The sequence below is a fragment of the Mesorhizobium sp. Root554 genome (assembly GCF_001427025.1).
Lineage (GTDB): Bacteria > Pseudomonadota > Alphaproteobacteria > Rhizobiales > Rhizobiaceae > Mesorhizobium.
On the sequence record NZ_LMGA01000001.1, the window covers coordinates 3,674,898 to 3,717,032 of the forward strand.

37 protein-coding genes, 1 tRNA gene and 1 pseudogene (1 of these 39 cut by a window edge) are annotated in these 42,135 nt (G+C 63.0%); 19 read left to right on the forward strand and 20 right to left on the reverse strand.

The annotated features are described in order from the left end of the window. Positions 1–394 carry the 3' portion of a dihydrofolate reductase family protein gene (locus ASD44_RS17725; RefSeq protein ID WP_056114996.1) on the forward strand. Its footprint begins 140 nt before the window's first position, so 394 of the gene's 534 nt are visible here — the last part of the coding sequence; its start codon lies beyond the left edge, outside the window; it ends in the stop codon at positions 392–394. A gap of 29 nt (positions 395–423) precedes the next feature. Here the strand turns inward: ASD44_RS17725 and ASD44_RS17730 are convergent, their stop codons facing one another. The 4 genes from ASD44_RS17730 to ASD44_RS17745 all read right to left on the reverse strand — a co-directional run bounded on the left by ASD44_RS17730 (position 424) and on the right by ASD44_RS17745 (position 4,988). Beyond that, positions 424–1,236 carry an SH3 domain-containing protein gene (locus tag ASD44_RS17730; protein WP_082542583.1) on the reverse strand — a complete coding sequence of 271 codons (813 nt, stop codon included), beginning with the start codon at positions 1,234–1,236 and terminating at the stop codon, positions 424–426. Between the two features lie 179 nt (positions 1,237–1,415). Further along, positions 1,416–2,702 carry an FAD-binding oxidoreductase gene (locus ASD44_RS17735; RefSeq protein ID WP_056116475.1) on the reverse strand — a complete coding sequence of 429 codons (1,287 nt, stop codon included), beginning with the start codon at positions 2,700–2,702 and terminating at the stop codon, positions 1,416–1,418. A 26-nt stretch (positions 2,703–2,728) separates the two neighbouring features. Next, complete coding sequence (locus ASD44_RS17740; RefSeq protein WP_056115004.1) at positions 2,729–3,538, reverse strand: alpha/beta hydrolase; 810 nt, start codon at positions 3,536–3,538, stop codon at positions 2,729–2,731. 28 nt (positions 3,539–3,566) lie between these two features. Further along, the gene (locus tag ASD44_RS17745) at positions 3,567–4,988 is read right to left on the reverse strand and encodes a glutamine synthetase family protein (protein WP_056115008.1); all 1,422 of its coding nucleotides are present in this window, start codon (positions 4,986–4,988) and stop codon (positions 3,567–3,569) included. A 148-nt stretch (positions 4,989–5,136) separates the two neighbouring features. Here ASD44_RS17745 and ASD44_RS17750 point away from each other — a divergent pair, with 148 nt between their 5' ends. Next, positions 5,137–5,841 (forward strand): HAD family hydrolase, encoded by a 705-nt coding sequence (locus ASD44_RS17750; RefSeq protein WP_056115010.1) that lies wholly within the window; start codon positions 5,137–5,139, stop codon positions 5,839–5,841. A 5-nt stretch (positions 5,842–5,846) separates the two neighbouring features. On the opposite strand, the gene ASD44_RS17755 is transcribed toward ASD44_RS17750, so the two are convergent. The 3 genes from ASD44_RS17755 to aceA all read right to left on the reverse strand — a co-directional run bounded on the left by ASD44_RS17755 (position 5,847) and on the right by aceA (position 8,102). Continuing rightward, positions 5,847–6,227: a response regulator gene (locus ASD44_RS17755; RefSeq protein ID WP_082542584.1), complete on the reverse strand. Its 381-nt coding sequence runs from the start codon at positions 6,225–6,227 to the stop codon at positions 5,847–5,849. A gap of 291 nt (positions 6,228–6,518) precedes the next feature. After that, entirely contained in the window at positions 6,519–6,761 is a 243-nt protein-coding gene (locus ASD44_RS17760) for a hypothetical protein (protein ID WP_056115015.1), read from the reverse strand. 51 nt (positions 6,762–6,812) lie between these two features. After that, positions 6,813–8,102 (reverse strand): isocitrate lyase, encoded by a 1,290-nt coding sequence (gene aceA / locus ASD44_RS17765; protein WP_056115018.1) that lies wholly within the window; start codon positions 8,100–8,102, stop codon positions 6,813–6,815. A gap of 238 nt (positions 8,103–8,340) precedes the next feature. On the opposite strand from aceA, the gene ASD44_RS17770 reads away from it, so the two are divergent. The 5 genes from ASD44_RS17770 to ASD44_RS17790 all read left to right on the forward strand — a co-directional run bounded on the left by ASD44_RS17770 (position 8,341) and on the right by ASD44_RS17790 (position 14,153). Further along, complete coding sequence (locus tag ASD44_RS17770) at positions 8,341–9,795, forward strand: helix-turn-helix transcriptional regulator (RefSeq protein WP_056115021.1); 1,455 nt, start codon at positions 8,341–8,343, stop codon at positions 9,793–9,795. A 248-nt stretch (positions 9,796–10,043) separates the two neighbouring features. Further along, the gene (locus tag ASD44_RS17775) at positions 10,044–11,141 is read left to right on the forward strand and encodes a polyamine ABC transporter substrate-binding protein (protein ID WP_056115024.1); all 1,098 of its coding nucleotides are present in this window, start codon (positions 10,044–10,046) and stop codon (positions 11,139–11,141) included. Between the two features lie 75 nt (positions 11,142–11,216). Continuing rightward, positions 11,217–12,356: an ABC transporter ATP-binding protein gene (locus ASD44_RS17780; protein ID WP_056115027.1), complete on the forward strand. Its 1,140-nt coding sequence runs from the start codon at positions 11,217–11,219 to the stop codon at positions 12,354–12,356. A 9-nt stretch (positions 12,357–12,365) separates the two neighbouring features. Beyond that, positions 12,366–13,331: an ABC transporter permease subunit gene (locus ASD44_RS17785; protein ID WP_056115031.1), complete on the forward strand. Its 966-nt coding sequence runs from the start codon at positions 12,366–12,368 to the stop codon at positions 13,329–13,331. Positions 13,332–13,334: 3 nt separating this feature from the next. Then, positions 13,335–14,153 carry an ABC transporter permease subunit gene (locus ASD44_RS17790; RefSeq protein ID WP_056115035.1) on the forward strand — a complete coding sequence of 273 codons (819 nt, stop codon included), beginning with the start codon at positions 13,335–13,337 and terminating at the stop codon, positions 14,151–14,153. A gap of 15 nt (positions 14,154–14,168) precedes the next feature. Here ASD44_RS17790 and ASD44_RS17795 read toward each other — a convergent pair whose 3' ends face one another. Then, entirely contained in the window at positions 14,169–16,034 is a 1,866-nt protein-coding gene (locus ASD44_RS17795; protein WP_056115038.1) for an AsmA family protein, read from the reverse strand. Positions 16,035–16,211: 177 nt separating this feature from the next. Here ASD44_RS17795 and ASD44_RS17800 point away from each other — a divergent pair, with 177 nt between their 5' ends. Then, positions 16,212–18,170 (forward strand): acetoacetate--CoA ligase, encoded by a 1,959-nt coding sequence (locus tag ASD44_RS17800; RefSeq protein WP_056116478.1) that lies wholly within the window; start codon positions 16,212–16,214, stop codon positions 18,168–18,170. 258 nt (positions 18,171–18,428) lie between these two features. Here ASD44_RS17800 and ASD44_RS17805 read toward each other — a convergent pair whose 3' ends face one another. After that, complete coding sequence (locus tag ASD44_RS17805) at positions 18,429–22,301, reverse strand: PAS domain S-box protein (protein WP_056115041.1); 3,873 nt, start codon at positions 22,299–22,301, stop codon at positions 18,429–18,431. 250 nt (positions 22,302–22,551) lie between these two features. Here ASD44_RS17805 and ASD44_RS17810 point away from each other — a divergent pair, with 250 nt between their 5' ends. From ASD44_RS17810 to ASD44_RS17820, 3 genes are all read left to right on the forward strand, one after another. Further along, positions 22,552–23,001: a phasin gene (locus ASD44_RS17810; protein ID WP_056115044.1), complete on the forward strand. Its 450-nt coding sequence runs from the start codon at positions 22,552–22,554 to the stop codon at positions 22,999–23,001. 276 nt (positions 23,002–23,277) lie between these two features. Continuing rightward, positions 23,278–23,354, forward strand: a tRNA-His gene (locus ASD44_RS17815). A gap of 178 nt (positions 23,355–23,532) precedes the next feature. Continuing rightward, positions 23,533–23,790: a DUF768 domain-containing protein gene (locus ASD44_RS17820; protein ID WP_056115047.1), complete on the forward strand. Its 258-nt coding sequence runs from the start codon at positions 23,533–23,535 to the stop codon at positions 23,788–23,790. An 87-nt stretch (positions 23,791–23,877) separates the two neighbouring features. Here the strand turns inward: ASD44_RS17820 and xseA are convergent, their stop codons facing one another. Both xseA and ASD44_RS17830 read right to left on the reverse strand, forming a co-directional pair. Then, on the reverse strand, positions 23,878–25,521 hold the full coding sequence (gene xseA, locus ASD44_RS17825) for an exodeoxyribonuclease VII large subunit (RefSeq protein WP_056115050.1): 1,644 nt from the start codon (positions 25,519–25,521) through the stop codon (positions 23,878–23,880). Positions 25,522–25,575: 54 nt separating this feature from the next. After that, on the reverse strand, positions 25,576–26,532 hold the full coding sequence (locus tag ASD44_RS17830) for a LysR substrate-binding domain-containing protein (protein WP_056115053.1): 957 nt from the start codon (positions 26,530–26,532) through the stop codon (positions 25,576–25,578). Between the two features lie 174 nt (positions 26,533–26,706). Between ASD44_RS17830 and ASD44_RS17835 the strand changes: the two genes are divergently transcribed. Then, the gene (locus ASD44_RS17835; RefSeq protein ID WP_056115056.1) at positions 26,707–26,997 is read left to right on the forward strand and encodes a DUF1127 domain-containing protein; all 291 of its coding nucleotides are present in this window, start codon (positions 26,707–26,709) and stop codon (positions 26,995–26,997) included. Between the two features lie 128 nt (positions 26,998–27,125). Here ASD44_RS17835 and ASD44_RS17840 read toward each other — a convergent pair whose 3' ends face one another. Together ASD44_RS17840 and ASD44_RS17845 are read right to left on the reverse strand one after the other, a co-directional pair. Beyond that, complete coding sequence (locus tag ASD44_RS17840; protein ID WP_056115059.1) at positions 27,126–28,073, reverse strand: DUF937 domain-containing protein; 948 nt, start codon at positions 28,071–28,073, stop codon at positions 27,126–27,128. Positions 28,074–28,161: 88 nt separating this feature from the next. Beyond that, a complete protein-coding gene (locus ASD44_RS17845; protein ID WP_056115062.1) occupies positions 28,162–29,535 on the reverse strand; it encodes a glutamate--cysteine ligase in 1,374 nt (457 codons plus the stop codon). A 268-nt stretch (positions 29,536–29,803) separates the two neighbouring features. Between ASD44_RS17845 and ASD44_RS17850 the strand changes: the two genes are divergently transcribed. Next, positions 29,804–30,052: a hypothetical protein gene (locus ASD44_RS17850; protein ID WP_056115066.1), complete on the forward strand. Its 249-nt coding sequence runs from the start codon at positions 29,804–29,806 to the stop codon at positions 30,050–30,052. Positions 30,053–30,059: 7 nt separating this feature from the next. Here ASD44_RS17850 and ASD44_RS17855 read toward each other — a convergent pair whose 3' ends face one another. After that, on the reverse strand, positions 30,060–30,698 hold the full coding sequence (locus tag ASD44_RS17855; RefSeq protein ID WP_056115070.1) for a DNA-3-methyladenine glycosylase I: 639 nt from the start codon (positions 30,696–30,698) through the stop codon (positions 30,060–30,062). Positions 30,699–30,905: 207 nt separating this feature from the next. On the opposite strand from ASD44_RS17855, the gene ASD44_RS17860 reads away from it, so the two are divergent. Then, on the forward strand, positions 30,906–31,661 hold the full coding sequence (locus ASD44_RS17860; RefSeq protein ID WP_056115073.1) for a L,D-transpeptidase: 756 nt from the start codon (positions 30,906–30,908) through the stop codon (positions 31,659–31,661). A 261-nt stretch (positions 31,662–31,922) separates the two neighbouring features. On the opposite strand, the gene glcF is transcribed toward ASD44_RS17860, so the two are convergent. From glcF to ASD44_RS17880, 3 genes are read right to left on the reverse strand one after another with little or no spacing between them, the layout of a single operon-like run. Continuing rightward, positions 31,923–33,221: a glycolate oxidase subunit GlcF gene (gene glcF / locus ASD44_RS17870; protein WP_056115078.1), complete on the reverse strand. Its 1,299-nt coding sequence runs from the start codon at positions 33,219–33,221 to the stop codon at positions 31,923–31,925. Then, complete coding sequence (glcE, locus tag ASD44_RS17875; RefSeq protein ID WP_056115081.1) at positions 33,221–34,441, reverse strand: glycolate oxidase subunit GlcE; 1,221 nt, start codon at positions 34,439–34,441, stop codon at positions 33,221–33,223. The genes glcF and glcE overlap by 1 nt, the downstream gene beginning before the upstream one ends. After that, complete coding sequence (locus ASD44_RS17880) at positions 34,441–35,937, reverse strand: FAD-linked oxidase C-terminal domain-containing protein (RefSeq protein ID WP_056115084.1); 1,497 nt, start codon at positions 35,935–35,937, stop codon at positions 34,441–34,443. Before ASD44_RS17880 ends, glcE begins: the two co-directional genes overlap by 1 nt. A gap of 196 nt (positions 35,938–36,133) precedes the next feature. Between ASD44_RS17880 and ASD44_RS17885 the strand changes: the two genes are divergently transcribed. From ASD44_RS17885 to ASD44_RS17895, 3 genes are read left to right on the forward strand one after another with little or no spacing between them, the layout of a single operon-like run. Continuing rightward, complete coding sequence (locus tag ASD44_RS17885) at positions 36,134–36,931, forward strand: FCD domain-containing protein (RefSeq protein WP_056115086.1); 798 nt, start codon at positions 36,134–36,136, stop codon at positions 36,929–36,931. A gap of 29 nt (positions 36,932–36,960) precedes the next feature. After that, complete coding sequence (locus ASD44_RS17890; protein ID WP_056115089.1) at positions 36,961–38,097, forward strand: alpha-hydroxy acid oxidase; 1,137 nt, start codon at positions 36,961–36,963, stop codon at positions 38,095–38,097. A gap of 26 nt (positions 38,098–38,123) precedes the next feature. Further along, on the forward strand, positions 38,124–38,891 hold the full coding sequence (locus tag ASD44_RS17895; protein WP_244478800.1) for a metallophosphoesterase family protein: 768 nt from the start codon (positions 38,124–38,126) through the stop codon (positions 38,889–38,891). Here ASD44_RS17895 and ASD44_RS18890 read toward each other — a convergent pair. Both ASD44_RS18890 and ASD44_RS17900 read right to left on the reverse strand, forming a co-directional pair. After that, positions 38,864–38,995: a hypothetical protein gene (locus ASD44_RS18890; protein WP_274533102.1), complete on the reverse strand. Its 132-nt coding sequence runs from the start codon at positions 38,993–38,995 to the stop codon at positions 38,864–38,866. The genes ASD44_RS17895 and ASD44_RS18890 overlap by 28 nt on opposite strands. 285 nt (positions 38,996–39,280) lie before the next feature. Continuing rightward, the gene (locus ASD44_RS17900) at positions 39,281–39,979 is read right to left on the reverse strand and encodes a type 1 glutamine amidotransferase (protein WP_056115092.1); all 699 of its coding nucleotides are present in this window, start codon (positions 39,977–39,979) and stop codon (positions 39,281–39,283) included. Positions 39,980–40,109: 130 nt separating this feature from the next. Here ASD44_RS17900 and ASD44_RS17905 point away from each other — a divergent pair, with 130 nt between their 5' ends. Together ASD44_RS17905 and ASD44_RS17910 are read left to right on the forward strand one after the other, a co-directional pair. After that, entirely contained in the window at positions 40,110–40,754 is a 645-nt protein-coding gene (locus ASD44_RS17905) for a hypothetical protein (protein WP_244478801.1), read from the forward strand. Between the two features lie 48 nt (positions 40,755–40,802). Continuing rightward, a complete protein-coding gene (locus tag ASD44_RS17910; RefSeq protein WP_056115098.1) occupies positions 40,803–41,540 on the forward strand; it encodes a 16S rRNA (uracil(1498)-N(3))-methyltransferase in 738 nt (245 codons plus the stop codon). A 373-nt stretch (positions 41,541–41,913) separates the two neighbouring features. Here ASD44_RS17910 and ASD44_RS18625 read toward each other — a convergent pair. After that, positions 41,914–42,135 (reverse strand): annotated as a pseudogene (locus tag ASD44_RS18625) (hypothetical protein); the annotation flags it as partial.

A 42,135-nucleotide genomic window follows, 5' to 3' on the forward strand; every position in this document is an offset into this window, starting at 1 on the left:
TACCGTGGTGATGGGGCGCGGAACCTATGATTTCATCGCGCGCGAACCTGCGCCCTGGGCCTATGGTGACAAGCGGGTTCTGGTCGTCACCTCGCAGCCCATCAGCGACCCGAAAGGTCCAATGGAGGTTAGGGCGGATATCGACGCGCTGATAGCCGAGTTGCGGACGCTGGACGATGGCGATGTCTGGATGCTTGGCGGCGGGCGGTTGCAGATGGCTTTCCTGGAACGCGGCGCGCTCGATGAAATTGAAATCTACGTCATCCCCGAGATGCTTGGGGGCGGAAGGCCGCTCTTTCCGGCAACCGGCTTTACGGCCAGCCCCACGCTGGTCAGCGCGCAATCGATGCCGAAAGGGGGCGTCCGGCTGCACTATCGTTTCGGTGCAGCCTAGCGAATTGGAAGGTAGGGATTGCGCCGCTCTTATCCGCCGGTGCGCACGAAGCTTTTGTAGATCCAGCCGCGCTTGCCCTTGTAGATCACCTGGCACCACTGGTTGCAGGAAAGCACCTCGACGGAGGTTTTCGCCGGGATCGTGCCGATAGCGGAAGCGCCTTTCTTGGGACCGCTGCGCATGGTCACGCCGCGCAATATCTGTCCGCTCTTGCCGTCTGTTTCCGCCTCTGCCTTCTCGGTATTCGCTTGCTTGGCAGGCGTCTTTGGCCTCGGCGTCGGTATGGCTGCTGTTTCGGCCCCGTCCGGATGGGCCAGCTTCTCCGCCGCCTGGCCGGCGTCGCCCTTGTCGGACGAATTCGCATAGGCGAGTTCCTGGTCGGTGTCGCCCTGTTCCGGTTCTGCGTCGCGCGCTGTCGCGACGACGGCGCTTTTGGCCTCCTCGTCGATGGGACGCGGGGCTTTGACGCCGGAAGCAGCCACAACGGGTTTTGCGACTTCGGCCGATGCGGTCTTGCTGAGCGTAGAAGGAGGCGTTTTCGCAGGTATTGCGGCGACATCGGCCGCTTGTGGCTTGCCCGCCACGATGGCGGGCTTTGCAACTGAAGCGAATTCAGTGGTTTGCGCCGGCTTGGGATCGGCAAAGGCCTGCCGTTCGCCGCTTGGCATGGCAAACCAAAGTGCACCGCCGGCAACACCGAGCAGCGCCACGGTGCCGACACCCGCGATGATCAGATGCGACTGCGACTTGATGTCGTGCCAGAGCGACGGCCGCGCGGCATAGCCGTACTGCATCGACAAACGCTGCTGTTTTGGCGAGCCGAAACGGAAAGGCCCCTTCACTTCAGCCACCTCTCAAAAAGGGCCGATGTTCTTCATGCTTAAGGACAAGGTCCTTGAATGTGCATCGGTCCCACAAGCGGGCAATACGCGAAACGTCGCTTTGTATTGCACCCCCGCAACAATTTAAATGATAAATTGTGGCATCTCTGCGCTCTTGGTCGCGAAATCAACATCGAAAACTAGATTCGGTCGCGAAGTGCGTACCAGTTGAGCGCCAGGAAGAGCAGCGGGGCGCGAAGGCGGCGGCCGCCGGGGAAGGCAGGAATCTTCAAATCTTCGATCAGTTTGAGCCGGTCGCGGTTGCCTGAAACGGTTTCTGCGTAGAGCTTGCCGACGAAGTTCGACAGCATCACGCCATGGCCGGAATAGCCGCCCGCCGAGATGACGTTCGGCATCACCTCGCGCACGAAAGGCTTGCGTGGCAGCGTTATGCCGACATAGCCGCCCCAGCCATGGGTGATCTCGACATCTTTCAACGCCGGATAGAGTTCGCCGATCTGCCGGCGGATATGGATATGGATGTCCTTCGGGTCGTTGACGCCGTAGATTTCGCGTCCGCCGAACAGCAACCGGCCATCTTTCGATTTGCGGAAGTAGCGCACCACGAAGCGGGAATCGTCGACCGCCTCGCCGCCGGGCAGCACGGTTGACTCAGAGCCAAGCGGCACGGTCGCGCCGATGAACGAGCCGATCGGCATGATATGCGCTGCGCTCACCGGCTCGAGATCGCCGCCATAGGCGTTGACCGCAATCAGGCATTTGTCTGCCTTCACCGTGCCTTTCGGCGTCGTCACCCGCACTTTGCCACCAGCGGAGATGATGCCCGTCGATGGGGTATTCTCGAACAACTGTGCGCCGGCTTCGGCGGCAACCCGCGCCGTGCCGATCACCAGCTTGAGCGGATGGATGTGGCCGGTGCCGGTGTCGCGCGTACCGCCGAAATAGCGGTTGGAGCCAAGCCGCTCGGCTGTTTCGGCAGCGTCCATGAAGGCGACATGCGGGTAATTGAAACGCTCCGCCATGATCTCGGCATGCGCCTTGTAATCATCGACATAACGCCGCTTGTGGGCGACCGAGAGCTGTCCCGGTATATAATCGATGTCGATGCCGTTCGCCGACGTGAATTCCAGAAGATGCGCCTTGGCCTCCTCGGCGACGTCGAATAGTGCCCTGGCGCGCGTCAAACCGTAATCGGCTTCGAGTTCCTCGGCCCATGCCCTCTGGCCGGTGCCAAGCTGTCCTCCGTTGCGCCCGGATGCGCCGTCGCCGACCCGGTGCTGCTCCAACAGAACCACGTTGACGCCGGCTTTTGCCAGATGCGCCGCGGCTGACAATCCCGTGTAACCGCCACCAACGATGACGACGTCAGCTGTCTTGTCGCCATCGAGCGCCGCATAGACCGGACGCTCGCCGATACTGTCCTCATACCAGGAACGGCCGGGGGAGATGGGGGATTGATAGGCAATCATAGGCAATCATAGGATGCTGTGGCTTATGCTCCCAGCCCCTTCGCCTTTAGCCAGGCCAGAGAATCTTCAGCCAGTTGCGGCCAACCGCTATCGCAGATCAGGGAATGGCCGCGATCATCATAGCGCTTGTATTCGGTCGAAGCTGACGAGTTTCGATACTGCTTGAACGTCGAACGGGTCAAAACATCCGGAACGGTGTGGTCCAGCTTGCCGGACATCAGTAGCAGCGGACCGCGCTTTGCATTGGCCGTGTCGACCTTTGCCGGTGAGTTTGGAATGAAATTCCCGAGCGCCAATTGGAATAGCGGCCTGGCTGGGCTCGGTATCGTCCACTTGCTATACATCTCGTCGCATTCTTGCTGCGACACCGCATTGGCGAAGCCAAAGCGGAACTGGGCGGGGTTCAGCGACACCGCCCGCTTCGTGTTCGCAGGGTTGCTCAGAAACGCGATGGTGGAGCGGGCCTGCGCTGGGGCAATGGCGAACACGCCTTTGATCTGCCCCGGACAAATGGCGATGGCGGCACGACCCAGATCCTGACCGAGCAGATGCTGGACAATGAATCCGCCGACCGAATGCCCGATCAGGATCGGCTTGCTCGGGAGCTTGCGGATAATGTCGGCATGATGTGTGGAAATCTCCATCAATCCTACACCGGCCTGCTGGTCCGGATGTTTGCGCGCCTCGGCAACGCTGTTGGGGACACCCGGCCATTCTGGCAGTATCGGCTCGTAGCCGGCTTCCCTGAACCGTTCGGCCCAGCCTTCCCAGCTGGAGGAGTGCAGCCACAATCCATGCACGAACATGACCGGTGTGCGTTCAGCTTTTGCCATGTCTATTGTCTCCGATCGACGTTGACTTTTAAACGTTCAGCAGCAGATATTCCCGTTCCCACGGACTGATAACCTCCATGAACGTCTCGAACTCGGCCCGCTTGATGGCGGCGTAGGTCGAGGCGAAGGTGGCGCCCAGCATGGCTTTCAGGTCCTCATCCGCTTCCAGCAGGTCGACTGCCTCCAGAAGTCCGCGCGGCAGGTCGATTTCAGCTTCGTTCGCCGTGGTCAGGACCGGAGGCTCCGCCTTCGTCTTGCCGATCAGGCCGATGAGGCCGCATGCCAGCGATGCCGCCAGAGCGAGATAGGGGTTGGCGTCCGACGAGGGGATGCGGTTTTCCACACGCCGTGCCGATGGATCGGAACGCGGAACGCGGAAGGCCGTGGTGCGGTTGTCGTAGCCCCACTTGTTGTTGACCGGCGCCGAAGCGGCCTGGGTCAGACGGCGATATGAGTTCACGTAGGGCGCGAACATCGCCATGGCGTTCGGCACGTGCTTTTGCATGCCGCCGATGAAATGGAAGAAATCGTCGCTTTCAGAACCATCCTCTTTCGAAAAGATGTTCCTGCCGGTTTTCTTGTCGATGATGGACTGATGGATGTGCATGGCCGATCCCGGCTGTCCCTGGATCGGCTTGGCCATGAAGGTGGCGTATATCTCATGCTTCAGCGCCGCTTCGCGGATCGTGCGCTTGAACAGGAAGACCTGGTCGGCCAGTTCGACGGGATCGCCGTGGCGCAGGTTGATTTCCAGTTGGCCCGCGCCTTCCTCATGGATCAGCGTGTCGATCTCCAGCCCCTGGCTCTCCGAGAAATGATAGATGTCGTCGATCAGTTCATCGAACTCGTTGACGCCGGCGATCGAATAGCCCGCGCCTCCGCCGATGGCGCGGCCGGAGCGCCCCACCGGCGGGGTCAAAGGGTAGTCGGGATCCGGATTCTTCCGCACCAGGTAGAACTCGATCTCCGGCGCCACGACAGGTCTCAGACCGCGCTCGTCGTAGGCCGCTATCACCCGCTTCAGGACGTTGCGAGGCGTGAATTCGACGGCGCGGCCATCCTGATGCACGAGATCGCAGATCACCTGCGCGGTCGGATCGTCTTCCCAGGGAACCTCCGAAAGCGTCGACAGGTCCGGCACCAGCTTCAGGTCGCCGTCGTCTTCCGGGTATTGGAAGCCGTTGCCGTTCTCCGGATAGTCGCCGGAAATCGTCATCATGAACGGCGCCGATGGCAGCGCCAGCGACGTGTTGGAGGTGAATTTCTTCGATGGCATCATCTTGCCGCGGGCCACGCCGGCCTGATCGGGCGTGATGCATTCGATGTCTTCGATACCGCGCCATTCCAGCCAGGCGCTGGCCTCTTTCCAATTCCTCACGCCCCTGTGGTTTTTCACGAAAGCGGGCGTACGGGCTCGCTTCGGGCGGGCTTCCTTCTTTACAGGCGGCATCAATCACCAGACAGGTTGCGGATTTTGAAGTATAGCCGCGCCATCCGGCAGAAGGGAAGCTGGCGAGGCGATTTACGTCGGCGAGCGCTTCATTCCCGCGACAAAACGCATTAGGTCATGATCTGGAAAGACTGGGCTTCGGAATTCGATGAAATCTGGGAATCTGACCACAATCGGCTTCGATGCCGACGACACGCTCTGGCAGAACGAGCAGTTCTTCCAATTCACTGAGAAGCGCCTGACGGAACTGCTTGCCGACTATGCCGGCGAAGAGCATGTTTCGCACCGCCTGCTCGAGGCCGAGAAGCGTAACATCGGTGTCTACGGCTTCGGCATCAAGGGTTTTACCCTGTCGATGATCGAGACCGCCATCGAAGTGACGGAAGGCCGGATCACTGCCGCCGGAATCGCCGAGATTCTGGCTGCCGGGCGCGAAATGCTGGCGCATCCGATCGAGATACTGCCGCATGCGGGCGAGGCGCTGGAGGCGCTGGCCGGAACGTATCGGCTCGTGCTCGTGACCAAGGGCGACCTGTTCGACCAGGAGCGCAAGCTGGCGCAATCGGGACTGGGCGAGTTGTTCGAGGCTGTGGAGATCGTCAGCGCCAAGACGCCGGAGACCTATTCGCGCGTCTTCGCCCGTCACGGCGACGGTCCGCGGAAAAGCATGATGGTTGGCAATTCGGTCAAATCGGACATCATACCGGCCATCGAGGCCGGAAGCTGGGCCATACATGTTCCGCACGATCTGACTTGGGTTCTGGAACAGGTCGAGCCGCCGCTGGATGCGCCACGGTTCAGGCAGATTCCCGACCTTGGTCAACTTCCGGAGATTGTCCGGGAGATTGGGTAAGGCAGCTACCGGTGCTGGCCGGCAAGCCGGCTGAGCACCGGCTGAAGCAGTTCGGGCGTGATCGGCTTGGCGACGACCGCGTCGATCACGCTGGAGACTTCCATGTCGCCGTCGGCTCCGGTCTTGGTCGAAAGCAGGATGACCGAGGGCTTGTTGCCGGACGCGCGACGCATCGCCTCGAGGTCCGAGAGAAGCGCGTCGCAATCCCTGTTGTCTGCACCGCCATCGAGCACCACGGCGCAAGGCACAAGGGTCTTGAGGGTCTTGGAGGCCATTTCGGGCGTTTCCGATATTGGCCTCATGCCGGACCGTTCGACGATCTTCGAGACGACGACGAGATTGATCCGCGATCTGCCGACGACGAGAACCCTGGAAAAATCAGCCATCATCCCCCCGCCTCACCCCCGCATTCTTTGCTAGTCGTCTTTGTTGGCTGTCAAGAACAGCATTGTCAGACTAACTTTCAATGTCAGGTTGAGATTTGCGAACAGATGGTTGAGATCATTGGTGATGTCAAGTGCAGCTCGGGACCGCCTGCGAAGGGTGCATAAAAATAGGCGGGGCCATCCAGTCACATTTTTTCGAACGAGAGCTTTTTGACGAAAGAAACAAACATATCACCTGAATTGGCGGCAATTGTCTCAGGTGATATGTTTTAAAAATCAAAGGACAGGAGGTCAGCCGACGGTCTGCTGGGTGACGATCACCGGAATCAGGAGATCGCCCCAATTGCCGTCGCCGCCATGATGCCGCGCGGAGCGAACCAGTTCGACGGACACGCCTGCCTCCACCGCATTCATCACCGACTGGTTCAGCCTGTGCAGATCGTTGGCGAGCATGCGGATCGTCGCCTGCTGGTTGCTGCTCATCGCCGATGATTGCTCCTCGGTGCGTTCCTTGACCCGGCTTATCGATGCCATTTTTCTTCTCCTTGGTTGTCGAAGCCCTCTCGGGCGTTTCCTCTGGGGTTGTTATTCGGCCGCCGCCCTGAACTGGGCGTGCTCGGTCGATTCATGCATGGCGGTCGTCGAAGACTGGCCGCCGGTAATCGCCATCGACACCGCGTCGAAATAACCGGTGCCAACCTCGCGCTGGTGCTTGGTCGCGGTGTAGCCATTGGCTTCCGCTGCGAATTCCGCCTCCTGCAACTCCGAGTAGGCAGCCATCTGCCGGTCCTTGTAGCCGCGCGCCAGCTCGAACATGCCGAAGTTGAGCTGATGGAAGCCGGCCAATGTGATGAACTGGAACTTGTAGCCCATGGCGCCGAGCTCGCGCTGGAACCTGGCGATGGTCGCGTCGTCGAGGTTTTTCTTCCAGTTGAACGAAGGCGAGCAATTGTAGGCGAGCTTCTTGCCCGGATGCGCCCTGTGTACCGCCTCGGCGAACTTCCGCGCCTGGTCGAGGTCCGGCTTGCCGGTCTCCATCCAGATCAGGTCGCAATAGGGCGCATAGGCGATGGCGCGGGCGATGCACGGCTCGATGCCGTTCCGCACCTGATAGAAACCTTCCACCGTGCGCCCGGCGTCCTGGTCGACAAAGGGCCGATCGCGCTCGTCGATGTCGGAGGTCAGAAGCTTGGCGGCCTCGGCGTCGGTGCGCGCCACGATCAGCGTCGGCGTCCCCATCACGTCGGCGGCCAGCCGCGCGGCGTTCAAATTGCGGATATGCGCCGCCGTCGGGATCAGCACCTTGCCGCCGAGATGGCCGCACTTCTTCTCCGAGGCCAGCTGATCCTCGAAATGGACGCCGGCCGCGCCTGCTTCGATGAACGCCTTCATGATCTCGAAGGCGTTGAGCGGTCCGCCGAAACCGGCTTCCGCATCAGCCACGATCGGCGCGAACCAGGTATCGACTGACAGGCCCTTTCCTTCCGAAACCTCGATCTGGTCGGCGCGCTGCAGCGTGCGGTTGATGCGCTTGACCAGCTCCGGCGCGGCGTTGGCGGGATAGAGCGACTGGTCGGGATACATGGCCGAAGCGGTGTTGGCGTCGGCGGCGACCTGCCAGCCGGACAGGTAGATCGCTTTCAGCCCGGCGCGCACCTGCTGCATGGCCTGGTTGCCGGACATGGCGCCCAGCGCGTTGACGAAATCCTCCTCGTTGATCAGCCTCCACAACCGGTTGGCCCCGTTCTCGGCCAGCGTGTGGCGGATCTGGACCGACCCGCGCAGCCGCCTGACGTCTTCTGCGGAGTAAGGCCGTTCAATGCCTTCGAAGCGGCTTTCGGGCGCGGAAGGAACGAGATTGTAAAAATCGGTCATAAGTTTCTCCGATCGAACTGTTCAAAGGCGAGGCGAGTGTGCTGCCTTGGTGGAATGTTGTGACTTGATTGACATTCAAGCGACAAAGAGGCCAGAAGAACCGTGATATGGCCGCGAAAATTAGAGAAAACCTGTATTGTGCTTGACTGAACGGCGTTGTAAATTTGTCAAAATTGTAAAATTCATGTTGTGGATTCAGTGTTGATGCGGTCTGTAAATAGCTGTCAAAGGCACAGATATGGCTGAACAGAAAATCTTTGCCGGACCGCGTATCCGTCGCATCCGCAACGCCAAGGGCCTGACCCAGACTGCGATGGCGGAGGGGCTGGGCATCTCGCCCTCCTATCTGAACCTGATCGAGCGCAACCAGAGGCCCATCACGGTCCAGCTCATCCTCAAGCTGGCGTCGGTCTACAAGGTCGAGCCGGAGGAATTGCAGGGCGAGGCGCGGGGCTCCATCGCGGCGTTGCGCGAGGTCTTCTCCGACCCGCTGCTGGCGGGCGAACTGCCGGGCGATCAGGAACTCATCGAGATCGCCGAAGGCGCGCCGAACGCTTCCGCCGCGGTGATAAAGCTGTTCCGCGCCTATCGTGAGCAAGCCGAGCGCCTGTCCGATCTCAACGAACTGCTGGCGCGCGAGGGTAGAGGCACAGCCATCTCGAGCGCACGGTTGCCGCTCGATGAAGTGCAGGAGGTTTTCGAGCGCGGTTCAAATCATTTTGCGGCAATCGAGGCCGAGGCTGAGGCATTTTCCGCTCTGCTCGATCCGGGCGACGATCTGATGGCGGCGCTGGCCTCATGGCTCAGGCGCGAGCACGGCATCGTCGTCAAGGTGCTGCCTGTCGCCACAATGCCAAACTGGCGTCGTCGTTATGACCGGCATTCGCAGCGCCTGTTCATCTCGGAGCGCCTCTCGCCGTTCGACCGGCTGCGTGAAATCGCGATGGAAGCCTGCCTCATCCGCATGGACGTCGCGGTCGCGGCGGAAATCCAGATGATGAAGTTCGCCAGCGCGGAAGCGCGGCGGCTGGCCCGTTTCGAGCTCGGTCGTTACGCTGCGCACGCGCTGATGATGCCTTATCGGCCGTTCCAGCAGGCTGCGCTGCGCAGCCTCTGCGACATCGATGTCCTGCGCTCCCGTTTCGGCGTGTCTTTCGAGCAGGCGGCCAATCGCCTGACCACGCTGCAGCGTTCTGGTTCGGCGGGGGTGCCGTTCTTCATGCTTGAGGTCGACAATGCCGGCAACCGTTTCCGCCGCGCTGGCGCGCAGGGCTTTCCACACAGCCGCTTCGGCGGCGGTTGTCCGAAGCTGCCGGTCCATGCAGCCTTCACCCAGCCAGGCCAGATATTTGTCGAAGCCGTCGAGATGCCGGACGGCGCCCGCTTTCTCTGCATCGCGCGCACCCTCGAAGGTCCACAGGGCGCGTTCAACGAACGGCCGCGCCGCACCGCGATCCTGCTCGGCTGTGACCTCAGCTTCCGCAATGACGTCGTTTATGGCGGGGCGCTTTCCGCCCTGTCGTCAGGGGCCGCTTCGAACCGTGACCAGCATGCCATGGAGGCCACGCCGATCGGCCCTGCCTGTCGCCTGTGCGAACGCACCGGCTGCCTGTCGCGCGCCGCGCCGCCGGTGACGCGGCCGCTCGGTCTCGACGAGATGGTGAGTGGGCTTAGCGCCTTCGATTTTCAGTGAATTGCGCCGCCGCGTCGGCGAGCCGTCCCCCCTCCCGCTCGCTCCGAGGTTTGTCATTGACAATGGCGCGGCGCGGCGGGCAGTCTCCAATCTCGGCAACAACCAGACAGGCGTATCTTGCCAAGTTTCTGCGTAGGTCCGTTCGCGCTCGGATCATCACGTCCTGAACCCGGCTGTGCCGGTGCGAGGGCGTGTGCATGCGGGGTTCGCGTCGCGAGAAGACGCCTCAATCTCAAAAGGAGAATTCCATGATCCGCAAAGCGCTTTGGCTTTCCGCGGCCGCCGTCGCAGTTCTGGTCACGTTTGGCGCACAGGCCCAGGAACGCGTGGTCAATGTCTTCAACTGGTCGGACTATATAGACTCTTCGATCGTTGACGATTTCACCAAGGAAACCGGCATCAAGGTTGTCTACGACGTCTACGACTCCAACGAGATTCTAGAAACCAAGCTGCTGGCCGGCGGCAGCGGTTATGACGTGGTGGTGCCGACCGCAACGCCGTTCCTGGCGCGGCAGATCGAGGCCGGCGTCTACCAGAAGCTGGACAAGTCCAAGCTGCCGAACCTCACCAACATGTGGGACGCGGTGTCCGAGCGCGTCGCAAAGTTCGATCCCGGCAACGAATATTCCGTCAACTACATGTGGGGCACCACAGGCATCGGCTATAACACCAAGAAGATCAAGGAAGCGCTGGGCGTCGACGCGATCGACAGCTGGGATTCCGTCTTCAAGCCCGAGAATATCGCCAAGCTGGCTGGCTGCGGCGTCTATTTCCTCGACTCGCCGACCGACATCATTCCGACGGCGTTGAATTATCTCGGCCTCGTTCCGGACTCGACCTCGCCGGATGATATCGCCAAGGCCGAGGAACTGCTGCTCAGCATCCGTCCTTCCATCCGCAAGTTCCATTCCTCGGAAATGATCAACGCGCTGGCCAATGGCGACATTTGCCTGGCCGTCGGCTTCTCGGGCGATCTGTTCCAGGCCCGCGACCGCGCCGCCGAGGCGGATCAGGGCGTCGACATCGCCTATGTGATCCCGAAGGAAGGCGCCGAAATGTGGTTCGACCAGATGGCCATTCCGGCCGACGCCAAGCATGTCGAGGAGGCGCACGCCTTCATCAACTACATGATGAAGCCGGAAGTCATCGCCAAGTCCTCGAACTATGTCTTCTACGCCAACGGCAACAAGGCCTCGCAGCCTTTCATCGACAAGGAAGTGCTGGACGACAAGGCGATCTACCCGGACGAGGCGACCATGGCCAAGCTGTTCACCGTCAAGCCCTACGATCCGAAATCGCAGCGGTTGATCACCCGGTCGTGGACGAAAATCGTCACGGGCCAATAGGCGATCAGATTCGAACCCCGGCAGTCCATCGTCGGGGTTCGTCCTTTGACGGAGCAAGGCAGGACGGAGTGGGACATGAAATCGCTTGGCAGCATCCGCCGGAAATTCGCCCCGTGGAACGATCCTGACGCCAAGCCTTATATCGTCTTCGAAAACGTCACCAAGAAGTTTGGCGATTTCATCGCCGTCAACGATCTTTCGCTGGCTATTTTCGAGCGCGAGTTCTTCGCGCTGCTCGGCGCTTCGGGCTGCGGCAAGTCGACCCTGTTGCGGATGCTGGCCGGTTTCGAAGAGCCGACCTCAGGGCGCATCCTGCTCGATGGGCAGGATCTGCGCGGCATCCCGCCCTATCGGCGGCCCGTCAACATGATGTTCCAGTCCTATGCGCTGTTCCCGCATATGACGGTGGAAAAGAACATTGCCTTCGGCCTGAAGCAGGAAGGGATGCCTGCCGCGGAAATCGACAAGCGCGTCGCCGAGATGCTCAGGCTGGTCAAGCTCGAGCAATTCGCCAAGCGCAAGCCGCACCAGCTTTCCGGCGGCCAGCGCCAGCGTGTGGCGCTGGCGCGTTCGGTGGCGAAACGGCCGAAGGTGCTGCTGCTCGACGAGCCGCTGGGCGCGCTCGACAAGAAGCTGCGCGAGGAAACCCAGTTCGAACTGATGGATTTGCAACAGGAATTGGGTCTGACCTTTGTCGTGGTCACTCACGATCAGGAAGAGGCGATGACCATGGCCGACCGCATCGCCATCATGGACAAGGGGCAGGTCATGCAGGTGGCGACGCCGGCCGAGGTCTACGAGGCGCCGGCATCGCGCTTCGTCGCCAACTTCGTCGGCAATGTGAACATGTTCGAGGGCACGGTGGCGGATCGCACGCAAGACACGGCGCGCATCACCGGCGCCAGCGGCGCGCAAATTCTGGTTGAGAATGCTGCCGATACCGTTGCCGGCGCAGACGTCGCCTTCGCCATCAGGCCGGAGAAGATCAGGGTGTCGTCGAAGAAGCCGGCCGATGCCGTCAATGCGCTGGAGGGCGAGGTCTACGACATCGCCTACCTCGGCGACATGACCGTCTACCATGTGCGGCTGGACGACGGGCAGATGGTGCGGGCCTCCATGCTGAACGCGACGCGCGAAATCGACGATCCGCTGACCTGGGACGACCGCGCCTGGATCTCATTCCGGCCGAATGCCGGTATTGTGCTGACGCGGTAGGAGGCGACCATGACGGACGCAACCGCAACGGCCGGCACTGTGGCAACGCCTTCCAGCGGACCGCCCACGAGCTTTCTCCAGTCGATCGTCAACCGGCTGGTGATCATCGTTCCCTATGTCTGGCTGCTCTTCTTCTTCCTCATACCGTTCGTCATCGTCTTCAAGATTTCCCTGTCGGATACGGCGAGGGCGATGCCGCCCTATGTCCCGACATTCGATATCTCAAAAGGCTTTGGCTCCCTGCTCGCCGGCTTGCGCGAGCTGGATTTCGAGAACTATCTGTGGCTTGCCGGCGACCCTCTATATTTCAACGCCTACATTTCCAGCGTCGTCGTTGCCGCGATCTCTACCGTTCTGGCGCTCCTGGTCGGCTACCCCATCGCCTACGGCATGGCGCGCGCGCCCGCGACGATCCGGCCGACGCTGCTGATGCTGGTGATCCTGCCGTTCTGGACCTCGTTTCTGATCAGGGTCTATGCCTGGATCGGCATCCTCAAGCCCGAAGGGCTCCTCAACCAGTTTCTCCTGTCCGTCGGCGTCATCAGCCAGCCGCTGGTCATCCTCAACACCTACGCCGCGATCTTCATCGGCATCGTCTATTCCTACCTGCCGTTCATGGTGCTGCCGCTTTATTCGTCGCTGGAGAAGATGGACCATTCGCTGATCGAGGCGGCACAGGATCTTGGCTGTCCGCCCATCACGGCATTCTGGAAAATCACTTTCCCGCTGTCGCTGCCCGGCGTTGTCGCCGGCTGCCTGCTGGTCTTCATTCCCGCAGCCGGCGAATTCGTCATTCCCGACCTGCTCGGCGGCTCGCGGACGCTGATGATCGGCAGGACGCTGTGGAACGAATTCAATTCCAATGGCGACTGGCCGGTCGCGTCGGCTGTGGCGGTCGTCCTGCTGTTGATCCTGATCGTGCCGATCGTCCTTTTCCAGCACATGCAGGCCAAGGCCCAGGAACAGGGGAGATAGGCCATGAACACCGTCTGGAGCCGCTTCAACATCGCATCCATCGTGCTCGGTTTCGCGTTTCTCTACCTGCCAATCGTGCTGCTGGTCGTCTTCTCCTTCAATGAATCGAAACTCGTCACCGTCTGGGGCGGCTTCTCGACCAAATGGTATGTCTCGCTGTTCCACAACCAGGGCTTGATGGACGCGGCATGGGTCACCATCAGGGTCGGGCTGATATCTGCAACCGTGGCGACCGTTCTCGGCACGCTCGCCGCGCTCACCCTGACCCGCTATACACGCTTCAAGGGCCGGCTTCTGTTCAGCGGCATGGTCTTTGCGCCTCTGGTCATGCCGGAGGTCATTACCGGACTTTCCCTTTTGCTTTTGTTCGTCGCCGTCAATCTCGATCGCGGATTTTTCACCCTGACGCTCGCCCACATCACCTTCTCGATGTGCTTCGTCGCCGTGGTGGTGCAGTCGCGGCTGCTGACCTTTGACCGGTCGCTGGAAGAGGCGGCCATGGATCTCGGCGCGCCGCCGGTCAAAACCTTCTTCCAGATCACGCTGCCGGTGATCCTGCCAGCCATCGTCTCGGGCTGGATGCTGGCTTTCACGCTATCCATCGATGACCTTGTCATTTCTTCATTCACGTCTGGTCCGGGCGCCACCACCCTGCCGATGAAGATTTACAGCCAGGTCCGTCTCGGCGTGACGCCGGAGATCAACGCCGCCTGCACCATCCTGATCGGCTTGGTGGCCACCGGCGTCGTCATCGCCTCCGTCGTCAACAAGCAGCGCGAGGTCCAGCGTCTGCGCGACGAGCAGATCGCGCTGCGCGGCTGATCCTGCTCTCAGGGGCTAGTTGGCTGTCTGCTCGCGGTTGATCGGCGAGATGAACGGCGTGTTCCAGGTTCCGCCGACGAAGAAGGTTGCCTGGCGGGCAGCAGGCTGGCCGTTCGCTGCTTCGGCCGGCGGCGCCGGCGGATTGCGCGGCACGATTCCGCCGAACAAGGCGAGCCCACGTCCGGCATAGGGCACGATGCCGGATAGCCAGATCTTCTGCTGCGGCGAGTTCGCTTCGGCCTTGTCCAGCCGTGCCACGCCTTTGGAGATTGTCGCTTTGAGCTCAGCCCCGTCGATGGGGACGCTGCCGTCGGCGACCTCGTTGAGCGGGAAGAAGCCGCCTTCCTGGCTGCGCTTGAGAAATTCCGGCAAATTCAGTCCGCCGAGCGAGCCGGAACCGAAATTGGCGCTGACCGAGCCATCGGCATTTTCGAGGATGCCGTCCCATGTCCTGCCGGGTCCTTTGAGGATCACGGAAACGGTGCCCTTCGCCGTCGGCACCAGCCGTTGCATTCCTGCCGCTGCGCCGAAGGCCGCGCCGTCGATGTCGGATGCCAGCAGCTTAATCTCCGCCTGCGTGCCTTCCGGCTTGCGGTCGAAGCGCAGGCTGGCCTGAATCGTGCCACCGAAGGCCGTCGCGTCGGAAATATCGAACACGGAAAGGCTGTCCTTCACCTGCGCTGTCGCCGCCACATCGGTCATCTGAACCGCGCCGGCGCTGGCGCTGGCGGCTGACAATCTGAGATCCAGGTTGACGCGCGCTGTGTTGCCCATGCCGGACGGCTCCTGTGGGGCTGGGCTTCCGGGCATGGCAATCGGTGTAAAAGCGGCCAGAAAGGCGCTCAGATCGAGCGTTTCGAACGCCAGTGTTCCGGCGACAACCGGTACCGGCTCGGAAAACGAAAAGTCCAGCGCGCCCATGCCGGGGTTCTTGTCGAGGCTGATCTCGGTGCTGTCCAGCTTGATCCTGCCCATACCGCCGCTGACTTTGCTCGATACGGATAATGCCCCGATAGCAGCCCCCGAAGCCGTGGTCGTTCCGGACCAGTCGAGAGCCCTGCGCAGCGACGGCGCCGAGAATTTGGCCAGGCCGTCGATGTAGGAGTTTTCGGACACATTGACCGTGCCATCGAACGAGAATGTAGCCGGCGTCGATTTCACCGAAACGGTCAGAGGCGCGGTGCCGCCGGCAAGAAGCAGCAGCGGTTTCGCCGACGCGATATCGACCGACACGCTTTCGCCATTCCATATGCCGTTGGCCGAAACCGTGCCGCCGCCATTCAGCGTCGCCCAGCCGACACGGCCGTTGAGGCTGGTGAGAATTTCCGTTTCCTTGCCATCGGCGGCGGTAATGACGCGCCCATCCCGGAATTCGACTGTGCCGAACGGATCATTCGGCAGCCGGCCGGTATCGGGGTTCGCCGGATTGGCCTCGACCACGTCGCGCGCGGTGTCGATCGAACGCGTGATGCGTCCGCCAGTCGGCAGGGCAGGCAGGAAAAAACCCTGGGCAGTGTGCTCGACCCGCAGTGTCGGCCTGATCAGCCGGGCGGTCGAGAACACCACGTCGCCGCGCAGCGCCGCCATCGCCGATAGATCGATTTCGACCCGTTCGGCATCGATGACGGGCGGACTGTCGGGTTCCGACCATTTCGACAGCGTCACATCGGTCAAGATCGCCTGGAATTTCGGCCAGACCTGGATTTGCGGGGTGCCGTCGATGGCCACGCGAAAACCGCTCCAGGCGCTCATTTCCCAGGCGATGCGGTCGCGCACGATCCGCGTTGACGCGAAATAGGGCAGGGCCACCAGCGCGAACGCGGCGACGACCACGGCAAAGCCGATCGCCAGTAAGCTGCGCCGGATAAAAACTGATGACATCGCGCCTGTTATCGTCTCGCCGAGAATCGCCGCAAAGGTGTAACCCGTGCCTGACGCATTACAAGTCTTTATGACCCGGCCATGGCGGCTTTGCGTTTTTGCACGTTGACTGGCGCGAGCCTTGCGTCGCAGTAGCGCTTTGTGCTTTTAGGCCGGGAAGAAAGCATGGAGTGCGATGTGACGTCCGACAAACCTCTCTGGGTTCCGTCTCCGCAGCAGATCGCCACGGCGTCCATGTCGGATTTCATGCAGGCGGCCAGCGCCATGGCCGGGCGGAAATTGTCCTCCTACGCACAATTGCATGATTGGTCCATCGCCGAGAGCGAGCGCTTCTGGGACCTAATCTGGAATTACTGCGGCGTTGTCGGTGACAAAGGCGACCGCGTCCTCATCGACGGCGGGAAAATGCCCGGCGCCGCCTTCTTTCCCGACGCCAGCCTGAACTTTGCCGAAAACCTGCTTCGCAAGCAGGGCGCTGCGGAGGCCATCGTGTTCCGCGGCGAAGACAAGATCGAACGCCGGCTTACCTGGAACGACCTCCACGCGCTTGTTTCGAGGCAGCAGCAGCTTTTTGTCTCGCTGGGCGTCAAGCAGGGCGACCGCATCGCGGCGATGATGCCGAACATGCCCGAAGCGGTCGCGGCGATGCTTGCGGCTGCCTCGCTCGGCGCTGTGTGGTCTTCCTGTTCGCCCGATTTCGGCGAGCAGGGCGTGCTCGATCGCTTCGGCCAGATCGAACCAGTCGTTTTCCTCGCGCCGGATGGCTACTGGTACAATGGCAAACCGCAGGAAACGGGCGCCAGGGTCGCTGCCATCGCCGCCAGGCTTCCCACGGTCCGCAAAGTGCTGATCGTCGACTATCTCGGCACATCCGTCGACGTGGCGGCGACGATCCCGAACGGCGCGGCGCTCGAAGACGCGCTTGCGCCCTTCACGGCGAAGACGGTTTCGTTCGCACGGCTTCCTTTCTCGCACCCGCTCTACATATTGTTTTCGTCGGGCACGACCGGCATTCCCAAATGCATCGTCCACAGCGCCGGCGGCGTACTGATCCAGCACCTGAAGGAGCATCGCCTGCACGCCGGCCTGATGGAGGGCGACCGCTTCTTCTATTTCACCACCTGCGGCTGGATGATGTGGAACTGGCTGGTTTCGGGGTTGGCATCCGGCGCCACGCTCCTGCTCTACGACGGCTCGCCTTTCTATCCCGACGGCAACGCGTTGTTCGATTTCGCCGACGCGGAGAAGATGACCTATTTCGGCACATCGGCGAAATTCATTGATTCCGTCCGCAAGGCAGGGCTCGAGCCGATCCGCACGCACGATCTCACCGCGGTGAGGACGATCTCGTCGACGGGATCGCCGCTTTCGCCCGAAGGCTTTCGCTTCGTTTATGACGGGATCAAGAAGGACATCCATCTTGCCTCGATCTCCGGCGGCACCGATATCGTCGCCTGCTTCGTGCTCGGCGTTCCCATACTCCCGGTGTGGGAAGGCGAGATACAGGGCGCCGGCCTCGGCATGGCCGTCGATGTCTGGGACGAGGACGGCAGGCCCATTCGTGAGGAGAAGGGCGAACTGGTCTGCACCAAGCCGTTCCCATCCATGCCAGTCGGTTTCTGGAACGATCCTGACGGCACGAAATATCACGGCGCCTATTTCGAGCGTTTCGACAATATCTGGTGCCATGGCGATTTCGCCGAATGGACGCCGCATGGCGGCATGATCATCCACGGCCGCTCTGACGCGACGCTGAACCCCGGCGGCGTTCGTATCGGCACGGCTGAAATCTACAATCAGGTCGAGCAACTGCCGGAGATCGCCGAGGCCATTTGCATCGGCCAGGATTTCGAGGACGATGTGCGGGTGGTGCTTTTCGTCAGATTGGCGGAAGGCGTCACACTCGATGCCGGCCTGGAGAAACGCATCCGCGACAAGATAAGGACTGGCGCCAGCCCGCGCCATGTCCCGGCGCGCATCCTGGCTGTTGCGGACATTCCGCGCACCAAGTCGGGCAAGATCACCGAACTTGCCGTGCGCGACGTGGTCCATGGCAGGGCCGTCAAGAACCAGGAAGCGCTGGCCAATCCCGAGGCACTTGCGCTGTTCCGCGACAGGTCGGAACTGGCGACATAGCCGGATTTGGCGGCAGCAATATGGTTAACGAATGGTGTCGCCGAAATTTACCTAGATTTCACGAGTGGTACACATTCGTAAATTTTCCGGCGGACCGGTAAGGTTTTGTTAAGCTCCGGCCTCGATAGTCGCACATAACTTGAGGGAGAAATCCCGTTTCCGCTTTGGCGGACCGATTTCACTCAGGCCCGTCGTGACAAATCCCCTACTTCAGGCGCCCTTGCGGCGCCTTTTTCTTTTGTATTCCTAGGCTTGCGTTCAATCGGCAAGAACGCGGGTCGACGGGAAGGCGACCTCGACAAGCGTCCCCTCGCCAGGTGTCGAACTGATGGTGAACCGCGCCCGGTTGGCCTCCACCATAGCCTTCGTCAACGGCAGGCCAAGGCCGGTGCCGTCGCCGCGCCCGCGCCGCAGCGCATTGATCTGCTTGAACGGTTTCAGAGCCTGTTCGATTTCCGCCTGGTTCATGCCGACGCCGGTGTCACGCACCCGCATGACCACGTCGCCGGAGGCTTCATATGCGGTAGACACAATCACCTGTCCGCCCGCTTGCGTGTAGCGGATGGCGTTCGACAGCACGTTGAGCGCGATCTGGCGGATCGAACGAAGGTCGGCAACCACCTCCGGCACGCGCGAGGCGAAACTGGAGCGGATGATGACACGTTCGCGGTTGGCCTGCGGCTGCATCAGCGCCACGGTTTCAGCGAGCGTGTCGTTGAGCGACACTGCCTCGTAGTCCATCTCCTGCTGACCGGCTTCGATCTTGGAAATGTCCAGAAGGTCGTTGACCAGATCCAGCACATGGTTGCCGGAACGGTTGATGTCGCGCAGATAGTCACGGTAGCGGTCGTTCGAGACCGGGCCGAACTTCTCGTCCACCATCAATTCCGAAAAACCGATGATGGCGTTGAGCGGCGTGCGGATTTCGTGGCTGATGCGGGCGAGGAAATCGGTCTTCTGCGACGAAGCCCGTTCGGCGACGGCGCGGGCCTGGGTGAGGTCTTCCTCGGCGCGCTTCCACTGGGTGATGTCACGCACCACGGCACAGAAACCGCTGTCTTCCGGCAACCTGCCGATGGTCATGAACAGCGGAATGAAACGTCCTTCCGCCTCGCGTCCAATGACCTCGCGTCCGTCGTTGAGCACGCTCGCCACGCCAGGTTCGGAAAGGCCGGCGAGATAATCGCGTGCGGCGCGCTGGCTTTCGATGGCGAACAGCGATGCGAACGGCTTGCCGGCCACATCGTCGCTGTCGAAGCCGAAAAGCGCCTCCGCCGGCCGGCTGATCGACTGGATGTTGCCTTCCGGATCGATGAGGACGACACCGTCGGTCGCGGTGTCGATGATGGTGCGCATTTCAGCGACACGCGCCTTGAGTTCGGAAACGTCTGGCTGCGTAACGCCGGCGCTGCTTGCCGCGAAGGACGGACCTTCGACGCTGCCTTTCGGTTCAGTCGTCGGTTGGATCACCATCATCAACGCCTTGCCGTCGCGCCATGGCACCGAGCGAAGCAGCGCATCGACGGGCAGTTCTCGTCCGTCAGCCGTCCTCAGCCGCAGGGATCGATCCGCCGTATCCAGGGCGGTATCGTCGGTATAAGTATCGACAAAAAGGGCATCGAGGCCACCCACCGCCTCCAGCCCGGCCAGGGACTTGTAGCCTGTAAGCGCGAAGAATTCCTCGTTGGCGTAATGCAGCGCATCTCCCGAATGGATCAGCACCGGCACCGGCAGTCTGGCCATCAGCGAGGTATCAGAGCCTGTGGCCGCAAAGGCCGAGGGCAGGAACCCTTCGGCGCGCAGGGGCGGCGACTGGCGCGCAGGGCGCTCATCGTCGTCTGGCGTGGCGGCCGTCGTTTCGACGGGCAGGGTTTCGTCGTCGCGCGCATCGCGGAAATCGGCGGCGGCGGTGCTGTCATCATCGTCGGCGAAATCCAGCAGGGAGCGGCCGGATTGCCGGTCATTCGAATTCGACGGGGAATCGACCCCGTCCAGCCTGGCGAGGTCTGCCTGATTCTCCGTGTCGTCGATCTCGTCGAGGTTCGCGCCGTCGTCGATCGCGCCGGCGTCTTCCTCTTCGGCAAAATCGAGCAGCGAACCGCCGCCATATTTGCCGGGCTCGGTCGCGGGGGTGCGCAAATCCCGGTCTGGATCTTCCTCGGCGGGCTCCGTTGATGCCGTAGGCGCCGCGGGAACAACGGGTTCGGCGCTTTCGCCTGGGGCGGAACCATGCGGTTCCAGCGCTGCCGTGGCCGCCAGATGCGGTTCCGAACCAGCCTCGATATCGACTTGCGTGTTTTCCACCCCGCTTTCGGCGGGCGTCTCCCCGGATGCTGTCTCTTTTTTCTCCACCGGGATGGCGCCGTTGTCTTTCTTCAGTCGCTCGCCGATTTCACGGAAGGCGCTGCGCTCGACCGTGGAAAGGCCCTTGTCGTTGGCGGGCTGACGGTGCTCGGCCAGCCTGATGACCTTGTCGGCAAAACGGCGGTCCTGTTTCGGCACGATGCTCAATGCCGGTACTTCACCCTTGAACGGGTCGTCCGGCGACGCTTCGCCGTGGGGCGGTGGTGCCAGTGGTCCCGAGGTGTTGTCCGGCTGCGCCGGCTGGCCGCCATTCTGTTCGCCGTCGGGTGCTGCATTGGGCACCAGCGCCAGCCCGATCTTCTCGGGGTCATCGACGGCATCGCCGGGGCGCGCGACACCGAAGCCGCGGAAGCCTTCGAAGGTCCGGCTGCGGCCATAGACAGGCAACGCCGCCAGATCGACGGGCACCTTCAACCCGGTTCCTGCCAGCGGCCAGAGCACCGAGCGGCCCGACCACGTGTCGCGCCGTTCCAGGAGGCCGCTGATTTCGCCGCTCGGATCGAGCCCGAAGGCGACTGCGACGTCCCTGAAGCGCCGGCCCAGAACGTCGGCAGCCGTCTGTCCGACAGCAGCGGCGAATTCAGGCGAGACGGCGCTGAACCTGCCTTCCGCGTCCGTGCGCCAGACGAAGCGCCGAGGCGTGGCGTTGCGATCGATCGTGGGAGCAGGTTCTTCGACCTTCTTACCGACGGTTTCAGGAGCATGGGTTGCCATGACGGGTTCGCCGTCGTCCGCAGCTGTCCCGGAGCCGGCTATCGCCGGTTCTCCGTCCTCGTGGCCGATGTCCGAACCATCCGCGGAGGCTTTTTCCTCGGTCGCCGAAGGTTGTTGCGGGTCCGATGGCGTCGGATCGCCTCGCTCTTCGCTGAAATACCAATGGTCGTGATGCCCGGCTCCGACTGACGTACTTTTTCCGGGTTTCGATGACGTACCGGCATCGGCTGGCGCAGCGCCCCCTGCAGCCTGCGCCACCGGTTCAGATCGCGGCGCCGTTTCCGGATCGCTTGTGCCCACGCTTGGCGTTATTGATCGATCCTTGCCGACTTCGGCAGTCTCGGCTTGCGTCTGGAACGGTTCTTTCGTCTCATCCTCGTCGGCCAACTGCTCCTCGTCGATAACCACCAGGAGGTGGCGCACGGGTTCGTCGGCAAGCCGCGCGAGACCCGACGGGTAGCTTCTGTCGTTTGCGGCGATCAGGCGTTTGACGATACGGTCGCTTTGATAAGCCACCTCGGCCACCAGCTTCGCCAGCGTGGCGCGCGGAATGGCGAGCGCTTCGAAACCGGCCGATGCCGCCTCGATGTCGCCATTGCCGTCGACAAAGGCAAGGAACTGCCCCTTCTGCGTGAAGCCGCTGAGAGCACGGCGCTTCATATCCGGCGCACCGGAAGACCCGGCCTGTGCCGCGGGTACGGCAAGCAGGATCGCCTTCTCGCCGTCCGGCAGCGTCATGGCGCTGGCCATGAAACCGACGGTGCGGCTCATGATGCCGCCGGCCAGCCGCACCGTGATCGGATGGTCGACGCCGATGTCCGGGAAACCTTCCACAGCCAGGATATGCCGTTTGGCCACTGGCGGCAGGTGCGGCGAAGCGCCGACCATGCTTTCAATGTCGGAATAGCCGAAGAGCGCCGCCCCCGGACCATTGGCCCAGATGACCTCCTCCATGTCAGTCGACAGAATAGCCAGCGCATCGCCGGCGGCGAAACGCTTCCGCACCGCGTCCAGCACGGTGACATCAAGGAAAGAGTAGCTTTCTGAAGGCATGCGCTTCGGCGGCTCTCGCAAATCGGAACGGTGCAGTTAACGCTTTGTTAATAAAAGCCTGTGGCCCGAAGGTCCACAAGGCAGTCTACGCCCGCGGCGGAAATTCGGCACGTGGTTAACGGTGGAAACTTGTGATTATGGTGCAGCGCAACAAAAATATTGCATTGCACCATAAACTGCCTTATATTGCCCATCATAGATGAACGAGACGGCTTTCTGCCAAAGCCGCTGACGCCGAAAAGGATGGAAAATGTCCAAGATCAAGACCGCCGATACCGTTGAGTTCCCGAGCTTCGACGCCGCCAAGGCCACCGATCAGTTCCGCGCCTTCACCGAGAAGGGCGTCGAGCAGTCGAAGGAAGCCTATGCCAAGCTGAAGACCGGCGCCGAGGAAACCCAGAAGGTGCTCGAAAACACCTACGAGACCGTAAAGGGCGTTTCCAACGATTTTTCGCTCAAGGCGATCGCCGCCCTTCGTGCCAGCACGGAAGCCAATTTCTCGCATCTCGAAGCGCTTCTTGGCGCCAAGTCGCTGTCCGAAGTCGTTGAGTTGCAGACCTCGTTCCTGCGCAAGCGCGTTGAAATGACCGTCGATCAGGCCAAGGAATTGCAGGCTGCCGGCACCAAGGCCGCCGAGGATGTTTCCAAGCCGATCAAGACCGCCTTCGAAAAGGCGTTCAAGGACCTCAAGGTCGCCTGAAGCCGCAGAGGCAATTGTGAATACCCGGCCGGCGGTTCCTCCTCCCTCCGTCCGCCGGGATAGCGGCCAGCACCTCCCGCTGGCCATTTATAGGAAAAGGCCGGCACCTCCTCCCGCCGGCCTTTTTCTTTGCCTGTTTGCAGGCGCATGGGTGCTACGCCTTTTTGGCATTCCAAGAGCCTTGAATTTATGTCCGATTGTTCGTAAGTGACGCATCGCCGATTGAAGGAGCGGCAGACGAAGACAGAGCTTCGTTGATCATGCTCAGGCGCTTGCGCCGTTGTAGCTCAGATGGTTAGAGCGCCGGATTGTGGATCCGGAGGTCGCTGGTTCGATCCCAGCCAACGGTACCACCTCCCAAGGAACTGAATTGACTTTGGAAATCGACTTCAATCGGGCTTCGTACCTTAAATCCGGCTTGCCGGGTTGCCTCGCCGTGGCGACTCGGATTCAATTGACCGGGCGGCATCCTTTTGAGATGCCGTACGTTTACGGCGATCAAAGTGGCGTAACCGGAGCAGGTTATTCATTATGAGCGAACATGCGATCGAGTTTCTTCAGGAGTGGATTGGCGAGAAATGCCAAGCTCCCAGCGAACCGATCAGGATAGAAAAGCAGGCCGAGGCGCTCGCGAGAGAGTGTTGCGCCAAGGCGGCTGAGGCCGGCATCCCGCTGGAGGATATCCAGGAGGAAGTCGGCGACATTCAGGAGCTCATCGCTTCGCGGCTGGAAGACGCCGTCGAGGCCGAACAGTCCGGCGACAAGAATCCGCTCCGGAAAGCTGGATAGGCAAGGGTGCGGAACACCCGAGCGTCATTGATGCCGGGACACATGCCACCAGCCGCCTGTCGCAATGTTCCACGTTAGGGTCTGAGCCTAGAACAGCGATCCCTGGTTTCCGGGGTCCTTCGGCTTTGGGCGCGGTTTTGCCGCCGGCGGCGCTGCGGTCGTCGCTTCGGCGTCCCCTGCTGCCACGGCATGTATGGTGCCGTCGGCAAAGCGAAGTTCCAGCCCGCCGCCCACCACGACTTCCGCGGCGCGCCTGACCAGCTTGCCCGCATCGTCGAGCACCAGTGCGTAGCCGCGCTCGAGGATCGACTGTTCCGATAGTTTGAGTGTCGAGAGCAGCCGGTCGGCCTGTGTCAGCCTCGCCCTTAAGCGTTCCATCCGCACGGTCAGCGCTTGCTCATGCCGGCGCGCGGCGCTTGTCAGCCGGTCCGCGGCCTCTCGTCTCGATCTTTGCAGCGGTTGCAAACTGATGCGGGCCTGCGCGGCGTCGAATCGCTGCCGTTTTCGCGCCAGGGCTGCTTTTGCACATTTCGGCAATTGATCGGAGGCGCGACGCAGTTCCGCCCGCCTCGTGTTTGCTATGCCGCGCAAGGCAGCCTGCCCCCGCAGCACATCCCGCTCGGTCAACTTGCGCCATTCTGCGATACGCCGCATCAGGGTCGCGGTCGAGAGCCGCGCGCCATCGAGCCGCGCCCGCTTGCGATGAACGCCGACCGTGAGGCCGCGGCCGAGCCGACCCGTCGCTTCGTCGAACCGGCGTCGCGGTACGGCCAGCAGTTGGTCGGGCGAGGGCAGGGCGCGCGCCGCAGCCCGCACTGCCTGCCGCTTGCGGTCCACCGTTCTTGCAGTGCAGGCCTTGAGCCGCGCGCCGAGATTGGCGAGCGTCGCTTCGAGGTCTGCCCTCACGGGCACGGCAATCTCGGCGGCGCCCGTTGGCGTCGGCGCGCGGACGTCCGCCGCAAGGTCGATCAGCGTCCAGTCGGTTTCATGCCCGACCGCCGAGATGACCGGAATGTCGGAGGCGGCGACGGCGCGCACCAGCGCCTCGTCGTTGAACCCCCACAAATCCTCCAGGCTGCCGCCGCCACGCGCGATGATCAGAAGATCGGGCCGCGCGATCGATCCGCCTTCCGCCAGCGCGTTGAAACCTACAACGGCCGCGGCCGCTTCCGCGCCTGCCGTCTCGCCCTGAACCCGCACCGGCCAGACCACCACATGCAACGGGAAGCGGTCGGCCAGGCGGTGCAGGATATCGCGGATCACCGCGCCGGTCGGCGAGGTGACGACGCCGATCACGCGGGGCATGTAGGGCAGAAGCTGCTTGCGCGCCGGGTCGAAAAGCCCTTCGGCCTGCAGCTTGCGTTTGCGTTCCTCAAGCAGCGCCATCAGCGCGCCGGCGCCGGCCGGCTCCAGGCTTTCGATGACGATCTGGTATTTGGACGATCCCGGGTATGTGGTGAGCTTGCCGGTGGCGATCACCTCCATGCCCTCTTCAGGGCGGAAGCGCAGCCGGCTCATCGTGCCTTTCCACACCACAGCTTCAAGGCGGGAGCGGTCGTCCTTCAGCGCGAAATAGGCGTGGCCCGACGAATGCGGGCCGCGATAGCCGGAAATCTCGCCGCGCACCCGCACATGGCCGAACTGGTCCTCGACCGCGCGCTTCAAGGCGCCTGATATCTCGCTCACCGTATATTCGGTGGCGTTTGTGCGTGATTCGGTTGCTTCGCTCATGGCGCGATTGACCGCCCGTGGACCCGGTCCGTCAAGGGCAGCTCATGCTGCGTGCTACCAACCCGGCACAAGCTGGTTCGGCTTCCCGCGTTTCATCCTGGCGGCGGCCAGCAGGGCGAAATCGAAGCTGCCGGCATCCTCGCCAAGCGGCACGGAAATATTGTCAAGGCTCTCCGAGATGTGCCGCGCCAGCGCATCGACGATCTCCGGCCGGCTGGTCTGGCCGCGCATGATGCCGATGCGGCAATCGGGCAGGGCGCCGAAGCCGTCGGCTTCGCCCAGCACCCGCATGCCGGGCCGCAGCGCGCATTCCGGCAGCACCGAGATCGCCAGGCCTGAAAGCACCGCGGCGGTGATGACGGTGGCGGAAAAGCTGGTGAAGAGAATGCGGTAGTCGCGGTTCATGGCGTCCAGCACGTCGCAACCAGCCCGCCGCCAGATGCAGTTCGGCCGGCCGAAGGCCATCGGCAGCACTTCCTGCTCATGCGTCGCATGGTTGGCCGACGTGACCCACAGCAACGGCTCGCGCCGCACCACTTCCGATTGGCCGCGCGCGTCGTTGTGCGTCACCAGAGCGAGGTCGAGATTGCCGCGCTTGATGTGCTCGACGAGGCCCGGCGTCGGCTCGCAGACGACCGTCAGCTCCACACGCGGATTGGACCGGGCGAAACGGGCCATGATCTCGGGCAGGAAGCGGTCGGCATAATCGTCCGGCGTGCCGATGCGGATCGTGCCTTCCAGGCGGGTGTCATCGAAGGCGGCAAGCGTTTCGCGGTTCAGGAAGAGCAGCCGGCGGGCGTAGGACAGAAGCCTTTCGCCTTCCTCGGTCAGCTTGTTGGTGCGGCCTTCCTTCTCGAACAGCGGCTTGCCGATCCGCTCTTCCAGCCGGCGCATCTGCATCGAGACGGCCGATTGCGTGCGATGCACTTCCTCCGCCGCCCGGGTGAAGCTGCCGGTGTCGGCGATGGTGACAAAGGTCTGCAACTGGTCGAGATCAAGCGGCGCTTTCATCGATCTAATCCATCATGACAGTTGATGATATAGATTAGAAACATTCGTTGGATTAATCAATTCTCCCGTGGGAGATTGTCACCGTCCACATGAATCCATGTGAATCGGATTGGAGCCGCCGCGCATCGCGTGGCGGAAGGCCTTTTCGCGACCCTGAGATGAGGAAGAACGACAATGACGACGTATGACTTCGCTGGCGAAACCTCGCGCATCACTTCGCGCCCGGCCGTTGCGACGCGCGTAGTCATTGCCGTGGCCAATTTCTACCGAGCCTGGAAAAACCGTCGCGCCTTTTATCGCCTCGGCGAGATGTCCGACGCGGAACTCGCGGATATCGGGCTTACCCGTTCTGATCTGCACGTCGCCATCGACGTGCCGTTCGGCAGCGATCCCACGGTCAAGCTTCGTTGCATCACCGGCGCACGCACCGGCACCATCGAGGATTTCGCCCGGCAGGTGGCTTGAGTTTCATCGCCGCGGGTGTCGCCCAAGCGGCAAGAGTTACGCAGGCTCCCACACTCCCACCGGTTCCCCACAACCGGTAGCCTGCTTGCTGGCCCGGTCCTCGCGGACCGGGCTTTTTTTGTGCGCGACTACCGCCGGTCCATGCCCTTCAGGAACTGGTCGAACACGGAGCCGATATTCTTCTCGTAGTCGTCGCGCTGCTGGCTGCCGGTCTCGAACATCTTGCCGAAAATGTCGTCGTAAGGGTTGCGCTGCCGTCCGCTCGGGTTCTGCTGCGGCTCAGGCGCTCGCCGCTGCTGCGGCGCGGGGCGGCCTGTCGAGGTTCCGGCGGGACCGCCTGCCTGGCCACCCGTCTGGCCGCCCAGCATATCCTGCAGGATTTTGCCCCATGGACTGTCACCAAGCGGATTCTGCGGCGCCTGCTGCTGCGTCCGGCCTTGCGGTGCCTGCTGCTGGGCGCCGCCGCCGAACATGTCTTTCAGCACCTTGCCGAACGGGTTGTCACCGAATTGATCCAGTGGATTTTGCGATTGTGGCGCCTGGCGCTGCTGCGGGGCGGTCTGGCCGCCGCCCATGCCGCCGCTCTGCTTCATCATCTCCTCGATGATCTGCCCCAGCGGATTGTTGCCGCCGAAGCCGCCCGCCCCCTGCATCTGGTTGGTGGATTGCTTGAACAGGCCGCCCATCACCATCGAGGCGATCACCGGCAGCATCTGCTGCAGCGTCTGCTGGCCGAGGCCGGTCGCCTGCGAAGCCTGGGCGGCGACGGCGCGCGAAAGGTCCTTCGAGCCGAACAGATGACCGAGTATGCCGTTGCCTTCCTGCACGCCCTGCGGGGAAAAGGCCTTCGAGGCGTCCTCAAAATATTTCGCGTGCTGGCCGCTGGCGAGCGCGCTCATGAAAGCACCGACGCCGTACGGATCGGAGGCATTGCGCTTCAGCCCCTGGCTGAAAGCCGGCATCAGCGCCTCGACGGCGGTTTGCGCCTGCTGTTGCGAAAGCCCGAACTGCCTGGCGAGCTGGTCAATTCCCTGGCCGTTCTGCGCATTGGCCAGCATGTCGATCAAGGGAAGCATGGGGTTCCTCCTCGGATTGCTCAGGAAATAACCCTAGAGTGTTTCCCTGACCGATTGAAGGGTGAAACGCAGGCCGGCCAGCCGGCGGTCAGTAGGCGTATTCCATGAACACCGGCTCGATGGAGCCGCCCCAGCGCGTGTGATAGGCGTTGAGCATTTCCTCGGCGCTGGTGGTGCCGCGCGCGACCACTTCCTCAAGCGTGTAGAGGAACGAGGTCTCGTCATAGCCATCCTGATTGAGCTGGCCGCGGCGCTTGAGGCCGTCGCGGGAAATCGCCAGCACGTCGCGCGCCATCTCGCGCAGGGTCGTGTTGCGGAATGGCGCGCCGATGCCGAGTTCCGGCACGGCGTTGCGCATGGCCAGCACTTCCTCGTAGCTCCAGTTCGACGTGAAAGTCTCGGCAGCATCGAGCGCCGCCTCATCGTAGAGCAGGCCGACCCAGAATGCGGGCAGGGCGCAGATGCGCCGCCAGGGGCCGCCATCGGCGCCGCGCATTTCGAGGAAGCGCTTCAGCCGCACATCCGGGAATAGCGTGGAAAGGTGGTTCGCCCAATCGCCCATGGTCGGCACCGGGTCGGGAATCTCCGTGCGTGCGCCGCCTTGCATGAACTGGCGGAAGGTCACGTCCGTCATGTCATGGTAGCGGCCGTCGCGGATGATGAAATACATAGGCACGTCCAGCGCCCAGTCGACGTAGTCGGCAAAACCGAAATCCGGCGAGAAGCAGAATTCGAGCAGGCCAGACCGCTGGTTGTCGGTGTCGCGCCAGATGTCGCCGCGCCAGCTGCGCAAGCCGTTTGGCTTGCCATCGGTGAACGGCGAATTGGCGAACAGCGCGGTCGAGAGCGGCTGCAGCTTCAGCGACACCTGCATCTTGCGGCGCATGTCTCTTTCGCTCTCGAAGTCGAGATTCACCTGGATGGTGCAGGTGCGGTACATCATGTCCAGCCCCTGCGTGCCCACCTTGGGCATGTAGCGGGTCATGATCTCGTAGCGGGATTTGGGCATTTTAGGGGTCTGCGCCAGCGACCATTTGGGGCTGCCGCCAAGGCCCAGGAAGCGCACGCCGAGCGGCTCAGCGATCTCGCGCAGCTGCGCCAGATGGGCGTTGCCCTCGCGGCAGGTCTGGTGGATATTTTCGAGCGGGGCGCCGGACAGCTCGAACTGCCCGCCCGGCTCCAGCGAAATCGCGCCCTGGCCGGTCGGCTCCACCAGGCCGATGACGCGCCCCTCGTCGATGATCGGGTCCCAGCCGAGCTTGTGCTGCATCCCCTCCAGAATGGCGCGGATTCCCTTGTCGCCGCCGTAGGGTACGGGCGCGTGGCCGTCTATGTAGAAGGGAAACTTCTCGTGCTCGGTGCCGATGCGCCACTTGTCACGCGGCTTGCAGCCTGCGGCGAGATATTCGGCAAGCTCGTCAATTCCCTGGATAGGTTGGGAATCCGTTGTATCGCGCGCCATGTGGCACTTCTCCTTGAGCGGCGGTTGCGGGCCGCCGCGCTTGATGGACGAAATGCCGCCAGCCTATCAAGCGAAAAATCCTGAGCCACAGTTCAACAGGGCTTGATGAAGATCAGGCTGCGTTGCCGGAACCGTCTGCCGGGTTGCGTTCACGGCATCTTAACGGGCGTGGCAGCAAGACCAAAAACGAAACAATTCCGCCATTTTCGCAGCATTGTGCCGACACAATCGCGGCCGATGATTTCGCATCAGGCTAGGGGGCTTTGCCATGGCAACGGCAGGCGATTTTCAGATGCTCGATCGAGACGAGGTACGCTCGGGTGCGGCACGGCTGCCCCGTGCTGAATCCGGTTTGATCGCCAGCCGGCCAGCCGGACCTTTCGACATCGCCTCCGACGCGGTGAAAACCACGACGGCGAGGGATACGCTGGTCACCGCCCTGCTGGTGATCTATCCGGCTTTCGCGACCGTGGCAGCGATCGTCGTCGGGCTTGCGTTGACGCGCGGCGTCGGATGATCGGCTGTCAGGGCCGTTTGAAGGCCTTGCGCTCCGCTTCCACGCTTTCCCGGCACATGCACCCCTCGAGATGGTCATTGACCAGTCCCATCGCCTGCATGAAAGCATAGACCGTCGTTGGCCCGACGAAGCTCCAGCCACGTTTCTTCAGTTCCTTTGAAATCCTCGTCGAGACTGCCGTCGTCGGATTGGCGCGCAGATGCGCCAGATCCACGATCTCAGGCCGCTCCTCCGCCTTCGGCTCGAATTGCCAGAACCATGCGGCCAGCGAGCCGGCCTCGTCCGCAAGTTCCCGTGCGCGCCTGGCATTGTTGATCGTCGAGACGATCTTGCCGCGATGGCGGATGATGCCGGCATTGCCGAGAAACCGCTCGACGTCCGTATCGGTGAATTTGGCGACGCGATCAAAATCGAAACCGGCGAAGGCCTCGCGGAAATTGTCGCGCTTGCGCAGGATCGTCAGCCACGAAAGGCCGGACTGGAAGCCTTCGAGGCAGATCTTTTCGAACAGCCTCGTGTCGTTGGCGACCGGCCGGCCCCATTCGTGATCGTGATAGTGGAGATAGTCCGGCAGATTGCCGTGCCAGAAGCACCGCATCGCGCCGTCCGGTCCGGCGATCAGGCCATTTTGATCACTCGATGCCATTTCTGGCTCCTGCACAGCGTCTTTACCGGCGCTTTACCAGATTCTTGAACCCCCCGGTAACCACACCAAAAGGTTTACTGACAAAGCGGCATTTTAATCGTTCGCGATTCACCATTCGGTTGCTCCCGCCGCCTCAGATTGAACGCCGCAGCCGGAACTGGACACCCGTTTCCGGCAAGGTTGACGATCGAGTTGAGAGTGCATCCGATGAACAGGTTTTTATCTTCGCTTTGTGCCGTGGCAGGCGTTCTGGCGGTCGCCTCGCCTTCCATGGCCAATGACCGATATGCGCAACGCCCGCCGGTGGTGGTAAGCCCCGACCTTTCAGCGCCTTGGGTGCTGCAGCTGGAAGGCGCGCCAGGCATCGTGCGCCAGGCGCGGCCACAGGCGCCGCGTGTCCGCTATCGCGATCCTGGCATGGGACAAGTCCGGTCGGCCCCCATGCGCCCCGATCCAACGCGAACCGCCGCCGTGCGGCCAAACAGAACGGCCAGCCGCCCGCAGATCAACCCGATCTATCTGCCGCAGGAGGTCGACTACGACGGCGGCCAGAAGCCAGGCACGGTCATTATCGACACCAGGCAGAATTTCCTTTTCCTGGTGGAAGGAGACGGCAAGGCGCGGCGCTATGGCGTAGGCACCGGCAAACCGGGCTTCGAATGGGCCGGAACCCACAAGGTCAGCGCCAAGCGCGAATGGCCTGACTGGCGCCCGCCGTCGGAAATGATCGCCCGCGAGAGGGCCAAGGGCCGCTATCTCCCCACCTATCTTGCCGGCGGCATCGAAAACCCGCTCGGCGCGCGCGCTCTCTATCTCGGCTCGACGCTCTATCGCATCCACGGCACCAACCAGCCATGGACCATCGGCGGCGCGGTTTCATCCGGCTGCATTCGCATGCGCAACGAAGATGTCGTCGATCTCTATGACCGCGTGACCGTTGGCACCAAGGTCGTTGTGATGTAGTCTTTTGGGACTAAAGGGGGACAGGCCGTGTGAGGGATACGGCCAGTCGGAATAAGGGCAGCGCCACTTCCATGGCGTTGCCCTTATTCTTTTGGCGGTTTGGTCCGGGTTTGCGCCGGGAGCGCAGGTTTTCAAAGCCCATGTAATGATCCACGTCAGATGTGTTCCTCCGGCCGCCCGCCAACATGATCACGACGATCGCCACGAAAATCAGGATGGCGTACAACGTTTCCATGAAAGCGATACAGGGCGCTGCGAATTTCAGACACCTGCCGGGCGTTCGCCGCCATAGGCCCAGTCGAGCAGCTTGACCGTATGCACCACCGGCATCCGCGCCGCCGAGGCGATCTGCGTGATGCAGCCTATGTTGCCGGTGGCGACGATGTCGGCGCCGGTTTCCTCGATGTTGCGGACCTTGCGATCGCGCAGTCGGGCGGAAATCTCGGGTTGCAGGATGTTGTAGGTGCCGGCGGAGCCGCAGCACAGATGTCCCTCGCGCGGTTCGCGCACGGTGAACCCGGCCTTCGCCAGCAATTCTTTGGGTTGCCGGACGATCTTCTGCCCATGCTGCATGGAACACGCCGAATGATAGGCGACGACGACACCGGGTTCGACCACCGGTTTCGGTAGTTCCAGCGTTGCCAGATATTCGGTGACGTCCTTGGCCAGCGCGGAGACTGTCTTCGCCTTCTCCGCATAGGCAGGGTCGAGACGCAGCATGAAGCCATAGTCCTTGATCGTCGTGCCACAGCCGGAAGCCGTGATGACGATGGCGTCCAGCCCGCCTTGCTCGATCTGCCGCGTCCAGGCGTCGACGTTGCGCCGCGCGGCGGCAAGCGCGTCCTTCTCCCGGCCCATATGGTGTACCAGTGCACCGCAGCAGCCTTCGCCTTCGGGAATGACGACCTCGACGCCGAGCCGGGTCAGCAGCGAAATCGTCGCCTCGTTGATGCCGGGCTCCAGCACCGATTGCGCGCAGCCGGTGAGCAGCGCGACCCGGCCATTTGGTTTGGCCTGCGGCGCATGGCGGCCGGGTTTCGAGACGGGGGAGGAGGCGGGTACGCTGGCCGGCGCCAGCGCCAGCATGGCGGCCAGCGGCTTCAATGCTGGCATGCTGTTGAACAGCCCGACGAACGGTTTGCCAAGCTTCGCCAGCCTCAGCGCCGCGCGGAAGCGGGCCGGATAGGGCAGCACGAAAGCCAGCAGCGCGCGGATGGTGCGGTCCGCCAATGGCCGCCGATAGGTCTGCTCAATATGCATGCGGGCATGGTCGACCAGATGCATGTAGTTCACGCCGGAGGGGCATGTGGTCATGCAGGAGAGGCAGGACAGGCAACGGTCGATATGTGTGACGGTTTCCTTGTCCGCCGCCCGCCCGTTTTCCAGCATGTCCTTGATGAGGTAAATGCGTCCGCGCGGGCTGTCCAGCTCGTTGCCCAGCGTCACATAGGTTGGGCAGGTGGCGGTGCAGAAGCCGCAATGCACGCAGGCGCGCAGGATTTTCTCCGACTCCGCCACATGCGGATCGGCAAGCTGGGCAAGGGAAAAATTGGTCTGCATTACGGTTCCTGGGCCGTGGTCATGCGGCCGGGGTTGAGAATGGTCTTCGGGTCGAACTCCGCTTTCAGCCGCGCCGAAAGCGTGGCGAGCGCCGGCGGTTGCGGCTCGAACACCGGCACTACGGCGCGATCGGCCGGCGTGGCCCGCACCAGCGTGGCGTGGCCGCCGCCGAATTGCCGCACCAGTCCGCGAATGAGACCGGCTTCCGGATCGCCAGCCTCCATGCGCAGCCAGACCAATCCGCCTTGCCAGTCGTAGAATACCTCCGCCGCCGCCTGCATGCGCAGCGCCATGACCATCCGGTGGCCCTCGGCCGGCGCCATGGAAATGCGCCACAGCGGCTGCTTGCCACCGTCGGCAAAGGGAGCGCAGTCGCGTATGTCCCGCCACAGCGCGCGCGAAGCCGCGTCGGGAATCTCATCGAGCGGTCCGGCGTTCTTCAGCAGGCTTTTGAGATGTTCTATCCGATAGGTGACGGACGGCCCGAAACCTTCAACACGCAACAAGGTCGCCGCCCCGCCGCCGATCATTCCACCGGCAACGCGCGCGGCGATCCTCTGAGGCAGGTGCGCGGCGCTGGAAACCTCGGCGCTCGATCCCATCGCCAGGGCCATCGCCGCCGCGGCCTGCTCGTCGAAAAGCCCGCGCACGGCAAGAGTCGTCTCGGTTTCCGCCGCCGGCAGCACCTTGAAGGTCACGTCGGTCAGGACGGCCAGCGTGCCCCACGATCCGGCCAGGAGCTTCGACATGTCATAACCGGTGACGTTCTTGACCACGCGCCCGCCCGATTTGAAGGCCTCGCCGCGTCCGGACACCGCGTTTATGCCGAGGATATGATCGCGCGCCGCGCCCGCCTTGAGGCGTCGCGGGCCGGCAAGGTTTGCCGCAAGCATTCCGCCCAGCGTGCCTTTGCCCCGCGCGCCGCCGAGCAGCGGTCCGTAGTCCATCGGCTCGAAGGCGAATTGCTGGCCATTCTCTGCAAGAAGCTGTTCGATATCCGCCAATGGCGTGCCCGCTCTGGCCGAAAGCACCAGTTCCTCCGGTTCATAGAGCGTTACGCCGGTTAATCGGGAAAGGTCGAGCGTGTGTTCGGTCTGTAGCGGCCGGCCTATGCCGCGCTTGGAGCCGTGGCCGACGATTTCGAGCGGCATCTCCTCTCCTGCCGCCCATTGGACGGCGGCCAGAACCTCTTCGCTGGAACCGGGGGTGAAAGTCGCCACTAGAACCTCGGAATATCCGGAAACGCCGTCAGGCCGCGGTGAACGTGCATCCGTCCCAGCTCGGCGCAGCGGCGCAGTTGCGGAAACACCTTGCCGGGGTTGAGCAGATGGTTCGGGTCGAAGGCGCATTTCACCCGCATCTGCTGGTCGAGATCCACCTCGTTGAACATCTCCGGCATCAGGTCGCGCTTTTCGACGCCGACGCCATGTTCGCCGGTCAGCACGCCGCCGACCTGCACGCAGAGCCGCAAAATGTCGGCCCCGAAAGCCTCTGCCTTGTCCAATTCTCCGGGCACGTTCGCATCGTAGAGGATCAGCGGATGCAGATTGCCGTCGCCGGCATGGAACACGTTGGCGACGCCCAATCCGTATTTCGCCGACAGCTCCTTCATGCCGTGCAGCACTTTCGGAAGTTCCTTGCGCGGGATGGTGCCGTCCATGCAGTAGTAGTCCGGCGAAATGCGCCCCACCGCCGGGAATGCCGCCTTGCGCCCGGCCCAGAAGGTCAGGCGTTCCTCCTCCGACTGCGAGACCCGGCAGGTGGTCGAGCCGTTGCGGAAGGCGATGGCCTCGACCGCGCCGATGAGGTGATCGACCTCAACCGCCGGCCCGTCCAGTTCCACGATGAGCAGCGCCTCGACATCGAGCGGATAGTCGGCGTGGACGAAATCCTCCGCCGCGTGGATCGCCGGCCGGTCCATCATCTCCATGCCGCCCGGAATGATGCCGGCGCCGATGATGTCGGCGACGCATTGGCCGCCCTGTTCGCTGCTTGGGAAGCCGATCAGCACGGCGCGCGCCGTCTCCGGTTTCTTCAGGATGCGCACCGTCACTTCGGTGACGACGCCGAGCAGCCCTTCGGATCCGGTCATCACGCCAAGCAGATCGTAGCCTTCGCTGTCGAGATGCTTGCCGCCGAGGCGAACGACCTCGCCGTTCATCAGCACCATCTCGATGCCGAGCACGTTGTTGGCTGTCAGCCCGTATTTCAGGCAGTGCACGCCGCCGGAATTTTCCGCGACATTGCCGCCGATGGAGCAGGCGATCTGCGACGAGGGGTCCGGCGCATAGTAGAAACCCTCGCGTTCGACCGCGGTGGTGATGCCGAGATTGGTGACGCCTGGCTGCGCGACCACGGCGCGGTTCGGATAGTCGATTTCCAGGATCCGGTTGAAACGGCTCATCACCAGCAGCACCGCGTCCTCCAGCGGCAGCGCCCCGCCCGACAGCGATGTGCCGGAGCCGCGCGGCACGACACGGATACCGCGCTCGTCGCAATATTTCAGGATGCGCGACACCTGGGCGACGGTTTCCGGCAGCACCACGACCAGCGGCAGCTGGCGATAGGCGGTCAGTCCGTCGCTTTCGAAAGCCCGCATTTCGTTGACCGTGTCGACGACGCCCTCGCCGGGAACGATGATGCGCATGTCGCCGACGATCTCGGCGCGGCGCGCAAGCGTCCCTTTGTCTGGCGCAGGCATGACGATGCCGGACATGAAGTGCCCTTTGCTGAATGGTAAAAAGGATTTACCAGTTGGCGATACGCGTTGCAAATCCTGCTTTGGATCAAGGCTGGTATCCTCAAATCCCATGCGGTGGAACCGGTTTGACTGCCGCTGCCAGATTGGATAAATAATTTTACCAGTTGGCAACGGCCCGCATGCGAGGGCGCGAACGCAACAGGCCCTTTCAGTGAGTGATATTTTCTCCAGGATCGAGCATTCACGCACCGCCGACGAGGTGGTCGGGCAGTTCGAGACGCTCATTCTGGAAGGCGTCCTGCGCACCGGCGACCGTCTGCCCGGCGAACGCGAACTGGCGCGGCAGTTCGAGGTGTCGCGTCCCATTCTGCGCGATGCGCTCAAGCTTCTGGAGACACGCGGGCTGCTGGTCAGCCGGCCGGGCGGCGGCACCTTCGTCGCCGATGTCATCGGGCAGGTGTTCTCCAAGCCGGTGATGGATCTGATCTCCACACATCGCAAGGCGACTGCCGACTATCTCGAATACCGGCGCGAGATCGAGGGCGTCGCCGCCGAATACGCGGCCCGCCGCGCCACGCCGGACGATCTTGCACTGCTCGACGCGATCATGGCGCGCATGGACGAGGCGCACCGCACCGGCAATTTCGACGACGAGGCGGAAATCGACGTCGAGTTCCACCACGCGGTCGGCGAGTGCGCGCACAATGTCATACTGCTGCACACGCTGCGCTCCTGCTACCGGCTTCTGTCCGACGGCGTGTTCCACAACCGCCTGCTCGTCTTCAGCCTGCCCGGCGCCCGCGACGAACTGCTTGCGCAGCACCGTGCCATCCATGCGGCGGTGAAGGCCGGTGACCCGGCCGCCGCGCGCGAAGCCGCCATGGCCCACATCAGCTATGTCGAGCGCTCCATGGCGGAAGCCGAGCGCACCGGCGACTGGCAGCGCGTGTCGCGGCTTCGGTTGCGCCAGCGCGGCGGCGATCTCGAACCTGCCCGTAAACGCTCCTGAAGCACGATTTTTAACAATGGATTGAACCCATGAGCACAGTTCTCACCATCGCCGACCTCAAGGAGCGTGCGCGGCGGCGCGTGCCGAAAATGTTCTTCGACTATGCCGATTCCGGCGCCTGGACGGAGGGCACCTATCGCGCCAACGAGGAGGATTTCGCCAGGATCAAACTGCGCCAGCGGGTGCTTGTCGACATGACGAACCGCTCGCTGGAAACCACGATGATCGGCGAGAAGGTGTCGATGCCGGTGGCGCTAGCCCCCACCGGCCTGACAGGCATGCAGCATGCCGACGGCGAGATGCTGGCGGCGCAGGCGGCGGAAGAGTTCGGCGTGCCCTTTACGCTGTCCACCATGAGCATCTGTTCCATCGAGGACGTCGCCTCCGTCACCAAGAAGCCGTTCTGGTTCCAGCTTTATGTCATGCGCGACCGCGATTTCGTCTTCAACCTCATCGACCGCGCCAAGGCGGCGGGCTGCTCGGCGCTGGTGCTGACGCTCGACCTGCAGATCCTCGGCCAACGCCACAAGGATCTGCGCAACGGCCTGTCGGCGCCGCCGAAATTCACGCCCAAGCATATCTGGCAGATGGCGACGCGGCCGCACTGGTGCCGCGCCATGATGGGCACGCAGCGCCGCACCTTCCGCAACATCGCCGGCCACGCCAAGGGCGTTACCGACCTGTCATCCCTGTCCGCCTGGACAGCCGAGCAGTTCGACCCCAAGCTGTCCTGGGCGGATGTCGAGTGGATCAAGGAGCGCTGGGGCGGCAAGCTGATCCTGAAAGGCATCCTCGACCGCGAGGACGCGGAAATGGCGGCGAAGACCGGCGCCGACGCCATCATCGTTTCCAACCATGGCGGCCGCCAGCTCGACGGCGCGCCGTCCTCCATCTCCGTGCTGGAGGAGATCGCCGATGCGGTAGGCGACAAGATCGAGGTGCATCTCGATGGCGGCATCCGTTCCGGCCAGGACGTGCTGAAGGCTCGATGCCTCGGCGCCAGGGGCACCTATATCGGCAGGCCGTTCCTCTATGGGCTCGGCGCCGGCGGCAAGGCCGGCGTGACGCAGGCGCTGGAGATCATCCGGCGCGAGCTCGACCTGACCATGGCGCTGTGCGGCAAGCGCGACATCAACACGGTTGGCAAGGACATGCTGCACCGGTAGGACGGCATTCGACAGCGGAGGCCGCTTTGACAGCCGTCGATTTTCTGCAGGCACGCGCGCCCCAAGGCGTGCGGCTCTATGCCATTGGCGACGTTCATGGCCGGTTCGACCTGCTGTCCGCGATGCATGAGCGGATCGCCGCGGATGTGGAGCGGGACAAGCCTTTCGACTGGCGCGTCATCCACCTTGGCGACTACATCGATCGCGGCCCGGATTCCCGCCGCGTGCTGGACTTCCTGATCGCGGCGAAGCAGCGGGACGACCGCGCCATCACGCTGACCGGCAATCATGAACTGGGGCTGCTGGATTTCCTCGCCAATCCCGACCCCGACGCACTGTTCGTCCGTTACGGTGGTGTTGAGACGGCGCGATCCTACGGCGTTGAGCTTTTGCGGGACGGGTCGGTCGCGCAAGGCCACCGCGATCTGCTTGCAGCTCTGCCGCGATCACATCTGGAATTCATCCGCTCGTTGGCGTTTTCCTTCGAGGCAGGCGATTTTTTCTTCTGCCACGCCGGTGTCAGGCCGGGCATTGCGCTCGCGCAGCAGTCAAACCGGGACCTGACGTGGATCCGCGACGAGTTCCTGAACGATGGCAGCCTGCACGGGAAAATCGTCGTCCATGGCCATACGCCGGTGCAGCAGCCCGATGTCCGGCGCAACCGGGTCAATCTCGACACCTATGCCTGCGGCAGCGGACGCCTTACGGCGCTGCGCGTCGATGGCGCCGTCAAGCAGATCCTGACGGTCTCGGACGATGGCAGGTTTCAGCGCAGGGATGCGGTGACGCCGTAGCCGTCCACGGCATTGTGTTCGTTGGAGGCATCGGCGGTGTAGATGCCGAAACCGCAAAGCGCGATGGCCGACAACATGGCAAAGGACAGAAGCGCTGCTTTCACGGAAGTCATCTCTGGTTTGGCTTTCTGCATCACTGCATGCCGTTTGTTACGAATGCGTTGCTAAACGCGTTTGCTGTGTCAGGGTTTCGGTGGTTTTGAACTTCCCCTTGCCTCTGTGTCGCTGAAGCAACACAAAAGGTTCAGCCCAAGGGTTGTTCGGTGTCATTGCCGCTACAGCGCGGCGCGGCTTCTAGGCCGGGGCACGGCCTCAGGCCAAGTGGAAAAGTGATCGTCCACAGTGGATTCCAGCCGGCGTGCCAAATCTGCAACGGTTGGTCCGACTGGTCAGACCATGTCCACCCAGGCGCGGGCGATGGCCAGCCCGGCGGCGTCCGCCCCCGGGCCTTTGCGCGCCATCTCGGCTTCAAGCCGCTGCGGCCAGTCCGGGTGCCTTGCGGCGATGGTCGGGGCGAAGGTCGTGCTCCAGTCACGCACCATCTCGCTGTCGGCCTCGAAATGGAACTGGAAGCCATAGACCGCGCGCCCGATCCGGAATGCCTGGTTCGCCGTTGCATCGTTGCCGGCAAGGCGCACCGCGCCGGGTGGCAGCGAGAAGGTGTCGTCGTGCCACTGGAAGATCGGGAAGCGTTCCGGAACCTTGCCGAGGACCAAGTCCGTTTTCGCTTCCGGCGCAAGCGCCACGCCGCACCAGCCGAATTCCATGGCGCCACCGATGCGGTTTTCGCCGCCGAACGCCCGCGCGACCAACTGCGCGCCGAGGCAGATGCCAAGCACGGCGCGGTCCCGTTCGGCAAAATCGCGAAGCAGCGCCAGCAGGTCGGGGAAATAGGGATAGTCGTCGTCGGCCAGCGCGTTCTGCTCGCCGCCCAGTACGATGACGGCGTCGTGCCGGGCCGCATCCGAAGGCAACGGATCGCCAAGGTAGGGCTTGCGCAGATCGATCGCCACTCCTGCCTCGACTAGCGCCGTGCCGACCTGGCCAAGGCCCGTATTGTCGAAATTCTGGACGACCAGCACCCGCATTGAAAACCTGCTGACATGAAATGAGCCCGATCAGCGATATCATTGCTGCCATGAGCCGGCCAAGTGGCGCCGGCATTGCCTTGGGAAAAATCTCGTGACGGCGCAGGACAGGCCTCAAAGGAAACGGCCATTGCAGAACCGGGTAGATCCGTTCGGCGCCATCCATGCCGTGCCCGAGCGCGGCCTGTTCACCGGCAATCGCGGCATCATCCACGATCCGGACACGAAGACGCTGCTGCGCAAGCGCTGGGCCTTGCGCGCCTGGATCATATGCGCATGCGACTTCAAGGGCCGCCGCCGCGAGCCGATGGGCCGCAACCGGTTGGTCGAGGGCGAGCCGAAGCCCGGCTGGACGGAACTGTTCTTCCTCGACGAAGTGACGGCGCTCGCCGCCGGCCACCGGCCCTGCTTCTTCTGCCGCCGCGAACGGGCTATCGACTATGTAAGCCGCTTCGGCGCGGCCTTCGACATTGCCGAACCGAGGGCGCCGATGGCCGATGCGCGGTTGCACCGGGAGCGGCTGGCCTCGGGCGGCAGGCCGGTTCCGCTTGCCCGCAACGAACTCGGCCTGCTGCCGGATGGCGCGATGATCGCGGCGGACGGGCAGGCCTTCGCCATCCGTCAGGGCAGGGGGCTGCCCTGGTCCTTCGGCGGCTATGGCGCGCCGGTCGCGCTGGACCGGCTGGAAAGCGCTGCCCTGCTCACCCCCGCGACCTCGCTCGCCGTGCTGCGTCAGGGGTACCGCCCGGTGTGGCACGCGAGCGCGGAGGATTGAACCGAAGCCGCTCTTGACGCTCCCGCCAGCCTGCCGCATGGATCGCCCATGCGCGCCAATTACCGACTGCAACGGCTTTTCGTGCCCGACGATCTTGCCGAGGGGGCGGAGGTCGAGCCTGCCCCGCAGCAGAGCCATTACCTGATGCATGTGCTGCGACTGGCCGAAGGCGCCGAGGTGCTCCTGTTCAACGGCCGCGACGGCGAATGGCTGGCCACGGTCGCGGCGCGCACGAAGAAATCGCTGCGCCTCAAGGTCGCCAGCCCGCAGCGGCCGCAGCCGCCGCTGCCCGACCTCGTCTACTGCTTCGCGCCGCTGAAACAGGGCCGGCTCGACTACCTGGTGCAGAAGGCGGTGGAAATGGGCGCCGGCACTCTCCAGCCGGTCATCACCCAGCACACACAGGTGGCGAAGGCAGGCACGGACCGCCTTGCCGCCAACGTCATCGAAGCCGCCGAGCAGTGCGGTATCCTCGCCGTGCCGGAAGTGCGCGAGGCGGTCAAGTTCGAGCGCCTGCTGGCCGGCTGGGACAGCGAACGGCGGCTGATCTTCTGCGACGAGGATGCCGCGACCGACAACCCGCTGCCGGCGCTTCGGTCCATCGGCGAAAAGAAACTCGCTCTGCTGGTCGGGCCGGAGGGCGGTTTTTCGGACGACGAGCGCCGCACGCTGCGGGCGCTGCCCTTCGTCACCGCCATTCCGCTCGGGCCGCGCATCCTGCGCGCCGACACCGCCGCCGTCGCCGCCCTTGCCGTCATCCAGGCGACGGTGGGCGATTGGGGCTAAACGCCACATTCGCGGTGGGTCACATCCTTTCAGGATAGCCGCCACCTTCGTCATCCTGAGCGTGGCGTGATCGCGCCATCTGCCTTCTCCCCTTGTGGGAGAAGGTGTCGAGGCGGAGCCGAGACGGATGAGGGTTATAGGCAAAGTGCGCCCGAATGGGTCTGGAACACCCCTCATCCGACCGCGCCTTCGCTCCGCTCGGCCCGGCCATCTTCTCCCACAAGGGGGAGGGTAAAGTGCTGACACACGTCATCCTTCCCACGCCCGGGTTTTCGCCCGTCTGGCCATTGTCATGGAAGATGCGGCAGGTCCGCCGCGATCTGGAAACGGCCGCCGCGCAGCATGTCGTGCGTGGACGGCGAGGCGGCTGGCTTCACGATGTGTCGGGAGTGGGCATTGCCGCTGCCGGACGGTCCATCCGCATGGCCGGCTTGCGCCGCTGCGCCCGTGCTCCGCTCGCATCGGCCGGCGCGAACCGCCTCGCCGAGAGGAGACACAGCGCCAGCGCGGCGGCAACCGCCCGCAAACGCATCGCAAGGCGCACGGCGTCGTCGGGCCCGTCCTCATCACCGGTGGCGGCCATCCATTGGCCGGC

Coding starts and splice junctions, on each gene's coding strand:
- ASD44_RS17740 (WP_056115004.1), bottom strand. CDS start 3,538: ATGGCAAAAGCTGAACGCACACCGGTCATGTTCGTGCATGGATTGTGG.
- ASD44_RS17745 (WP_056115008.1), bottom strand. CDS start 4,988: ATGCCGCCTGTAAAGAAGGAAGCCCGCCCGAAGCGAGCCCGTACGCCC.
- ASD44_RS17750 (WP_056115010.1), top strand. CDS start 5,137: ATGAAATCTGGGAATCTGACCACAATCGGCTTCGATGCCGACGACACG.
- ASD44_RS17755 (WP_082542584.1), bottom strand. CDS start 6,227: ATGGCTGATTTTTCCAGGGTTCTCGTCGTCGGCAGATCGCGGATCAAT.
- ASD44_RS17760 (WP_056115015.1), bottom strand. CDS start 6,761: ATGGCATCGATAAGCCGGGTCAAGGAACGCACCGAGGAGCAATCATCG.
- aceA (WP_056115018.1), bottom strand. CDS start 8,102: ATGACCGATTTTTACAATCTCGTTCCTTCCGCGCCCGAAAGCCGCTTC.
- ASD44_RS17770 (WP_056115021.1), top strand. CDS start 8,341: ATGGCTGAACAGAAAATCTTTGCCGGACCGCGTATCCGTCGCATCCGC.
- ASD44_RS17775 (WP_056115024.1), top strand. CDS start 10,044: ATGATCCGCAAAGCGCTTTGGCTTTCCGCGGCCGCCGTCGCAGTTCTG.
- ASD44_RS17780 (WP_056115027.1), top strand. CDS start 11,217: ATGAAATCGCTTGGCAGCATCCGCCGGAAATTCGCCCCGTGGAACGAT.
- ASD44_RS17785 (WP_056115031.1), top strand. CDS start 12,366: ATGACGGACGCAACCGCAACGGCCGGCACTGTGGCAACGCCTTCCAGC.
- ASD44_RS17790 (WP_056115035.1), top strand. CDS start 13,335: ATGAACACCGTCTGGAGCCGCTTCAACATCGCATCCATCGTGCTCGGT.
- ASD44_RS17795 (WP_056115038.1), bottom strand. CDS start 16,034: ATGTCATCAGTTTTTATCCGGCGCAGCTTACTGGCGATCGGCTTTGCC.
- ASD44_RS17805 (WP_056115041.1), bottom strand. CDS start 22,301: ATGCCTTCAGAAAGCTACTCTTTCCTTGATGTCACCGTGCTGGACGCG.
- ASD44_RS17810 (WP_056115044.1), top strand. CDS start 22,552: ATGTCCAAGATCAAGACCGCCGATACCGTTGAGTTCCCGAGCTTCGAC.
- ASD44_RS17820 (WP_056115047.1), top strand. CDS start 23,533: ATGAGCGAACATGCGATCGAGTTTCTTCAGGAGTGGATTGGCGAGAAA.
- xseA (WP_056115050.1), bottom strand. CDS start 25,521: ATGAGCGAAGCAACCGAATCACGCACAAACGCCACCGAATATACGGTG.
- ASD44_RS17830 (WP_056115053.1), bottom strand. CDS start 26,532: ATGAAAGCGCCGCTTGATCTCGACCAGTTGCAGACCTTTGTCACCATC.
- ASD44_RS17835 (WP_056115056.1), top strand. CDS start 26,707: ATGACGACGTATGACTTCGCTGGCGAAACCTCGCGCATCACTTCGCGC.
- ASD44_RS17840 (WP_056115059.1), bottom strand. CDS start 28,073: ATGCTTCCCTTGATCGACATGCTGGCCAATGCGCAGAACGGCCAGGGA.
- ASD44_RS17845 (WP_056115062.1), bottom strand. CDS start 29,535: ATGGCGCGCGATACAACGGATTCCCAACCTATCCAGGGAATTGACGAG.
- ASD44_RS17850 (WP_056115066.1), top strand. CDS start 29,804: ATGGCAACGGCAGGCGATTTTCAGATGCTCGATCGAGACGAGGTACGC.
- ASD44_RS17855 (WP_056115070.1), bottom strand. CDS start 30,698: ATGGCATCGAGTGATCAAAATGGCCTGATCGCCGGACCGGACGGCGCG.
- ASD44_RS17860 (WP_056115073.1), top strand. CDS start 30,906: ATGAACAGGTTTTTATCTTCGCTTTGTGCCGTGGCAGGCGTTCTGGCG.
- glcF (WP_056115078.1), bottom strand. CDS start 33,221: ATGCAGACCAATTTTTCCCTTGCCCAGCTTGCCGATCCGCATGTGGCG.
- ASD44_RS17880 (WP_056115084.1), bottom strand. CDS start 35,937: ATGTCCGGCATCGTCATGCCTGCGCCAGACAAAGGGACGCTTGCGCGC.
- ASD44_RS17890 (WP_056115089.1), top strand. CDS start 36,961: ATGAGCACAGTTCTCACCATCGCCGACCTCAAGGAGCGTGCGCGGCGG.
- ASD44_RS17900 (WP_056115092.1), bottom strand. CDS start 39,979: ATGCGGGTGCTGGTCGTCCAGAATTTCGACAATACGGGCCTTGGCCAG.
- ASD44_RS17910 (WP_056115098.1), top strand. CDS start 40,803: ATGCGCGCCAATTACCGACTGCAACGGCTTTTCGTGCCCGACGATCTT.